This window comes from Pseudomonas frederiksbergensis, assembly GCF_017114915.1.
Taxonomy (GTDB): domain Bacteria; phylum Pseudomonadota; class Gammaproteobacteria; order Pseudomonadales; family Pseudomonadaceae; genus Aquipseudomonas; species Aquipseudomonas frederiksbergensis_I.
Genome location: NZ_JAAUOE010000029.1, coordinates 1 through 56422 on the forward strand (window position 1 = coordinate 1; position 56422 = coordinate 56422).

A 56422-nucleotide genomic window follows, 5' to 3' on the forward strand; every position below is an offset into this window, starting at 1 on the left:
CCCCCGTTGGGTCGCGAAGCGGCCCCAAAACCTGCTGTCGTGGTGTATCTGACGCACCGCATACGTTGGTTTTACGACTGCTTCGCAGCCGAACGGGGGTAAACCCCCTCGCCACAAAAGCCCGCTCGTCGCAGGATTACTCGTATTGGCTGAGAAGCCGTTCCATCCGCGCATCGAGGCGACGTTTGATTTCGGTTTCGATGTGCGGGGCGAAGTCGTCGATCACGTCTTGCATGATCAATTGCGCGGCGGCGCGCAACTCGGTGTCCAGGTGCAGCAGGGCGTCGGGGCCTTTGTCGGCGGCAGGTAACGGCTGGGCGGCTGGGGCAGGTGGCGGTGGCTCGACCTTCGGCGGATTGCCGACAGTGTCGAACAGCATGGGGATCTGTTCCTGATCGCCTTCGATGACCGTGTCGGTCAGCAAGGGCGGTTGCAGGTTGTCATCGCCGAGCAGTTGGCGGATCGACTCGAGGTCATCCAGCAGATGCGCGGACTTTTGCGTTGGTTTCGGGGTGTCCATCGGAATGCTCAGAGTCGCTGTAAACGGTGATCTTGCAGAGGATAGCCCTGTTCGCGGTAGAAACGGAAACTCTCCCGCGCAGCCTGACGAATCGTCGGATCTTCCACCACCACCTCCGCCACGCGGGCGAACTGCTTGGCAAAGGCCGGGACTTTCAGGTCGAGATTGACCAGCAGATCCTGATGCTGACCGCAGTCATCGCCAAGACCCAGCACAATCAAACCGTCTGGCTCGCTTTCGGCGGGGCCGTGGGGCACGAAGCTTTCGCCCTTGAACGCCCACAAGCGCGCATCCAGATCCTCACGCTGGGCGGCATCGCTGCAATGCAGGTAAATGCGGTGGCCCATGCGCCAGGCTTTTTCGGTGAGCTTGCAAGCGAAATCCAGTCGTGCCGAAGGATCGGCACTGGGCAGGATATAGAAGTCGACTTTGGTCATTGCGGTTCCTGAGTTGCAAGCTGCATCACCCGAGAGTGACGCAGCTGCAAGTCATCGGTTTCAGGCTTTGGCGCGGTCCAGCAGGTATTGGGTCAGCAGGGGAACCGGACGGCCAGTAGCGCCCTTGTCCTTGCCGCCGCTGGTCCAGGCTGTGCCGGCGATGTCCAGGTGCGCCCAGTTCAGGTTCTTGGTGAAGCGCGACAGGAAGCAAGCGGCGGTGATGGTGCCGGCTTTCGGGCCGCCGATGTTGGCGATGTCGGCGAACGGGCTGTCCAGCTGCTCCTGGTATTCATCGAACAGCGGCAGTTGCCAGGCACGATCGTCGGCGGTTTGGCCGGCGCTCAGCAGTTGGCCGATCAGCTCGTCGTTGTTGCCCAGCAGGCCCGAGGTGTGGGCGCCCAGTGCCACGACACAAGCACCGGTCAGGGTGGCGATGTCGATCACCGCTTGCGGTTTGAAGCGTTCGGAGTAGGTCAGGGCGTCGCACAGCACCAGGCGGCCTTCGGCGTCGGTGTTGAGGATTTCCACGGTCTGGCCGCTCATGGTGGTGACGATGTCGCCCGGACGCGAAGCGTTGCCGCTCGGCATGTTCTCGGCGCAGGCCAGGATGCACACCAGGTTGATCGGCAGTTTCAGCTCAAGCACGGCACGCAGGGTGCCGAACACGCTGGCGGCGCCGCCCATGTCGTACTTCATTTCATCCATGCCGGCGCCCGGCTTGAGGCTGATGCCGCCGGTGTCGAAGGTGATGCCTTTGCCGACCAGTGCGTAGGGCTTTTCGGATTTCTTGCCGCCGTTGTATTGCATGACGATCAGGCGCGGTGGCTGGGCGCTGCCCTGGCCGACGGCGTAGAACGAGCCCATGCCCAGGTCCTTGATCTTCTTCTCATCGAGGACTTCGACTTTCAGGCTCTTGAATTCTTTGCCCAGGTTCTTGGCCTGTTCGCCAAGGAACGTCGGGTGGCAGATGTTTGGCGGCAGGTTGCCCAGGTTACGGGTGAAGGCCATGCCATTGGCGATTGCGGTGGCGTGGGCCACGGCGCGTTCGACTTCAGCCTGTGCTGCCTTGATGGTCACCAGGGTGACTTTCTTCAGAGCAAGGGGGTCGGCTTTCTGGCTCTTGAACTGGTCGAAGGTGTACTCGCCGTCCACCAGGGATTCGGCCAGCAGGCGGGTCTTGCCATAGCTGTCACGACCCTTGACCACGACTTCGTCCAGGGCCAGCACAGCATCGCTGCCGCCCAGGCCTTTAAGGGTGTTGAGGAGGCCGGCGATGATTTTGCGGAACGGGCGATCGCCCAGCTCTTCATCCTTGCCCACGCCCACCAGCAGCACGCGTTCGGCCTTGAGGTTGGGCAGGCTGTGCAGCAACAGGCTTTGGCCGACTTTGCCGGCCAGGTCGCCGCGCTTGAGCACTGCGCTGATGGCGCCGCCGCTCAGTTCATCGAGTTGTTTGGCAACGCTGCCGAGCTTGCGGCCTTCGCGGACGGAGACCACCAGCGTGGCGGTCTTCAACGTTTCCGGGCTAACGCTTTTTACAACCAGTTCCATGTCCGGGTCCCTGAATTAATGGTCAAAGTGCGCGATGCGCAGAAGCTTGCTTATAAGTAGAAAGACGCAGGTAGCAGTGCCAGCGACAAAGGCCGCAGTTTGAACCTCGCCGCCTGCGCCTGACAACCCTCGGTTGCGCCGAACTTCAGCGGTTCACGTGCCTGCTTGAGCATGCGCAGTGACAGGCGCACTCAATCACAGGATAATGCGCATCTTTTTCGGCGGCTCTGCCCTGCGGGGCCGGCTGATACGTTTGTTTGGCCGCTTAGCCTGACAACCCTGGAGTGTCTGGTTTGATTGTCTTCCGTTATCTATCCCGCGAAGTCCTGTTGACCTTGAGCGCCGTCAGCGCCGTGCTGCTGGTCATCATCATGAGCGGACGCTTCATCAAATACCTCGCTCAGGCAGCCGCTGGGCTTCTGGACCCGGGCTCGCTGTTCCTGATCATGGGCTTCCGTCTACCGGGTTTCCTGCAACTGATCCTGCCCTTGGGTTTGTTTCTCGGGATTCTGCTGGCCTACGGTCGACTGTATCTCGAAAGCGAAATGACCGTGTTGTCTGCCACTGGCATGAGCCAGCAGCGTCTGTTTGCCATGACTCTTTTTCCGGCCACTCTGGTTGCTCTGGTCGTGGCGTGGCTGAGCCTGAGCCTGGCGCCACAAGGTGCCAACCAGTTTCAATTGCTGTTGAACAAACAGGACGCACTGACCGAGTTCGACACCCTCGAGCCAGGTCGTTTCCAGGCCTTGCGCGACGGCACCCGGGTGACCTACACCGAGCAACTGTCGGATGACCGCATCAATCTGGGTGGCGTGTTCATTTCGCAAAAAAATGTCAGTTCCGACAAAAAGGACCGGGGGATTTCCGTGCTGGTGGCCGAGAAGGGCCGTCAGGAAATCAGGCCTGATGGCAACCGTTACCTGATCCTCGACAACGGCTACCGCTACGACGGTAATCCAGGGCAGGCCGACTACCGCGCCATCAAGTACGACGAATACGGTGTATTGCTGCCAAAACCGGACGTCAGTGATGAAGTGACCGACCGCGATGCGATGACCACCAGTTCCTTGCTGGGCAATGACGACATCCGCTCGCGTACCGAGCTGCAATGGCGCCTGTCCCTGCCGTTGCTGGTCTTTATCGTGACCCTGATGGCGGTGCCGCTGTCGCGTGTCAATCCGCGTCAAGGCCGTTTTCTCAAGCTGCTGCCGGCGATTCTTCTTTATATGGCTTACCTGACCATCCTGATTGCCGCTCGCGGCGCCCTCGAAAAGGGCAAGATCCCGCCGGCATTGGGTTTGTGGTGGGTGCATGGGATCTTCCTGTCCATCGGCCTGGGCTTGCTGTACTGGGAGCCATTGAGCTTGAAGATGGCGAGTCGCCGCAGCGCGCTGGAGGTGGCCCGTGGATAAGCTCGACCGCTACATTGGTAGCAGCGTGTTCATCGCCATCCTGGCAGTGCTGGGGATCATTCTGGGCCTGGCAACGCTGTTCGCCTTCATCGATGAGATGAGCGAAGTCAGCGATACCTACACGCTGATGGATGTCCTGAGTTACGTGTTGCTGACCGCGCCGCGCCGTCTTTACGACATGTTGCCGATGGCGGCGCTGATCGGTTGCCTGATCGGTCTCGGCAGCCTGGCGAGCCACAGCGAGCTGACCATCATGCGTGCAGCCGGTGTGTCCATCGGTCGGATCGTCTGGGCCGTGATGAAGCCGATGCTGATTCTGATGGTGGTAGGGCTGGTGATTGGCGAATACGTCGCGCCGGCCACGGAAGTCACCGCTCAGGCCAACCGCTCGCTGGCCCAGGGCAGTGGCGATGCGCAAAGTGCCAAGCACGGTCTGTGGCACCGTCAGGGTGAGGAATTCATTCACGTCAACTCCGTGCAACCCAACGGTCTGCTGTACGGCGTGACCCGTTATCGCTTCGACGATCAACGCCACATGCTGTCTTCGAGCTTCGCCAAGCGTGCGGAATTCGATACCGATCACTGGCAACTGACCGATGTCACGACCACGCTGTTCCATGAAAAGAGCACCGAAGTGGTGACTGCCCCGGTGGAGCGCTGGGAAGTAGCCCTGAGCCCACAACTGCTGAGCACCGTGGTGATGGCGCCCGAGTCGCTGTCGATCACCGGTTTGTGGAGTTACATCCACTACCTGGCTGATCAGGGCCTGAGCAATGGCCGTTACTGGCTGGCGTTTTGGGTCAAGGTGTTGCAGCCGCTGGTGACCGCTGCGCTGGTGCTGATGGCGATTTCCTTCATCTTCGGTCCATTGCGCTCTGTGACCCTCGGTCAGCGGGTGTTTACCGGGGTGCTGGTGGGTTTCACCTTCCGCATCGTCCAGGATTTGCTCGGCCCTTCGAGCCTGGTATTCGGTTTCCCACCGTTGTTTGCGGTGCTGGTGCCGGCCGGTGTCTGTGCCCTGGCCGGGGTCTGGTTGCTGCGCCGGGCCGGTTGATTGCGGGTTTTTCCGCTCTGGCTTGTCACTCGAAACGCCCCTGTCGCAAGACCGGGGCGTTTTTTGTAGGCGCCGTCTGACCTGCGAACGTGACGCTTGCGCCGTGGATCAGGTACAATTCCCGGCTATTTTTCGGCGGGCTATGCCTGCAGCCTTTTTGAGTGTTGATCCGTGAGTGATTTGAGTCATATCCGCAATTTCTCCATCATCGCCCACATTGACCATGGCAAGTCGACGCTGGCCGATCGCTTCATCCAGATGTGCGGCGGCCTTGCCGAGCGCGAAATGGAAGCCCAGGTACTGGACTCCATGGACCTGGAACGTGAACGCGGGATCACCATCAAGGCCCACAGCGTCACCCTCTATTACAAAGCCAGCGATGGCATTACCTACCAGCTGAACTTCATTGATACCCCGGGCCACGTCGACTTCACCTATGAAGTCAGCCGGTCGCTGGCGGCCTGTGAAGGTGCATTGCTGGTGGTCGATGCCGGTCAGGGCGTCGAGGCTCAGTCGGTTGCCAACTGCTACACGGCGATCGAGCAGGGTCTGGAAGTCATGCCGGTCCTGAACAAGATCGACCTGCCACAGGCCGATCCGGAGCGCGTCAAGGAAGAAATCGAAAAAATCATCGGCATCGATGCCACCGACGCGGTCACGTGCAGTGCCAAGACCGGCCTGGGCGTCGATGAAGTGCTCGAACGCCTGGTGACCACCATTCCCGCGCCGACCGGCAACATCGAAGATCCGCTGCAAGCGTTGATCATCGACTCCTGGTTCGACAACTACCTGGGCGTTGTCTCCCTGGTGCGCGTTCGCCACGGCCGCGTGAAGAAGGGCGACAAGATTCTGGTCAAGTCCACCGGCAAGATCCACCTGGTGGACAGCGTCGGTGTATTCAACCCGAAACACACCCCTACCGCCGACCTGAAGGCCGGTGAAGTGGGCTTCATCATCGCCAGCATCAAGGACATTCACGGTGCGCCAGTGGGCGATACCCTGACCTTGAGCTCGACGCCGGACGTCGATGTGCTGCCAGGCTTCAAGCGCATTCAGCCGCAGGTGTACGCCGGCCTGTTCCCGGTCAGCTCCGATGACTTCGAAGACTTCCGCGAGGCGCTGCAAAAGCTCACCCTCAACGATTCATCGCTGCAGTACACGCCGGAAAGCTCAGACGCACTGGGTTTCGGCTTCCGTTGCGGCTTCCTCGGCATGCTGCACATGGAAATCATCCAGGAGCGCCTGGAGCGCGAATACAACCTGGACCTGATCACCACGGCGCCGACGGTAATCTTCGAACTGCTGCTCAAGACCGGCGAGACGATCTACGTCGATAACCCGTCCAAGCTGCCGGATTTGTCTGCCATCGAAGACATGCGCGAGCCAATCGTGCGCGCCAATATTCTTGTACCGCAAGAGCATCTGGGTAACGTCATTACCCTGTGTATCGAAAAACGTGGTGTACAGGTCGATATGCTGTTCCTCGGCTCCCAGGTACAAGTGACCTACGACCTGCCGATGAACGAAGTGGTGCTGGACTTCTTTGATCGTCTGAAATCCACCAGTCGCGGCTATGCTTCTCTGGACTACCATTTCGATCGTTACCAATCGGCCAGCCTGGTGAAACTGGACGTGCTGATCAACGGCGACAAGGTCGACGCTCTGGCGCTGATCGTGCACCGTGACAACTCGCACTACAAAGGTCGCCAGTTGACCGAAAAGATGAAAGACCTGATTCCGCGGCAGATGTTCGACGTGGCAATCCAGGCCGCCATTGGTGGTCAGATTGTGGCGCGTACAACCGTCAAGGCACTCAGAAAGAACGTATTGGCCAAATGCTACGGTGGTGACGTCAGCCGTAAGAAAAAGCTGCTGGAAAAGCAAAAGGCCGGTAAAAAACGCATGAAGCAGGTCGGCAACGTGGAAATTCCACAAGAAGCCTTCCTTGCCGTGCTCAGGTTGGATAGTTAGGTCCTATGTCACTAAATTTCCCGCTGTTGCTGGTCATCGCCGTGTTCGTCTGCGGCCTGTTGGCGTTGCTCGATCTGCTGTTCCTGGCGCCACGGCGCCGGGCTGCCATCAACTCCTATCAGGGGAGCGTCAGCCAGGCTGACATGGTGGTGATCGAGAGGCTGAACAAAGAGCCGCTGCTGGTCGAATACGGCAAATCGTTCTTCCCGGTGTTGTTCATCGTGCTGGTACTGCGTTCGTTCCTGGTGGAGCCGTTCCAGATTCCTTCCGGCTCGATGAAACCGACCCTGGACGTCGGCGATTTCATTCTGGTGAACAAGTTTTCTTACGGGATCCGTCTGCCGGTGATCGACAAGAAAGTCATCGAAGTCGGTGATCCGCAGCGCGGCGATGTGATGGTGTTCCGCTACCCGAGCGACCCGAACGTCAACTACATCAAGCGTGTGGTGGGCCTGCCGGGCGACCAGATTCGCTACACCGCCGACAAGCGTCTGTTCGTCAACGGTGAGTCGATTGCCGAACAACTGGTCGGCTCCGAGCCGGGCACGTTGGGCAGCGCCGAGCTCTACAAGGAAAAACTCGGCGTCGCCGAGCACCTGATCCGCAAGGAAATGAGCCGCTACCGCGCAGCACCGGATCGTTCGTGGACCGTGCCTGCCGGGCACTACTTCATGATGGGCGACAACCGCGACAACTCGAATGACAGTCGCTACTGGGATGATCCAAGCATTCCCAAGGATCTGCTGGGCATGGTTCCCGACAAGAATATCGTCGGCAAGGCCTTCGCAGTCTGGATGAGCTGGCCGGAACCCAAACTCGGTCACCTGCCGAATTTCTCGCGGGTTGGCCTGATCAAGTAATCACACACGGCGCTGTTGAACACAGCGCCGAATGCATTTCTGGAGCCGGCACAACGGCACCGCAAGCATGAAAACAACGATATTCAGGACGTTATTTTTGAACACAGCGTTAATTGTCCCAAGCCCGCGCCACACCAAGGCCCTGGCGGTGGAATCCAACCACGAATTCAGCGTGGGTAAACCGTGAGCGCCTCTTTAAGCCGTCTCGAGCGTCAGCTCGGCTACACCTTCAAGGATCAGGACCTGATGGTCCTGGCCCTGACTCACCGCAGCTTTGCAGGGCGCAACAACGAACGCCTGGAATTCCTCGGTGATGCCATTCTCAACTTCGTCGCTGGCGAGGCACTGTTCGATCGTTTCCCGCTGGCCCGCGAAGGCCAGTTGTCACGTTTGCGCGCACGCCTGGTGAAAGGTGAGACCCTGGCCGTACTGGCCCGTGGTTTTGATCTGGGCGAATATCTGCGTCTGGGCTCCGGCGAATTGAAAAGCGGCGGTTTCCGTCGCGAGTCGATTCTGGCCGATGCCCTCGAAGCGCTGATCGGTGCGATCTACCTGGATGCCGGCATGGAGGTGGCGCGCGAGCGCGTGCTGGCCTGGCTGGCCGGAGAGTTCGAAGGCCTGACGCTGGTCGACACCAACAAAGATCCGAAAACCCGCCTGCAGGAGTTCCTGCAGTCCCGTGGTTGTGAGCTGCCGCGTTACGAAGTGGTGGATATCCAGGGTGAGCCGCATTGCCGGACGTTCTTCGTCGAATGCGAAATCATCTTACTGAATGAAAAAAGCCGAGGTCAGGGTGTGAGCCGTCGTATTGCCGAACAGGTAGCGGCCGCCGCAGCACTGATTGCCCTGGGTGTGGAGAATGGCAATGACTGATACAACCGCAACTCGCTGTGGCTATGTTGCCATCGTCGGCCGTCCCAACGTGGGCAAGTCCACGCTGCTGAACCATATCCTGGGTCAGAAACTGGCGATCACCTCGCGCAAGCCGCAGACCACCCGTCACAACATGCTCGGCATCAAGACCGAAGGCGACGTGCAGGCGATCTACGTCGACACGCCGGGCATGCACAAGGGTGGCGAAAAGGCCCTGAACCGCTACATGAACAAAACCGCTTCGGCGGCGTTGAAAGACGTCGACGTGGTGATCTTCGTGGTTGACCGCACCAAGTGGACCGACGAAGACCAGATGGTCCTCGAGCGCGTTCAGTACGTGACCGGGCCGCTGATCGTGGCGCTGAACAAGACTGACCGTATCGAAGACAAATCCGAGCTGATGCCGCACCTGACCTGGTTGCAGGAACAGCTGCCGAACGCGCAGATCATGCCGATCTCGGCCCAGCACGGGCATAACCTCGACACGCTGGAGCGAGTGATCGCCGAGCACCTGCCGGAAAACGATCACTTCTTCCCGGAAGACCAGATCACCGACCGCAGCAGCCGCTTCCTCGCCGCTGAACTGGTACGCGAAAAAATCATGCGCCAGATGGGCGCCGAGCTGCCGTACCAGATCACCGTGGAAATCGAAGAGTTCAAGCAGCAGGGCAAAACCCTGCACATCCATGCGTTGATCCTCGTCGAGCGTGACGGCCAGAAGAAAATCATCATTGGTGACAAGGGCGAGCGCATCAAGCGCATCGGCACCGAGGCGCGCAAGGACATGGAGCTGCTGTTCGACTCCAAGATCATGCTCAACCTGTGGGTCAAGGTGAAAGGCGGCTGGTCCGACGACGAACGTGCCTTGCGTTCGCTGGGTTATGGCGACCTGTAATCGCTTAACCCAGATTTACATAGATCCACTGTAGGAGCGGGCTTGCCCGCGAAGACGGTCTGACAGTCACCATCAATATTGGCTGGAAGGATCCCTTCGCGAGCAAGCCCGCTACCACATTGGGCGAGTGCAATTTCACTGGCTGTATTCTCCTTTTAGAGATACTCGACGCCCATGTCCCAACCACCCATCGCCCAACCCGCCTACGTACTCCACAGTCGCGCCTACCGCGAAAACAGTGCGCTGGTGGATTTCCTCACGCCGCAAGGTCGGCTGCGGGCGGTGTTGCGCAGCGCGCGGGGCAAGGCCGGGACGTTGGCGCGGCCGTTCGTGCCGCTGGAGGTCGAGTTCCGTGGCCGGGGCGAGTTGAAAAACGTCGGTCGCATGGAAAGCGCCGGGGTTTCCACCTGGCTCAACGGCGAGGCGCTGTTCAGTGGCCTCTACCTCAACGAATTGCTGATTCGCCTGCTGCCTGCCGAAGATCCTCATCCCGGGGTCTTCGATCACTATGCCGCAACCTTGCTGGCCCTGGCCGAAGGCCGGCCGCTGGAGCCGTTGCTGCGCTCCTTCGAGTGGCGTTTGCTCGACGACCTCGGTTATGGCTTCGCACTGAATACCGACATCCACGGCGACCCCATCGCGCCGGATGGCCTCTATCGTTTGCAAGTGGATGCCGGCCTGGAGCGGGTCTACCTGCTGCAGCCGGGCCTGTTCAATGGTATCGAACTGCTGGCCATGGCTGACGCCGACTGGTCTGCGCCCGGTGCGCTGTCTGCAGCCAAGCGCTTGATGCGTCAGGCGCTGGCCGTTCATTTGGGCGGTCGTCCATTGGTTAGTCGTGAGTTGTTTCGAAAGCCATAGGGTATGCTGTGCACCGAACTTTCCCTCTTTCAGGAGCGCTTCCGTGACCACCAGCAATCGCATTCTTCTTGGCGTGAACATCGACCACGTTGCCACCCTGCGTCAGGCCCGGGGGACTCGTTACCCGGATCCGGTCAAGGCAGCGCTGGACGCCGAAGAGGCGGGCGCTGATGGCATCACCGTGCACCTGCGTGAAGACCGCCGGCACATTCAGGAGCGCGACGTACTGCTGCTTAAGGACGTGCTGCAAACCCGCATGAACTTCGAAATGGGTGTCACCGAAGAAATGATGGCGTTCGCCGAGCGCATTCGCCCGGCGCACATTTGCCTGGTGCCGGAAACCCGTCAGGAACTGACCACTGAAGGCGGTCTGGATGTGGCGGGGCAGGAAACGCGGATCAAGGCAGCAGTGGATCGTCTGGCGAAAATCGGCTGTGAAGTGTCGCTGTTCATTGACGCTGATGAGCGGCAGATCGAAGCATCGCGCCGTGTCGGCGCGCCGGCGATTGAATTGCACACCGGGCGCTATGCGGACGCCGAGACACCCAGCGAAGTCGCTGAAGAACTCAAGCGCGTGGCCGATGGCGTGGCATTCGGTCTGGCCCAGGGGCTGATCGTCAACGCCGGCCACGGTCTGCACTACCACAACGTCGAAGCGGTCGCGGCGATCAAGGGCGTCAACGAACTGAACATCGGCCATGCGTTGGTGGCCCATGCGTTGTTCGTCGGGTTCAAGTCGGCGGTGTCGGAGATGAAGGCGCTGATTCTGGCTGCTGCACTAAAGGGTTGAGATCGGCGGTGCTGCCTTCGCGGGCAAGCCTCGCTCCTACAGTTTCGTGTCGATACGCAATTGTGTGTTCGACGCAAACCTGTAGGAGCGAGGCTTGCCCGCGAAGGCGTCATCGGAGACAACAATAATTTAAAGCTGTGGGGTTTCCTGGCTCGGTTTGGTCTTGTCGACCCCCGGCACGTGCAGGTTGCCCTCGGCGACCTGATTGCCTTCCAGTTGCGGCTGTGTGACCCACGTCAGGATGTCGTAGTAACGACGGATGTTCGCCACGAAGTGCACCGGCTCGCCGCCTCGGGCATAGCCGTAACGGGTCTTGCTGTACCACTGTTTCTGCGAGAGGCGTGGCAGGATCTTCTTCACGTCCAGCCACTTGTCCGGGTTCAGCCCTTCCTTGGCCGCCAGTTTGCGCGCGTCATCCAGGTGACCGCTGCCAACGTTATAGGCTGCCAATGCGAACCACGTACGATCCGGCTCCTGGATCGACTCGTCCAATTGATCCTTCATGTAGGCCAGGTACTTCGCGCCGCCCATGATGCTCTGCTTGGGGTCGAGGCGATTGGACACGCCCATGGCCTGCGCCGTGTTCTGGGTCAGCATCATCAATCCGCGCACGCCGGTCTTGGACGTGACCGCCGCTTGCCACAACGACTCCTGATAACCGATTGCCGCGAGCAGACGCCAGTCGACCTTTTCTTCCTTGGCGTATGTCTTGAAGTGCTTTTCGTACTTGGGTAGCCGCTGCTGCAAATGCTGGGCAAAGGTGTAGGCGCCCATGTAACCGAGTACATCGACATGCCCGTAATAGCGGTCCTTGAGGCGTTGCAAGGTGCCGTTTTTCTTTACTTTGTCGAGGTAGGCGTTGATCTCGTTGAGCAGGCTGTTGTCTTCGCCGGGGGCCACGGCCCAGCTTTGATTACTGGCGTCACCAAGATCGAAGGCGACTCGTACGTTGGGGAAGTAGACCTGGTTCATCGCCACTTCGTTGGAATCGACCAGGGTCAGGTCGATCTGATCTTCATCGACCATGCGCAGCAAGTCGACGACTTCAACCGCGTCGGACTCTTCGTATTCGATGCCGGGATATTTCTTTTTAAGCTCGGCCAATTGCTCGGCATGGGTGCTGCCTTTGAGCACCATGATCTTCTTGCCGACCAGATCGCCTGCATCGGTCGGCCGCGACTGGCCGTTGCGATAGATGATCTGTGGGGTGACTTCAAGGTAGGAGTGGGAAAATCGCACCTGCTTTTTGCGTTCCTCGCTGCTGACCAGGCCGGCAGCCGCCAGCACCGGGCCACTGGGCTTGCCCACCTGATTGAACAGGTCGTCGAGGTTGTCGGCGGTTTCGATCTTGAGTTCGACCCCCAGATCGTCGGCGAAGCGCTTCACCAGCTCGTATTCGAAGCCGGTTTCACCGTTGCGATCCTGAAAGTAGGTGGCGGGGCTGTTACGGGTAACCACCCGCAGCACGCCATCCTCCTTTACGCGCTCCAGCGTGTTGGGTTTATCAACACAGCCACTGAGCATCAGGAAGAGTCCGGTTGCGATCAGCCATTTGGCGTACCGCGGACGCAAAGCCATTGGGGAAAACATCTGCGCAGTATACGCAAAGGACCACCAGCGCCATATCTCGACAGCGAAGGGCTTGTCTGCTAGAGCGTCAGAAACCCGCTTGGAGCCCGCAGGAACTGGCCCGAACAGCATTTTGTGACAGAAAAAATAACCCCCGGTGCGCATCTGTTTAAGGCCCGAATCCCCGGCCCGACGTTCGGGTGCAACCGCGCGTACCGTTTCGGGTGATGTCGCGGGCGGTTTAGGCTAGAATGCACGGCCTCAAAGCACACCCCTTCCCGAGGCTGTCCCGAAGATGTTGATCCTGCGCGGCGCTCCTGCCCTTTCTGCCTTTCGCCACAGCAAACTCCTTGAGCAACTGAGCCAGAAGGTTCCAGCTGTCAGCGGCTTGTATGCTGAATTCGCTCACTTCGCCGAAGTCACCGGCGTCCTGACCGGCGACGAACAGCAGGTGCTCGCGCGCCTTCTGAAGTACGGCCCTAGCGTTCCGGTACAAGAGCCCACTGGTCGTCTGTTCCTGGTGTTGCCGCGTTTCGGCACCATTTCGCCGTGGTCCAGTAAAGCCAGCGACATCGCTCGCAACTGCGGCCTGACCAAGATCCAGCGCCTGGAGCGCGGTATCGCATTCTACGTCGCCGGCCAGTTCAGCGACGCTGAGGCTCAGCTGATCTCTGACGCGCTGCACGACCGCATGACCCAGATCGTGCTGGGCAACCTCGAACAAGCCTCCGGCCTGTTCAGCCACGCCGAGCCAAAGCCGCTGACCGCGATCGACGTGCTGGGCGGCGGCCGCGCCGCGCTGGAAAAAGCCAACACCGAGCTGGGCCTGGCCCTGGCCGAAGACGAGATCGACTACCTGGTCAACGCCTTCGTTGGTTTGAAGCGCAACCCGCACGACATCGAATTGATGATGTTCGCCCAGGCGAACTCCGAGCACTGCCGCCACAAGATCTTCAACGCCAGTTGGGACATCGACGGTCAGAGCCAGGAAAAAAGCCTGTTCGGCATGATCAAGAACACCTATCAGATGCACAACGAAGGCGTGCTGTCGGCTTATAAGGACAACGCCTCGGTCATCGTCGGCTCCGTGGCCGGCCGTTTCTTCCCGGACCCTGAAACCCGCCAGTACGGCGCGGTGCAGGAGCCGGTGCACATCCTGATGAAAGTCGAAACGCACAACCACCCGACCGCGATTGCCCCGTTCCCGGGCGCGTCCACCGGTAGTGGCGGCGAGATTCGTGACGAAGGCGCTACCGGTCGCGGCGCCAAGCCAAAGGCTGGCCTGACCGGTTTCACCGTGTCGAACCTGCAGATCCCGGGCTTCGAACAGCCGTGGGAAGTGCCATACGGCAAGCCCGAGCGCATCGTTACCGCGCTGGACATCATGATCGAAGGCCCATTGGGCGGCGCCGCGTTCAACAACGAATTCGGCCGTCCGGCCCTGACCGGTTACTTCCGTACCTTCGAACAATCGATCAGCACTCCGCACGGTGACGAAGTTCGTGGTTACCACAAGCCGATCATGCTGGCTGGCGGCATGGGCAACATCCGTGAAGAACACGTCAAGAAAGGCGAGATCGTCGTCGGCTCCAAGCTGATCGTGCTCGGCGGCCCGGCGATGCTGATCGGCCTGGGTGGCGGCGCGGCTTCCTCCATGGCCACCGGCACCAGCTCGGCAGACCTGGACTTCGCTTCCGTACAACGTGAAAACCCTGAGATGGAGCGTCGTTGCCAGGAAGTCATCGACCGTTGCTGGCAACTGGGCGATAAAAACCCGATCAGCTTCATCCACGACGTCGGCGCGGGCGGTCTGTCCAACGCCTTCCCGGAACTGGTCAACGATGGCGACCGTGGTGGCCGTTTCGAACTGCGCAACATTCCAAACGACGAGCCGGGCATGGCCCCGCACGAAATCTGGAGTAACGAATCCCAGGAACGCTACGTTCTGGCAGTCGGCCCGGCGGACTTCGAACGCTTCCAGGCGATCTGCGAACGTGAGCGTTGCCCGTTTGCCGTGGTTGGCGAAGCCACTGCCGAGCCGCAACTGACCGTGACCGACAGCCACTTCGGCAACAGCCCGGTGGACATGCCGCTCGAAGTGCTGCTGGGTAAAGCCCCGCGCATGCACCGTTCGGTGGTTCGTGAAAACGAGCTGGGCGACGATTTCGATCCGTCGACCCTCGACATCGCCAACTGCGTCGAGCGCGTCCTGCATCACCCGGCCGTGGCCAGCAAAAGCTTCCTGATCACCATCGGCGACCGCACCATCACCGGCCTCGTGGCCCGTGACCAGATGGTCGGCCCGTGGCAGGTCCCGGTGGCCGACGTTGCCGTCACCGCCACCAGCTTCGACGTCTACACCGGTGAAGCCATGGCCATGGGCGAGCGCACTCCGCTGGCCCTGCTGGACGCTCCGGCGTCGGGTCGTATGGCGATCGGTGAAACCCTGACCAACATCGCCGCCTCGCGCATTGCCAAAATTTCCGACATAAAACTGTCGGCGAACTGGATGTCCGCTGCCGGTCACCCGGGTGAAGACGCGCGTCTGTACGACACCGTGAAAGCGGTCGGCATGGAACTGTGCCCTGAGCTGGGCATCACCATTCCGGTGGGCAAGGACTCCATGTCCATGGCCACCCGCTGGAACGACGAGGGCGTGGACAAGACCGTGACCTCGCCGATGTCCCTGATCGTGACCGGTTTCGCGCCAGTGGCTGACATCCGTCAGACCCTGACCCCGCAACTGCGCATGGACAAGGGCACCACCGACCTGATCCTGATCGACCTCGGTCGTGGCCAGAACCGCATGGGCGCCTCGATCCTCGCGCAGGTTCACGGCAAGCTCGGCAAACAGGCTCCGGACGTCGATGACGCCGAAGACCTGAAAGCCTTCTTCGCCGTGATCCAGGGCCTCAATGCCGACGGTCATCTGCTGGCGTACCACGACCGTTCCGACGGTGGTCTGCTGACCAGCGTGGTGGAAATGGCGTTTGCCGGTCACTGCGGCCTGAGCCTGAACCTCGACGGTCTGGCAGAAACCTCCGCCGATATCGCTGCGATCCTGTTCAACGAAGAACTGGGCGCCGTGATCCAGGTTCGCCAGGACGCTACTCCGGACATCCTCGCGCAGTTCAGTGCTGCCGGTCTGAGTGATTGTGTATCGGTGATCGGTCAGCCAATGAACAACGGCCAGATCAACATCACCTTTAACGGTGACACGGTGTTCGAAGGTGAGCGTCGTCTGCTGCAACGTCAGTGGGCTGAAACCAGCTACCAGATCCAGCGTCTGCGTGATAACGCCGATTGCGCCGAGCAAGAGTTCGACGTGCTGCTGGAAGAAGACAACCCGGGCCTGAGCGTCAAGCTGAGCTACGACGTCAACCAGGACGTCGCCGCGCCTTACATCAAGAAAGGCATTCGCCCACAGGTTGCCGTGCTGCGTGAGCAGGGCGTCAACGGTCAGGTGGAAATGGCGGCCGCGTTCGACCGTGCCGGTTTCAACGCGATCGACGTGCACATGAGCGACATTCTGGCTGGCCGTGTCGACCTGAACGACTTCAAGGGCATGGTCGCTTGCGGCGGTTTCTCCTACGGCGACGTATTGGGTGCCGGTGAAGGCTGGGCCAAGTCCGCGCTGTTCAACAGCCGCGCTCGCGATGCCTTCCAGGGCTTCTTCGAACGGACCGACAGCTTCACCCTCGGTGTGTGCAACGGTTGCCAGATGATGTCCAACCTGCATGAACTGATCCCGGGCAGCGAGTTCTGGCCGCACTTCGTGCGCAACCGTTCCGAGCAGTTCGAAGCCCGCGTGGCCATGGTTCAGATCCAGGAGTCGAACTCGATCTTCCTGCAAGGCATGGCCGGTTCGCGTATGCCGATTGCCATCGCCCACGGCGAAGGCCATGCCGAATTCGCCAGCGAAGAAGCCTTGCTGCAAGCCGATCTGTCGGGTTGCGTGGCGATGCGTTTCGTCGATAACCACGGCAAAGTCACCGAGAAATACCCGGCTAACCCGAACGGCTCGCCGCGGGGTATCACCGGTTTGACCAGCCGCGACGGTCGCGTGACCATCATGATGCCGCACCCGGAGCGTGTGTTCCGTGCAGTGCAGAACTCGTGGCGTTCGGAGGACTGGAACGAAGACGCACCGTGGATGCGCATGTTCCGTAATGCTCGCGTCTGGGTGAACTAAGGGCGGGGGAACTGATTGCCGTGTACAAGCTCAGTTTTTTTGTTCCGGCCAGTCACGTCGAAGTGGTCAAAAGCGCTGTATTCGCCGCCGGTGGCGGGCGGGTCGGGGCTTATGACCACTGTGCGTGGCAGGTGTTTGGCCTGGGCCAGTTTCGTCCACTGGAGGGCAGCCAGCCGTTCATTGGCGAGGCTGGGCAGGTCGAGCAGGTTGAGGAATGGAAGGTTGAGCTGGTGGTGGCCGATGAGTTGATTCGGGCGGTGGTGGTGGCTCTGAAAGAGAGTCATCCCTATGAGACGCCGGCTTATGAGGTGTGGCGGCTGGAAGATTTTTGATCTTCCGGTCTGCTGAAATGAAAAACCCGCTGAATTCGCGTTCAGCGGGTTTTTTGTTACTCGGGATTTGCCCCCCCGGCAAGCCCCCTCGCTACAAAAGCCCTTCACACGTCTGGGAGATTTGATCGTTCCCACGCTCTGCGTGGGAATGCCTCAACGGACGCTCTGCGTTCGGCTCTGGAGGGGACGCGGAGCGTCCCGGGCTGCATTCCCACGCGGAGCGTGGGAACGATAATTACGGTCATTGCGAGGGAGGTTACGGCCGGATTTCTATCATCGTGCCGTCCGGCACCAGGCCCCAGACTTCACGCATGTCCATATTGCGCATGGCGATGCAGCCGTCGGTCCAGTCCAGGGTGTGGAACAGGTCTTCGGGGTTGTCTTCGGTGTCCGGGGTTCCGTGGATCATGATCATGCCGCCGGGCTCGACGCCTTCGCGCCGTGCGCGGGCGGAGTCGCTGATGTTGGGATAGGAGATGTGCATCGCCAGGTTGAAACGGTCGCTGGTCTTGCGCCAGTCCAGCCAGTAAAGGCCTTCGGGGGTGCGCTTATCACCTTCCATCAGTTTGGGGCCGATGGGGCGTTTGCCCAATGAAATGCGATAGGTCTTGAACGGCTTGCCGTCGTTGATCAATTGCAACTGGTGGGCAGATTTGAGGACCAGAACTTTTTCGATGACTTTGCCATCCGGGGCGGTCGCGACGGAAGCCTGGGAGACGGCGACGAACGATAAGCAAAACAGGGCAAGCAGCCAGCGCATTGAAACGATATCCCTAAGAGGTGTCGCGACTATTTTGGTTTTTAATTAACAGTAGTTTAGATGATGGCAGGCTGAGCGAGCGGCGGGATCGATTCGGACCGCACGGGGTAGACCTCGGCCCGCCGGTCAGCGAAGAAGCATTCTAAGGTACGGCCCACCGTGCGGAAAGCCAGTTCGTCCCAAGGGATATCGGCTTCTTCGAACAGCTGCACCTCAAGGCTCTCTACGCCTGCGCAGAAATCCAGGTCCACCAGCTCGGCGCGAAAGAATACATGCACCTGACTGATGTGCGGCACGTCGATCAGCGTATAGATGCTCAGGTTGCGCACCCGGGCACAGGCTTCTTCGGCGGTCTCGCGAATGGCGGCCTGTTCGATGGTCTCACCGTTTTCCATGAAGCCGGCGGGCAGGGTCCAGTAACCGCGCCGTGGCTCGATGGCGCGACGACACAGTAATACCTTCGACCCCCAGACCGGCACGCATCCGGCGACGATATTGGGGTTCTGGTAATGAATGGTATGACAGCTGTCGCAGACAAAACGCAGGCGCGAATCGCCTTCGGGAATGCGCTGGGTCACCGGGTTGCCGCATTGGCTGCAAAATTTCATGCTTGGGTTCCTGAATGCTGCGCCTATCTTGGCGTGCAGCGGTGCCGCTCGGCAAGTTGTCGTTTCGCGACATCAGGTTGTCCGGGGCTTGGGCGGCCGGTGCGATTGGTGCATGATGCAGGGTAAGTCACAGATCGAGAAGACTCATGCTGGACGAGCTACTGCACCGGGTAAGCAATCACACGCCGCGTACGCTGGAAACCGACCGGCGTTTTCCCGAAGCCGCGGTATTGGTACCCATCACGCGCAGTGACGAACCGGAACTGCTCCTCACCCTTCGCGCCAGCGGGCTCTCGACCCACGGCGGTGAAGTGGCCTTCCCCGGCGGTCGACGCGACCCCGAAGACCCGGACCTGATCTTTACCGCCCTGCGCGAAGCCGAAGAAGAAATCGGCCTGCCACCGGGGCTGGTCGAAGTGATCGGCCCGCTGAGCCCGTTGATTTCCCTGCACGGCATCAAGGTCACGCCTTATGTCGGTGTGATTCCGGATTTCGTCGAATACCAGGCCAACGATGCCGAGATCGCCGCGGTGTTCAGCGTGCCCCTGGAGTTTTTCCGCAAGGACCCGCGTGAGCACACCCATCGCATCGATTATCAGGGCCACAGTTGGTACGTGCCGAGCTACCGTTATGGCGAGTACAAGATCTGGGGCCTGACGGCAATCATGATCGTCGAGTTGATCAACCTGCTCTATGACGCGAAAATCAGCCTGCATCAACCGCCCAAGAGTTTTATCAACACCTGAAGCCATCGTTCACATGGCGTGAATGCTGCCTTTTGCTAGTGAGCCTGCCTGGCCCTGAGGACAACAACATGAAATACCGCCTGGGTGACGCCCGCGTCGACACTCATCCGCAGAGCTGGGTCGCACCCAATGCCGTGCTGGTGGGCAAGGTCAAACTGGAAGAGGGTGCCAACGTCTGGTTCAACGCCGTGTTGCGTGGCGACAACGAATTAATCCTGATCGGCAAGAACAGCAACGTGCAGGACGGCACCGTGATGCACACCGACATGGGCTATCCGCTGACCATCGGCACCGGCGTGACCATCGGCCACAACGCCATGCTCCACGGCTGCACGGTGGGCGATTACAGCCTGATCGGCATCAATGCGGTGATTCTCAACGGCGCGAAAATCGGCAAGAACTGCATCATCGGCGCCAACTCGCTGATCGGTGAGGGCAAGGAGATTCCGGATGGTTCGCTGGTGATGGGCTCGCCGGGCAAGGTGGTACGCGAGTTGACCGAGCCGCAGAAGAAGATGCTCGAAGCCAGCGCCGCCCACTATGTGCACAACTCGCAGCGTTATGCCCGCGACTTGGTCGAGCAGGAAGAATGAGCGCCACTGAACGACCTGTCCCGTCGCCCTGCGTGAACATCTGTGCTTTGGATGAGGATGATATCTGCACCGGGTGTCAGCGTACGGTAGAGGAAATCACCCGCTGGAGCCGGATGGACAACGAAGAGCGGCGCAAGGTGTTGGGGTTGTGTCATGAGCGGGCGAAAACGAGTGGGCTGATCTGGATGTTGGGCAAAACACCCGATCAATAACCGAAGATCAAAAGATCGCAGCCTATGCGCGACTGAAGTACCCTGTGCACAAAATTGACAGGTATCCCCCGTCCCATGCTCTTCCTGATCGCCTACATCGCCAGCGTCGTGCTGATCAATTACGCCTTTTCCACCGCTCCGCACCTGGACATCATCTGGTCGGCCTGGGGCGGTCTGGTGTTCGTGCTGCGCGACATGGTGCAAACCCGCTTCGGCCATGGCGCGATTGCGGCGATGCTGGTGGCGCTGCTGCTGTCCTATGTCACTTCTGATCCGTCCATCGCCCTCGCCAGCGCCACAGCGTTCGCCGTGTCCGAGTGCATCGACTGGCTGGTGTTCAGCATCACCCGGCGCCCGTTGCACGACCGCCTGTGGATAAGTTCGGCCCTGAGCATCCCGCTGGATACCTTCATCTTCTTCAGCATGATCGATGCGCTCACGCCGGGCGTGATCCTCACCGCGCTGGGCTCGAAGTTCGCGGGTGTCACCGTCGTTTGGTTGGCCATGGCCTGGCGCCTGCGCAAACAGGCCGTCGTCAGCTGAAGCCAAACCCTCGGGTTCATGTAAAATGCCGCGCTTTCTCCCTATGGGAAGCGCGCTTCCCTCGATGATCCGCTCCTTTGAGGACCTGAGATGACCCGTATCGGAACTCCATTGTCGCCAACCGCGACCCGCGTATTGCTGTGTGGCTGTGGTGAGTTGGGCAAGGAAGTGGTGATCGAGCTGCAACGCCTGGGCGTTGAAGTGATTGCCGTGGATCGCTACGCCAATGCGCCGGCCATGCAAGTCGCCCATCGCAGCCATGTGATCAACATGCTCGACGGTGCCGCCCTGCGTGCGGTGATTGAAGCCGAGAAGCCGCACTTCATCGTGCCGGAAATCGAAGCCATCGCCACTGCGACCCTGGTGGAGCTGGAGTCCGAAGGCTTCACCGTGATCCCGACGGCCCGCGCCGCGCAGCTGACCATGAACCGCGAAGGCATCCGTCGCCTGGCCGCCGAAGAACTGGACCTGCCGACGTCGCCGTACCACTTCGCCGATACCTTCGAGGATTACCGCAAAGCTGTTGAAGACCTGGGCTTCCCGTGCGTGGTCAAGCCGGTCATGAGTTCCTCGGGCAAAGGCCAGAGCCTGCTGCGCAGCGTCGATGACGTGCAGAAGGCCTGGGATTATGCTCAAGAGGGCGGCCGCGCCGGTAAAGGCCGCGTCATCATCGAAGGCTTCATTGACTTCGATTACGAAATCACCCTGCTGACCGTGCGTCACGTTGGCGGCACTACATTCTGCGCGCCAGTGGGCCACCGTCAGGAGAAGGGCGACTACCAGGAATCCTGGCAGCCCCAAGCCATGAGCCCGGTGGCGCTGGCTGAATCCGAGCGCGTTGCCAAAGCCGTGACCGAAGCCTTGGGTGGCCGTGGCCTGTTTGGCGTCGAATTGTTCATCAAGGGTGATCAAGTGTGGTTCAGCGAAGTCTCGCCGCGCCCCCATGACACCGGTCTGGTGACCCTGATTTCCCAGGATTTGTCACAGTTCGCGCTGCATGCACGGGCCATCCTGGGTCTGCCGATTCCATTGATCCGTCAGTTCGGGCCATCGGCGTCGGCGGTGATTCTGGTGGAAGGGCAGTCGACTCAGACCGCTTTCGCCAATCTGGGGGCTGCGTTGAGCGAGCCGGATACCGCGTTGCGTCTGTTTGGCAAGCCCGAGGTCAATGGCCAGCGGCGGATGGGGGTGGCGTTGGCGCGTGATGAGTCGATCGAGACTGCTCGTGCCAAGGCGACCCGCGCGTCCCAAGCCGTTGTTATAGAGCTGTAACCGCGTCGCGCCATTCGCGGGCAAGCCTCGCTCCTACAGGATCCCGTAGGAGCGAGCGGTGCGGCGATCCGACTTGCCCGCGAAGCTTTTTGCTTCAGGCAACCCGATTCAAATCGTTATTGCGCGTCTCCTTCAGGCACAGCACCGCTATCAAGCTCAGCACCGCCGCCCCCGACACATACCCGCCGACATAACCCAAACCGCCCATCGCCACCAGTTTCTGCGCAAAGAACGGCGCCGCCGAGGCCCCGACAATGCCGCCCAGGTTGTACGCGGCCGATGCGCCGGTATAGCGCACATGGGTCGGAAACAGCTCCGGCAGCAGCGCGCCCATCGGCGCAAACGTCACGCCCATCAGAAACAGTTCGATGCACAGGAACAGCGCCACACCCCAGGTCGAGCCTTGGGTCAGCAGCGGCTCCATCAAGAACCCGGACAGAATCGCCAGCACGCCACCGATGATCAGCACCGGTTTGCGCCCGAAACGGTCACTGGCCCAGGCCGACAGCGGGGTCGCGGCCGCCATGAACAGCACCGCGAAACACAGCAGCGCGAGGAAGGTTTCGCGGGTGTAGCCGAGCGTCGACACACCGTAGCTCAGCGAAAACACCGTCGAGATGTAAAACAACGCGTAGCACACCACCATCGCCCCGGCACCCAGCAGCGTCGGCGCCCAGTATTGGCTGAACAGCTCGATCAGCGGGATCTTCACCCGCTCCTGGCGGGCCACGGCGTTGGCGAATACCGGGGTTTCGTGGAGCTTGAGGCGTACGTACAAGCCCACCATCACCAGCGCGGCACTGAGCAGGAAAGGAATCCGCCAGCCCCACGAACGGAACTGATCGTCATCCAGGCTCATGGCCAGGGTCAGAAACAGGCCGTTGGCCGCCAGAAACCCGATCGATGGGCCGAGTTGCGGGAACATGCCGAACCAGGCGCGCTTGCCTTTGGGTGCGTTCTCCGTGGCCAGCAATGCGGCGCCGCCCCACTCACCACCCAATCCCAGGCCCTGGCCGAAACGCAGCACGCAAAGCAGGATCGGTGCCCAGGCACCAATGCTGTCGTAACCCGGCAGCACGCCGATCAGCGTGGTGCACACGCCCATCAGCAGCAGGGAGGCGACCAGTGTCGATTTGCGCCCGATGCGGTCACCGAAATGGCCGAACAGCGCCGAACCCAATGGTCGTGCAAGGAAGGCAATACCGAAGGTGAGGAACGCCGACAGCATCTGGGCGGTGCCGGAGGTTTGCGGAAAGAACACCGGACCGATCACCAGCGCAGCGGCGGTGGCATAGACGTAGAAGTCGTAGAACTCGATGGCCGTGCCGATGAAACTCGCGGTAGCCACGCGGGTGGCGGAGTTCGTCGGTTGGGCGGGTGCGGTGTCGCTATACGTTGTGCTGGTCGTCATGCAGTTATCCCTGACAGTCATGTGCCCCAGTGGAGCGAATTATTATGGTCGAATACCCAGGGATGTGGGTTTAACGCAGCGTGCGGGTAGCACGGGGTATGGCGGGGCTTGGTAAGCGGCTCGATTATAGGAAGGTAGCTAACAATCGAACAAGAGTCCAAGGACTGGCGATGACATTGTGGCGAGGGGGCTTGTCAGATTTTGGAAAGGGTAGGAGCCGAACTGGTATGCCAGATCAACACCCGGCTGACGCGATTCTCTTCCGTTGCCAGAATCTCCAGCCGATAACGGCCGATCTTCAGGCATACCGCACTCTCCGGGATCGTCTCCAGCGCCTCGGTCACCAAGCCGTTGAGCGTTTTCGGACCATCACTGGGCAGGTGCCAGCCGAGGCTCTTGTTCAGCTCGCGGATGGACGCTGCGCCATCGATCACCAGGCGGCCATCGGCCTGCGGGTGGATGTGCGGGTTATCCAGGCTGTGCTGGCTTTCGAACTCGCCGACGATCTCTTCGAGAATGTCTTCCAGGGTCACGATGCCCAGCACTTCGCCGTACTCGTCGACCACCATGCCCAAACGCCGCTGTTGCTTGTGGAAGTTCAGCAATTGCAGCTGCAACGGGGTGCTTTCCGGTACGAAGTACGGTTCGTGACTGGCCGCCAGCAGCGCTTCCACGGTCAGGCTTGAATCCGGCAGCAAATGGCGGATCTGTCGGGTGTTGAGCACCGCTTCAACCTGGTTGATGTCGCTGTGGAACACCGGCAGACGGGTGCGCTTGTTGTGGCGCAGTTGTTCGATGATTTCTTCGAGGGGGTCGTCCAGATTGATCCCGTCGACGTCACTGCGCGGCACCAGAATATCGTTGACCGTGATGTTATCCAGTGCGTGGATGCCTGACAGTGGGCGATAGGCCGCATGTTCGTGCTCGTCGTGCCGATCTGCCGGAGCCTCGTCTTCGCTTTGCTGCACCACGTTGACTTTGCGGGCGAATGGTCGCATCAGTAGCTGGCTGATGCCGTTGAGTAGCCACGCGGCCGGGTAGACGATCTTCAGCGGTATGCCGAGCAGTGTGTTACCCAAAGCCAGGACGGCATCCGGATAGCGGGCGGCGAGGGTACGCGGCAGGTAGTCGGCGAATACCAGCAACACCGCGCTGGCGCCAAGGCAGGCAATCCAGGGGCCGTTTTGCGCCCAAGTGAAAATCGCCAGCAACGTGCTGATGACCACCGCCAGTGCGCGGCACAGGGTATTGCAGAGGATCAGGCTGTTGAGCGGAAAGCTCAGCTTCGCCGCCGGTTTATCGTTCGAGCGCGAGGCGGTGCGCTGGGCCAGCAACTGCTGTTGTGCCGCTTCGATGGCGGTAAACAGCCCCGACCATAAAATCAGCAGGGCCAGCACCGCGAGCATCGGCCCTATGGGCAAGTCGTCCATTAATGCCGCCCGTCAGATATGCAGAATGTATTCGCGGACCAGCTTGCTGCCGAAATACGCCAGCATCAGCAGGCAGAAACCGGCAAGGGTCCAGCGGATGGCTTTGTGTCCGCGCCAGCCGAGACGGGTGCGCCCCCAGAGCAGCACGCTGAACACGATCCAGGCCAGGCACGCCAGCAGGGTTTTATGCACCAGGTGCTGGGCGAACAGGTTCTCGACGAACAGCCAGCCGGAAATCAGCGACAACGACAGCAGGCTCCAGCCGGCCCAGAGGAAACCGAACAGCAGGCTTTCCATGGTTTGCAGCGGCGGGAAGTTCTTGATCAGCCCGGACGGATGCTTGTGCTTGAGCTGATGGTCCTGAACCAGCAGCAGCAAAGCCTGGAACACCGCGATGGTGAACATGCCGTAAGCGAGGATCGACAAGAGAATGTGGGCGAGAATGCCTGGCTCTTCGTCAATGATCTGCACCGTACCGGCGGGGGCGAACTGTGCCAGCAGCGCGGTTGCGGCGCCCAGCGGGAACAGCAACAGAAGCAGGTTTTCCACCGGAATCCGTGAGCAGGCCAGCAGGGTCAGGGCGATGACCGCTGCTGCAATCAGGCTGGCGGCGCTGAAAAAGTCCAGGGCCAGGCCGACCGGAGTCAGCAGATAGCTGATCAGGCTGGCGCTGTGGGCCAGCACGGCCAGTACGCCGAGCGTGACCAGCAGGCGTTTGTTCGCCTTGGCGCCGGAGGCCAGACGAGTGCCTTGATAGATTGTCGCAGCGGCATATAAGCAGGCGGCGGCGAGGGTGGTTAGCAAGCTGGGTGACAAGGGGAGCATAAATCCTGTTAGGCAAGCCCGAAAGGCGTTGAGTTTGGCATAGAACCCACACGGCACGAAAGACCATGCAAGCTGACGGCGAGGTGTCCGCCAGACGCAGTCTTCGCTATAATCCGCGACCTGCCCACGCCGCAGGCTCGCCGAGCACATGTTGATTGCGGTCTGAGCCGCCATTATCCCGGTCTACACAGGGCCTGAAAGGATCGCGCAATGTTTGAAAACTTAACCGACCGTCTCTCGCAGACGCTGCGCCATGTCACCGGCAAGGCCAAGCTGACCGAAGACAACATCAAAGACACCCTGCGTGAAGTGCGCATGGCGTTGCTCGAGGCCGACGTCGCCTTGCCGGTGGTCAAAGACTTCGTCAATTCGGTCAAGGAGCGCGCTGTCGGCACCGAGGTGTCGCGCAGCCTGACGCCGGGCCAGGCCTTCGTGAAAATCGTCCAGGCCGAACTCGAAAGCCTGATGGGCGCGGCCAACGAAGACCTGAACCTGAGCGCCGTTCCACCGGCCGTGGTCCTGATGGCCGGCTTGCAGGGCGCGGGTAAAACCACGACCGCCGGCAAACTGGCGCGCTTGCTTAAAGAGCGCAAGAAGAAGTCGGTCATGGTCGTGTCCGCGGACGTTTACCGTCCGGCAGCGATCAAGCAGTTGGAAACCCTGGCCAACGACATCGGCGTGACGTTTTTCCCGTCCGACCTGAGCCAGAAGCCGGTCGACATCGCGCAAGCGGCTATTAAAGAAGCCAAACTGAAGTTCATCGACGTGGTCATCGTCGATACCGCCGGTCGTCTGCACATCGACGAAGAGATGATGGGCGAGATCAAGGCGCTGCACGCCGCGATCAATCCGGTCGAAACCCTGTTCGTGGTCGATGCCATGACCGGCCAGGACGCCGCCAACACGGCCAAGGCGTTCGGCGATGCGCTGCCGCTGACTGGTGTGATCCTGACCAAGGTCGACGGCGACGCCCGTGGCGGTGCCGCGTTGTCGGTACGTGCCATTACCGGCAAGCCGATCAAGTTCATCGGTATGGGCGAGAAGAGCGAAGCCCTCGAACCGTTCCACCCTGAGCGAATCGCTTCGCGCATCCTCGGCATGGGCGACGTGCTCAGCCTGATCGAGCAGGCTGAACAGACCCTCGACAAGGACAAGGCCGATAAACTGGCCAAGAAGCTGAAGAAGGGCAAGGGCTTCGACCTCGAAGACTTCCGTGATCAGCTGCAACAGATGAAGAACATGGGCGGCCTCGGCGGCCTCATGGACAAACTGCCGAATATCGGTGGTGTGAACCTGGCGCAGATGGGCAATGCCCAGGGCGCGGCAGAGAAGCAGTTCAAGCAGATGGAAGCCATCATCAACTCCATGACCCCGGCCGAGCGCCGCGACCCTGAGCTGATCAGCGGTTCGCGCAAGCGCCGGATCGCCATGGGTTCCGGCACCCAGGTGCAGGACATCGGTCGCTTGATCAAGCAGCACAAGCAGATGCAGAAGATGATGAAGAAGTTCTCCGCCAAAGGCGGAATGGCCAAAATGATGCGCGGCATGGGTGGTATGTTGCCCGGCGGCGGCATGCCGAAAATGTAAAGAATTCGCGCGGGAGCTTGCTCCTGCGCCGACCCACATGGACGTGGGATCTCCAGCAAACCCGCATTTGGCGGGAGCTGACTGGCCATCTTTAACGATGGCTCTATAGCAGATCTGAATGGCACGCCAATAGGCGCCGGAAAAAGACATTTGCAAAAGTCCGGATATTCCTTAGAATATGCGGCCTTTCGGGCACCTATGCCCGCTGTGCATTTAGATTTGCAGCACCGACTACAGGAACGATGTTCACATGCTAACAATCCGTCTTGCCCTTGGCGGCTCCAAAAAGCGCCCGTTTTACCACTTGACCGTAACCGACAGCCGCAATCCGCGTGACGGTTCGCACAAGGAACAGGTTGGTTTCTTCAACCCTGTTGCTCGTGGTCAAGAAGTTCGTCTGTCCGTGAACCAAGAGCGCGTAGCCTACTGGCTGAGCGTTGGTGCACAGCCTTCTGAGCGCGTTGCTCAGTTGTTGAAGGAATCTGCCAAGGCTGCGGCCTGAGCAATATGAACGCGACGCCAGCTGTTGCTGATGATTTGATCGTTATCGGCAAGATTTATTCTGTTCACGGCGTTCGCGGCGAAGTGAAGGTGTATTCCTTTACTGATCCGATCAAAAACCTGTTGGACTACAAAACCTGGACGCTCAAGCGCGAAGGCAACGTAAAACAGGTCGAGCTGGTCAGCGGACGCGGGAACGACAAGTTCCTGGTCGCAAAGCTCAAGGGTCTTGATGATCGTGAAGAAGCTCGTCTTCTGGCTGGTTATGAGATCTGCGTGCCGCGCAACCTGTTCCCTGAATTGACCGATGGCGAGTACTACTGGTACCAGCTGGAAGGTCTGAAGGTCATCGATACTCACGGGCAACTGTTTGGGAAAATCGATCATCTTCTGGAAACCGGCGCCAATGATGTAATGGTGGTCAAGCCTTGCGCTGGCAGCCTGGATGATCGTGAACGCCTGTTGCCGTATACCGAGCAATGCGTGTTGGCCGTCGACCTTGCCGCAGGCGAGATGAAGGTGGAATGGGACGCGGACTTCTAACGTGGCTAACTTGCGCGTCGAAGTGATCAGTTTGTTTCCCGAGATGTTTTCCGCCATCAGCGAGTACGGCATCACCAGTCGGGCGGTGAAACAGGGGCTCTTGCAGCTTACCTGTTGGAACCCGCGAGACTACACGACGGATCGACATCACACTGTGGACGATCGCCCGTTTGGCGGTGGTCCGGGCATGGTGATGAAGATCAAACCCCTGGAAGATGCTCTGGTTCAGGCCAAGGCAGCAGCCGGGGAGGCGGCGAAGGTAATTTACCTGTCCCCCCAAGGCCGTCAACTGACTCAGTCGGCGGTGCGCGAGTTGGCGAATCTGGATGCATTGATCCTGATTGCCGGCCGCTATGAAGGCATTGACGAGCGTTTTATTGATGCTCATGTCGATGAAGAGTGGTCGATTGGCGACTATGTACTGTCTGGTGGCGAGCTGCCGGCGATGGTCCTGATCGATGCGGTTACACGACTGCTGCCTGGAGCTTTAGGGCATGCGGACTCCGCCGAGGAAGATTCCTTTACGGATGGTTTGCTGGATTGCCCGCACTACACCCGACCGGAGGTGTATGCGGATCAGCGTGTTCCCGACGTATTGCTAAGTGGCAATCACGCGCGCATCCGGCGTTGGCGTTTACAGCAGTCCCTTGGTCGGACCTATGAACGACGCGCCGATCTTCTGGAAAGCCGCTCGCTTTCTGGAGAAGAGAAGAAGCTGCTCGAGGAATACATCCGCGAGCGGGACGATAGTTAACAACGTATCGATGGTAGATCCGACGATTTACCTTAGGAGCACAGCATGACTAACAAAATCATCCTTGCACTCGAAGCAGAGCAGATGACTAAAGAGATCCCTACCTTTGCCCCGGGCGACACCATTGTCGTTCAGGTGAAAGTGAAGGAAGGCGATCGTTCGCGTCTGCAAGCGTTCGAAGGCGTAGTTATCGCCAAGCGTAACCGCGGCGTAAACAGTGCTTTCACCGTTCGTAAAATCTCCAACGGTGTTGGCGTAGAGCGTACTTTCCAGACCTACAGCCCGCAAATCGACAGCATGGCTGTCAAGCGTCGCGGTGACGTACGTAAAGCCAAGCTGTACTACCTGCGTGACCTGTCCGGTAAAGCAGCTCGCATCAAGGAAAAACTGGCTTAAGTCCAGCTTCCGATGTCGAAACGCCGGCTTGCATAGCCTGCCAGGCGATTCAAGAAAATGCCCCGTATCGAGAGATGCGGGGCATTTTTCGTTATGGCTGCATATAAAGGCCGGCTAGGGTGCGGAGTCTGTGGGAGATGGTGCTAGGGGGATTTTGTCTGCGCAAAAGAAAACGCCCCGAACCAGTCGGGGCGTTTGCTTAAGGTGTTTCGGCGTTTGTGCGTGGGCGCTTAACGCTTCAGCGAAGCCGGCAGGTGCGGCTGGATCGCCGTCAGTACTGCCTTGAAGCACTTGGTGTTGCCAGCAACGACGTGGCCTTTCTCGAGGAAGTCGTGACCGCCAGTAAAGTCGCTCACCAAGCCGCCGGCTTCCTGGATTAGCAGGGCGCCTGCAGCCATGTCCCATTCGGACAGGCCTGATTCCCAGAAGGCGTCGAAACGGCCGGCGGCCACGTAGGCCAGGTCCAGGCTCGCTGCGCCAGCGCGGCGGATGCCGGCAGTCTGGCCAACCAGGGCGCGGAACATGCCCAGGTAGTTGTCGAGGTTGTCCATCTGGTCGTCGCGGAACGGGAAGCCGGTACCCAGCAGGGCGCCGTCCAGGCTGGTGCGGCCGCTGACGCGCAGGCGGCGGCCGTTCAGTTGGGCGCCGCGACCACGGCTGGCGGTGAATTCTTCCTGGCGAACCGGGTCCAGAACAACAGCGTGCTCCAGGCGGCCACGGTATTTGCAGGCGATGCTGACAGCGAAGTGGGGAATGCCGCGCAGAAAGTTGGTGGTGCCATCCAGTGGGTCGATGATCCACAAGTATTCTTCGCCTTCGATACCGCTGCCGGCGTGCAGGCCGGTTTCTTCACCCATGATCGAGTGATTCGGGTAGGCCTTGCGCAGTGCGTCGATGATTTTTTGTTCGGCGGCGCGATCCACCTCGGATACGTAATCCTTGGCGTCCTTTTCGTCGACCTTGATGGTATCCAGGCGCTCGATGGAGCGGAAGATCAATTCACTGGCGCTGCGGGCGGCGCGCAGCGCGATATTCAGCATGGGCTGCATGGATGTGTCACCTAAGGTTGTTAAAGAAAGCCGGGCATTCTATCAGAAAGTTTCTACAGGAGAAGGTTAGTGTTCGCTTTCATGGCTTAACGGTAGGAGGCGCTGTAAGATTCTGCTCCCGATAATGTGTTCGAGAGCGCCTCCCTTGCTGCAAAACATTCGTGTCGTCCTGGTCAATACCAGTCATCCCGGAAATATCGGCGGTGCTGCGCGTGCCATGAAGAACATGGGCCTGTCGCGACTGGTGTTGGTCGAGCCGCGGTTGTTCCCGCATCACGAGGCCGATGCGCGTGCGTCCGGTGCCGGGGACATCCTTGAAAACGCGCAAGTCGTCGCCACCTTGGAAGATGCCTTGGTCGGCTGCAATCTGGTGCTGGGTACCAGTGCTCGTGACCGTCGCATTCCCTGGCCGTTGCTTGATCCCCGCGAATGCGGTGTGAAGGTGGTCGCGGAGGCGGGGCAGGGTGCCGAGATTGCATTGGTGTTCGGTCGTGAGGATTCCGGCCTGACCAACGACGAGCTGCAGCGATGTCATTATCACGTGCATATCCCGTCGGATCCTGAGTTCAGTTCACTGAACCTCGGGGCGGCGGTGCAGGTGTTGAGCTATGAAGTGCGCATGTCCTGGCTGGCAGCCCAAGGTCAGCCGAGCAAGGTCGAGAAGGAAGAGGTGGCGTCCACCAAAAGTGGTGAGTTGGCGACCATGGATGAGCTGGAGCGATTCTATGAGCACCTGGAGCAAACCCTGGTGGCCATCGAATTCCTCGACCCGGAAAAACCACGGCACTTGATGGCGCGCCTGCGCCGGTTGTACGGACGCAGCTCGGTCAGTCGGGCGGAAATGAATATATTGCGTGGCATCCTCACGGAGACCCAGAAAGCGGCCCGTGGCGAGCTTCTAAATCGGAAGGATTGATGATGTTCGAGCGTTTGCGTGAAGATATCCAAAGTGTTTTTCATCGTGACCCGGCGGCGCGTAATGCTTTCGAGGTCCTGACATGCTACCCGGGCATGCACGCTATCTGGATTCATCGCCTGTCATCGGCGTTGTGGGGCATGGGCTGGAAATGGCTTGCGCGTTTGGTATCGAACTTCGGTCGCTGGTTGACCGGCATCGAGATTCATCCGGGTGCCAAGGTCGGTCGTCGCTTCTTTATTGATCACGGCATGGGCATCGTTATCGGTGAGACCGCCGAGATCGGCAACGACGTCACCCTTTATCAGGGCGTGACCCTCGGTGGTACCAGCTGGAACAAGGGCAAGCGTCACCCGACCCTGGAGGACGGCGTGGTGGTCGGCGCGGGCGCCAAGGTGCTCGGTCCGTTCACTGTCGGTGCCGGAGCCAAGGTGGGTTCCAATGCCGTGGTCACCAAGGCGGTTCCGCCTGGGGCAACAGTGGTGGGGATTCCGGGGCGGATCATCGTCAAGTCCGATGATGAGCAGGATGCCAGGCGCAAGGCCATGGCCGAGAAGATCGGTTTCGATGCCTACGGTGTCGGCGAAGACATGCCGGACCCGGTGGCTCGGGCGATCGGTCAGTTGCTCGATCACTTGCAGGCCGTCGATGGTCGCCTGGAAGGGATGTGCGGAGCATTGAAGGAACTGGGCAGTAATTACTGTGCCAAGGATCTGCCTGAGCTGCGCGAAGAAGACTTTGCCTGTGTGAAAGTCAAGGATGAAAGCAAGGCGAGCTGATTCCGGTGCAGGAGCTGCCGCAGGCGAAAAAATCGCAGCCTTCGGCAGCTCCTGCGCAGGTCGCATTTGCATATGCGCACCGCGCTGAGTGGTGTGCCATTACGGCGAAGACCCTGCTATGATGCGCGCGTTCTTTTGCGGGTAAACCTGACTAAAGTACTAGGTCTTATAGTTGACTTAAATACTCGGGAATTGCATACTCGCCCCATTCCGAACTCCGTGGTAATTGTCCATGCGACTGACTACAAAAGGCCGATACGCCGTGACCGCCATGCTTGACCTGGCGTTACACGCGCAGCACGGGCCGGTGTCCCTGGCCGATATCTCCGAGCGCCAAGGCATTTCCCTGTCCTACCTCGAGCAGCTTTTTGCCAAATTGCGCCGCAGCAATCTGGTGTCCAGCGTTCGCGGTCCGGGTGGTGGCTACCAGCTGTCCCGCGACATGCAGGGCATCCAGGTCGCTCAGGTGATCGATGCGGTCAACGAATCGGTCGATGCAACCAAATGCCAGGGACAGGGCGATTGCCATTCCGGTGACACCTGTCTGACCCACCATTTGTGGTGCGATCTGAGCCTGCAGATTCACGAATTTCTGAGCGGTATCAGCTTGGCTGACCTTGTAACTCGCCGTGAAGTGCAAGAAGTAGCCCAGCGTCAGGACCAGCGTCGTTGCAACAGCAAGACGCCACGCCTGGACAAGATTGAAGCGTCCGCCGTCGAATGACAGCCAAAGAGCTAGCGGCACGCCAGCCAGCCTGATTTAGGAGATAGTCCATGAAATTGCCGATTTACCTTGATTACTCTGCGACCACCCCGGTTGATCCGCGTGTCGCGCAAAAAATGAGTGAATGCCTGCTGGTCGACGGAAACTTCGGTAACCCGGCGTCCCGTTCCCACGTGTTCGGCTGGAAAGCTGAAGAGTCCGTCGAGAACGCTCGTCGTCAGGTCGCAGACCTGGTTAACGCCGACCCGCGTGAAATCGTCTGGACCTCCGGTGCCACCGAGTCCGACAACCTGGCAATCAAGGGTGCGGCGCATTTCTACTCCACCAAAGGCAAGCACCTGATCACCTCCAAGATCGAACACAAGGCGGTTCTCGATACCATGCGCCAACTGGAGCGCGAAGGTTTCGAAGTCACCTACCTCGATCCGACTGAAGACGGTCTGATTACTCCGGCCATGGTTGAGGCTGCCCTGCGCGACGACACCATTCTGGTCTCGGTCATGCACGTGAACAACGAAATCGGCACCATCAACGACATCGCCGCTATCGGTGAGCTGACCCGCTCCCGTGGCATCCTGTTACATGTCGACGCCGCTCAGTCCACCGGCAAGGTCGAGATTGACCTGCAGAAGCTGAAAGTCGACCTGATGTCGTTCTCTGCCCACAAAACCTACGGGCCTAAAGGCATCGGCGCGCTGTACGTCAGTCGCAAGCCGCGTGTGCGCATCGAAGCGACCATGCACGGCGGCGGTCATGAGCGTGGCATGCGTTCCGGTACCCTGGCGACTCACCAGATCGTCGGCATGGGCGAAGCGTTCCGTGTGGCCAAGGAAGACATGGCCGCCGAAAATGTACGCATCAAGGCCCTGAGCGACCGTTTCTTCAAGCAGGTCGAAAGCCTGGAAGAACTGTACGTCAATGGCAGCATGACCGCCCGCGTACCGCACAACCTGAACCTGAGCTTCAACTACGTTGAAGGCGAGTCGCTGATCATGGCGCTCAAGGATCTGGCGGTTTCGTCCGGTTCGGCCTGCACCTCGGCATCGCTTGAGCCTTCGTACGTGCTGCGCGCCCTGGGCCGCAACGACGAACTGGCACACAGCTCGATTCGCTTCACCTTCGGCCGTTTCACCACCGAAGAAGAAATCGACTACGCCGCGCAGAAAGTCTGCGAGGCCGTCACCAAGCTGCGCACTCTGTCGCCGCTGTGGGACATGTACAAAGACGGCGTCGACATTTCGAAAATCGAGTGGGCGGCACACTAAATATAGAAGCCGCCACATACAGGTTCTGTAGCGACGCGGCGATTGAAGCAGGCGTAACTACAGGGCCTCAAGAGCGGCCTGATGAGTGAGGATTAAGAATCATGGCTTACAGCGAAAAGGTCATCGACCACTACGAAAACCCGCGCAACGTCGGCAAGATGGATGCGGAAGATCCTGATGTCGGCACCGGCATGGTCGGCGCTCCAGCATGCGGTGACGTGATGCGTCTGCAGATCAAGGTCAACGAGCAAGGCGTGATCGAAGACGCCAAGTTCAAGACTTATGGTTGCGGTTCGGCGATCGCCTCCAGCTCCCTGGCGACCGAGTGGATGAAAGGCAAGACTCTGGATGAAGCAGAGACCATCAAGAACACTCAGCTGGCCGAAGAACTGGCCCTGCCGCCAGTGAAAATTCACTGCTCCGTACTCGCTGAAGACGCTATCAAAGCGGCCGTTCGCGACTACAAGCAGAAGAAAGGCTTGATCTGACTTTCAAGATTTGGCGACGAGTAAGGAGTCACCGATGGCTATCAGCATGACAGAAGCGGCTGCTCAACACGTGCGACGTTCCCTCAACGGGCGCGGCAAGGGTGATGGGATTCGCCTGGGTGTTCGCACCACGGGCTGTTCCGGCCTTGCCTATGTGCTGGAGTTTGTCGACGAGGTAGGCGCGGACGATCAGGTGTTCGAAAGTCACGGCGAGAAAGTGATCATCGACCCGAAAAGCCTGGCGTACCTGGACGGCACCGAGCTTGATTTCGTCAAGGAAGGGTTGAACGAAGGCTTCAAGTTCAATAACCCCAACGTACGCGGTGAATGTGGCTGCGGCGAAAGCTTCAACATCTGAGGCTACTCGTGGGTACTCCTTGTCATTTCGCTTTATTTGAGCTGCAACCGAGTTTCAATCTGGATCTCGATCAGCTGGCTACGCGCTACCGTGAGTTGGCGCGCGGCGTTCATCCGGACCGCTTTGCCGACGCTTCCGAGCGCGAGCAGCGGCTGGCGCTCGAGCAATCCGCGAGCCTCAACGAGGCCTACCAGACGCTCAAAAGCCCCCCCAAGCGCGCGCGATACTTGCTCGCATTGAGTGGTGGCGAGTTGCCGCTGGAGGTCACGGTGCATGATCCGGAGTTTCTTCTGCAGCAGATGGAGTTGCGTGAAGAGCTCGAAGACCTGCAGGACAGTGCCGATATGGCCGGTATTGCAGCGTTCAAGCGTCGCCTGAAAACCGCTCAGGATGAACTGAACCAAAGCTTCGCAGCCTGTTGGAATGATGCAGCGCAACGTGAACGGGCCGAGCGCCTGATGCGGCGTATGCAGTTCCTCGACAAGCTCACCTACGAAGTGCGCCAGTTAGAAGAGCGCCTCGACGATTAACCCAGTGCCGCTCCGGTCGCACGCCTGATATACAGATAAGTCCTGATCACGATGGCCCTACTGCAGATCGCCGAACCCGGCCAAAGTCCTCAACCGCACCAGCGTCGTCTGGCTGTGGGGATCGACTTGGGCACTACCAATTCGCTGGTCGCTGCATTGCGCAGTGGTCTTTCCGAGCCTCTGGCGGATGCTGATGGGCAGGTTATCCTGCCGTCTGCCGTGCGCTATCACGCCGATCGCATCGAAGTCGGCGAATCGGCCAAGCTGGCCGCCGCTACCGATCCTTTGAATACCGTGCTGTCGGTCAAGCGCTTGATGGGTCGTGGTCTGTCCGACGTCAAGCAATTGGGCGATCAGCTGCCGTACCGTTTTGTCGACGGCGAGTCGCACATGCCGTTCATCGATACAGTGCAAGGCCCGAAAAGCCCGGTCGAAGTTTCCGCCGATATCCTCAAGGTGCTGCGTCAGCGCGCTGAAGCGACCTTGGGTGGCGAACTGGTCGGTGCGGTGATCACCGTTCCGGCCTATTTCGATGACGCTCAGCGTCAAGCCACCAAGGATGCGGCCAAACTGGCCGGCCTGAACGTGCTGCGCTTGCTCAACGAACCGACTGCTGCTGCGGTGGCTTATGGCCTGGATCAGCAGGCTGAAGGTCTGGTCGCCATTTACGACCTGGGTGGCGGTACTTTCGATATTTCGATTCTGCGCCTGACCGGCGGTGTGTTCGAAGTGCTGGCTACCGGCGGCGACAGCGCCCTGGGTGGTGATGACTTCGACCACGCAATCGCCGGCTGGATCATCGAGAGTGCCGGTCTGTCGGCCGACCTCGATCCGGGTGCGCAGCGCAATCTGCTGCAAACCGCCTGTGCGGCCAAAGAGGCGCTGACCAATGTCGCGGCTGTGGAAGTTGCTTATGGCGGCTGGAAGTCCGAGCTGACCCGTGAAGCCTTCAATGCGCTGATCGAGCCGATGGTTGCTCGCAGCCTCAAAGCCTGCCGCCGCGCGGTGCGTGATTCCGGCGTCGAGCTGGAAGACGTTCACGCGGTGGTGATGGTCGGCGGCTCGACTCGCGTACCGCGCGTTCGCGAAGCCGTTGCGCAAGCCTTCGGTCGCGAACCGTTGACCGAAATCGACCCGGATCAAGTCGTGGCCATCGGTGCCGCGATCCAGGCCGATACCTTGGCCGGCAATAAGCGTGACGGCGGCGAACTGCTGTTGCTCGATGTGATTCCGTTGTCCTTGGGGCTGGAAACCATGGGCGGTCTGATGGAGAAGGTGATTCCGCGCAACACCACCATCCCCGTCGCCCGCGCCCAGGACTTCACCACTTACAAAGATGGCCAGTCGGCCATGGCGATCCACGTATTGCAGGGCGAGCGTGAGTTGATCAGCGACTGCCGCTCCCTGGCGCGCTTCGAATTGCGCGGTATTCCGGCGATGGTGGCCGGTGCGGCGAAGATTCGCGTGACCTTCCAGGTCGACGCCGACGGTCTGCTCAACGTCTCAGCCCGGGAATTGGGTTCGGGCGTTGAAGCCAGCATTCAGGTCAAACCGTCCTACGGCCTGACCGACGGCGAGATCGCCAAAATGCTCAAGGATTCGTTCCAGCACGCCAACGACGACAAGGTCGCCCGCGTATTGCGTGAGCAGCAGGTCGATGCCCAGCGCCTGATCGAGGCGGTGCAGGGCGCTCTGGAGGTCGACGGCGAACGCCTGCTCGACGCCGAAGAGCGCATGGTCATCGAATTGCAGATGCAGGAACTGACCGAATTGATGAAAGGCACCGATGGTTACGCCATCGAGCAGCAGACCAAGCGTCTGTCGCAAGTGACCGATGCCTTTGCTGCCCGCCGCCTGGACTCGACGGTGAAAGCCGCTCTGGCGGGGCGCAATCTGAATGAAATCGAGGAATAGTTGATGCCGCAGGTCATTTTTCTGCCACACGAGAAGTTCTGCCCGGAAGGCATGGTTGTAGAGGCTGAGCCCGGCATCTCCATTCTCGAACTGGCCCATGAACACCATATCGAGATGGAAAGCGCCTGTGGCGGTGTCTGCGCGTGCACCACTTGTCACTGCATCGTTCGCGAAGGTTTCGATTCGCTGGAAGAGGCTGATGAGCTGGAGGAAGACTATCTTGATAAGGCTTGGGGGCTGGAGGCTCAGTCACGCCTGGCCTGTCAGGCAAAGGTCGGGACTGAAGACCTGACCATCGAAATTCCGAAATACTCGCTCAACCATGCAGCCGAAGCGCCGCACTGATTCAAGGAGCCGAAATGAGTCTGAAATGGGTTGATGTGCTGGAGATCGCGATTCAGCTGGCTGAGTCAAAGCCGGATGTGGACCCGCGTTACGTGAACTTCGTCGATCTGCACCAGTGGGTGCTGGCATTGCCGGAGTTCAGTGATGATCCGACCCGCGGTGGCGAGAAGGTGCTTGAAGCCATTCAGGCCGCCTGGATCGAAGAAGCAGACTGATTCTGCACCGTACGCAGTTAGGCAATACCAAAGAACCCGCGTATAATTCGCGGGTTTAATTTTTCGCAAATTACCGTTTCTGGAGTTACACCATGGCTGTTCAACGTACTTTCTCCATCATCAAGCCTGACGCTGTTGCTAAAAACGTCATCGGCGAGATCACCACTCGTTTCGAAAAAGCAGGCCTGCGCGTTGTAGCTTCGAAACTGAAGCAACTGTCCAAAGCCGAAGCTGAAGGCTTCTACGCTGAGCACAGCGCTCGTGGTTTCTTCAACGACCTGGTTGCTTTCATGATCTCCGGTCCGGTTGTCGTTCAGGTTCTGGAAGGCGAAAACGCTATCGCTCTGAACCGTGAGCTGATGGGCGCTACCAACCCTAAAGAAGCTGCTCCTGGCACCATCCGCGCTGACTTCGCTGATTCCATCGACGCCAACGCCGTACACGGTTCGGACTCCGAAGCCGCTGCTGCTCGCGAAATCTCGTACTTCTTCGCAGCTACTGAAGTAACCACTCGCTAAGCATTGGCTTAAGAGTGAAGGTGAATCCATGACTACATCGACTGTAAAAACCAACCTGCTGGGTCTGACTCAACAGGAAATGGAAAAATTCTTCGACTCAATCGGGGAGAAGCGTTTCCGTGCCGGTCAGGTAATGAAATGGATTCACCACTTTGGCGTCGATGATTTCGACGCCATGACGAACGTCAGCAAGGCCTTGCGCGAAAAGCTCAAGGCTGTTGCTGAAATTCGTGGTCCGGAAGTGGTCAGCGAGGACATCTCCAGCGACGGCACCCGTAAGTGGGTGGTGCGCGTGGCGTCCGGCAGCTGCGTCGAGACCGTATACATTCCCCAGGGCAAACGCGGCACCTTGTGCGTTTCGTCCCAGGCAGGCTGTGCCCTGGATTGCAGTTTCTGCTCCACCGGCAAGCAAGGTTTCAATAGCAACCTTACCGCCGCCGAAGTCATCGGCCAGGTGTGGATTGCCAACAAATCCTTTGGCAGCGTCCCGGCAACCGTCGACCGTGCCATCACCAACGTGGTGATGATGGGCATGGGTGAGCCGCTGCTGAACTTCGACAACGTCGTGGCCGCCATGCATCTGATGATGGATGACCTGGGCTATGGCATCTCCAAGCGCCGCGTCACCCTGTCGACTTCGGGTGTGGTGCCGATGATTGATGAGCTGTCCAAGCACATTGATGTTTCCCTGGCGTTGTCCCTGCACGCACCGAATGACGCATTGCGTAACCAATTGGTGCCGATCAACAAGAAGTATCCGCTTAAGATGCTGCTGGAATCGTGTCAGCGCTACATGTCGTCCCTGGGCGAAAAGCGCGTATTGACCATCGAGTACACCTTGCTCAAGGACATCAACGACAAGGTCGAGCACGCGGTCGAAATGATCGAGTTGCTCAAGAACATTCCGTGCAAGATCAACCTGATTCCGTTCAACCCGTTCCCGCATTCCGGTTACGAGCGCCCGAGCAACAACGCGATTCGCCGTTTCCAGGATCAGCTTCACCATGCAGGCTTCAACGTCACCGTGCGCACCACCCGCGGTGAAGACATCGACGCCGCGTGTGGCCAATTGGTAGGGCAGGTGCTGGATCGCACCCGTCGCAGCGAACGTTATATCGCCGTGCGTGAATTGAGCGCCGACAGCGATATGCCACAAAGCGCTGCGAACAATAATTAAGAGAGGATCTCTATGTCCCTGCGCTTTGCGCTGCTAGTGCTGTTGGCCAGCCTTTGTGCTGGTTGTGTCCTGTCGGGCGATTTCAACCCGATGAAGACCAGCAAGGGTCGTGACGAAGCGCGTGCCGCCTACGTGCAGCTGGGACTGGGGTACTTGCAGCAGGGCATGACCGAGCGGGCCAAAGTCCCGTTGAAGAAGGCGTTGGAACTTGATGACTCGGATGCTGATGCCAACGCCGCCCTGGGGCTGGTGTTCCAGGCCGAGGCGGAGCCGGAACTGGCCGATCGGCATTTTCGCAAGGCGCTGTCTTCTCGTCCCGCCGATGCGCGAATCCTGAATAACTACGGCAGTTTTCTGTTCGAAGAAAAACGTTACAAAGAGGCGTACGAGCGCTTTGAACAGGCCGCCGCCGATACCCTGTATCCTGAGCGTTCGCGGGTTTTCGAGAACCTGGGCATGACCGCTTCAAAGCTTGGCCAGCGTGACCTGGCCCGCCAGCAACTGGAAAAAGCCCTGCGTTTGAACCGCCAGCAGCCACGCGCCTTGCTGGAAATGGCTGAGTTGTCATTCGAAGACAGGCATTATGTGCCCGCGCGTGACTATTACGACCGTTTTAGCCTGCTCAGCGAGCAAAATGCACGTAGTCTATTGCTCGGTGTTCGACTGGCAAAAGTGTTCGAAGATCGCGACAAGGCCGCAAGTTTCGGCCTGCAATTAAAACGACTCTATCCCGGTACTCCGGAATATCAGCAATACCTGTCGGAGCAATGATGAAAGCGGCGCATCCCGAAGTTGTAGCAGCGAATCGCGTTAATCCCGGTGAGACCTTGCGCCAGGCCCGCGAAAGCAATGGCTGGTCGCTGGCCGAAGTGGCCCTCAAGCTCAACCTCACCGTCAACTCCCTGAGCAATCTGGAAGCCGGCGCTTTCGACAAGCTGCCCGGGCACACCTTTGCTCGCGGTTATATTCGCGCGTACGCCAAATTGCTGGGCATGGACCAGGCTGTTCTGGTTCAGCAGTTCGACCAATCCACCGGTACCGACTCCCAGGGCAGCAACGTCCACAGCCTGGGGCGTATCGAAGAACCCGTTCGGGTTTCCCACACCATCTTGCGAATTGTCAGCCTGCTGTTGCTGATCGCGGTGATTGGCGGTGGCTTTGTGTGGTGGCAGGATCAAACCTCATTGCGCACCAAGGACCTGATCGGTCTGGCCCCGGAGCACGTTGAAGTCGAAGGCGCCGACGGCACCACCCAGATTCATCCGCTGGACGAGCCGGAAGACCAGGCCGTTGCAGAAGGTCAGGCTGAAGGTGAAACGCCTCTTGCGTTGCCTCAGGCCGAGGAGCCAGCCAGCGCTGAAACGAGCGCACCGGCTCCAGCTCCGGCAGTTCCAACAGTAACGCCTTCGGCTCCGGCCCACAGCACTGCTCCGGCTGTCGCGACACCGGCGACGCCAGCCCCGGCTGTTCCCGCCGTACCGGCACCGGTTGTGACCGCTCCGATTGCCCCGACCACTCCTGCACCCGCTCCGGCGGCTGTTGCTCCGGTGGCTGGCCTGGGTCAGGTTCAACTGCAATTCACCGCCGATTGCTGGACGCAAGTGACCGACGGCACGGGTAAAGTGCTGTTGAGCGGTCTCAAGCGTAAAGGCGAAAGTGTTTCCGTCAGCGGCAAGCCGCCCTTTGCCGTGCGTCTGGGCTTTGCCCGTGGCGCGCAGGTCAGCTACAACGGGCAGGTGGTTGATGTCGCTCCGTTCACCAGTGGCGAGACTGCTCGCCTGAAGTTGGGTCAATAAGTCATGCACGGCGAATCTCCAATCAAGCGTCGCGAATCCCGGAAAATCTGGGTCGGTAACGTGCCTGTTGGCGGCGATGCGCCTATCGCTGTGCAGAGCATGACCAACAGCGACACCAATGACGTGGCCGCCACCGTGGCCCAGATCAATCGTCTGGAAGCTGCTGGCGTCGATATCGTTCGGGTTTCGGTGCCGGACATGGACGCCGCCGAAGCCTTCGGCAAGATCAAGCAACTGGTCAAAGTGCCGTTGGTGGCCGACATCCACTTCGACTACAGGATCGCACTGCGCGTAGCCGAACTGGGCGTCGATTGCCTGCGGATCAACCCGGGCAACATCGGTCGCGAAGACCGCGTGCGTGCGGTGGTCGATGCCGCCCGTGATCGCGGGATTCCAATCCGCATCGGCGTGAACGCCGGTTCCCTGGAAAAAGACCTGCAAAAGAAGTACGGCGAGCCAACCCCGGCTGCGTTGGTCGAGTCTGCCTTGCGTCACGTCGAACACCTCGAGCGCCTGAATTTCCAGGACTTCAAGGTCAGCGTAAAAGCCTCCGACGTGTTCATGGCCGTTGAAGCCTACCGTTTGCTGGCCAAGGAAATCGTCCAGCCGCTGCACCTGGGCATCACCGAAGCCGGTGGTTTGCGTTCAGGCACAGTGAAATCCGCCGTGGGCCTCGGTATGCTGCTCGCCGAAGGGATTGGCGATACTATTCGCATCTCGTTGGCGGCCGACCCGGTCGAGGAAGTGAAAGTCGGCTACGACATTCTCAAGTCCCTGCACCTGCGTTCCCGTGGCATCAACTTCATCGCCTGCCCGAGCTGCTCGCGGCAGAACTTCGATGTGGTCAAGACCATGAACGAGCTGGAAGGGCGTCTCGAAGACCTGCTGGTGCCGCTGGATGTCGCGGTGATCGGTTGCGTGGTCAACGGGCCGGGCGAAGCCAAGGAAGCCCATATCGGCTTGACCGGCGGCACGCCAAACCTGATTTACATCGACGGCAAGCCGTCACAGAAACTGACGAATGACAATCTGGTGGATGAGCTTGAACGCTTGATCCGCCAGAAGGCGGCCGAAAAGGTCGAAGCCGACGCTGCCGTTATCGCGCGTGGCTGAGCCTGACTAAAGAGCCGAACGAATTTAAGGATTTAAAGTGAGCAAGTCTCTGCAAGCCATTCGTGGCATGAACGACATCCTGCCTGAACAGACTCCCCTGTGGCGTCATTTCGAGGGCACCGTTTCGCGTCTGCTGGATAACTACGGTTATAAGCAGATTCGCATGCCGATCGTCGAGTTCACCGAGCTGTTCAAGCGCTCCATCGGTGAAGTGACCGACATCGTCGAAAAAGAGATGTACACCTTCGACGACCGCAACGGCGATTCCCTGACCCTGCGCCCTGAAGGCACGGCGGCCTGTGTGCGTGCCGTGCTCGAGCACGGCATCACCGGCGGCGGCCAGGTGCAGAAACTCTGGTACATCGGCCCGATGTTCCGTCACGAGCGTCCGCAGAAAGGTCGTTATCGCCAGTTCCACCAGATCGGCTGCGAAGTCTTCAACCTCGACGGTCCGGACATCGACGCCGAACTGATTGTGCTGACCTGGCGCCTGTGGGGCGAGCTGGGTATCCGCGACGCGGTCAAGCTCGAACTCAACAGCCTGGGCACCAGCGAATCCCGTAGCCGTTATCGCGAAGCATTGGTCCAGTACCTGTCCGCTCGCCTGGATCAACTGGACGAAGACAGCCAGCGTCGTCTGAAGACCAACCCGCTGCGGGTTCTGGATACCAAGAACGCCGACACTCAAGCGGTGCTGGCCGACGCGCCGAAAATGGCCGACTACCTCGACGAAGAGTCCCGCGTGCACTTCGAGGGCCTCAAGGCTCGTCTGGACGCCGCCGGCATTCCTTATGTCATCAACCCGAAGCTGGTTCGCGGGCTGGATTACTACAGCAAGACCGTATTCGAATGGGTCACTGACCAGTTGGGCGCCCAGGGCACCGTGTGTGCCGGTGGTCGTTACGACGGTCTGGTGGAGCAGATGGGCGGCAAGCCGACCCCGGGCGTCGGTTTCGCCATGGGTATCGAGCGTCTGGTGCTGCTGTTGGAAACCCTGGAGCAGATCCCCGAAGAGATCTCCCGTCAGGTCGATGTTTACCTCTGCGCCTTCGGTGAAGCGGCCGAGCTGGCCGGTCTGACCCTGAGCGAGCGTGTTCGTGATCAATTGCCCAACCTGCGCCTGCAAGTCAATGCTGGCGCCGGCAGCTTCAAAAGCCAGTTCAAGAAAGCCGACAAGAGCGGTGCGCTGTACGCATTGATCCTCGGTGACGACGAAATGGCCCAGCAAGTGGTAGGTTTCAAACCCCTGCGTGGCCAGGGCGAACAACAAAGCATTGCCTGGGATGCGCTTGCAGCACACCTGGCCACCTGCGTCGTGCAGGGTTGAAGCTGTCAAACAGCCGATTTAGCGATTAAGGAGTATTGGGGTGTCGAGTACCGAAGACGAACATCTGGCGGAGTTGAAGGACTGGTGGACACGCAACGGCAAGCCCCTGGTCACTGGCGGCCTGTTGGCGCTGGTCATCGTGTTCGGCTGGCAGGCCTTTCAGAAGTATCAGAGCAATCAGTCGCAAGGCGCCTCGATTCTCTATCAGCAATTGCTCGAAACCACGCTGACGCCTGACGGCAAGCCCGATGCTGCACGTGTTTCGGAACTGGCCGGCAAGCTCAAAAGCGAGTTCGGTGGCAGCGCTTATGCGCAATACGGCAGCCTGTTCGTGGCCAAAGTCGCGGTCGACAGCGCCAAGCTGGACGACGCCGCCAGCGAGCTGAAAGCCATCGTCGACAAACCGGCCAACCCGGCACTGGGCGAAATCGCCCGTCAGCGCCTGGCGCAGGTGCTGGCCGCGCAGAACAAGGTCGATGAAGCCCTGAAACTGCTCGAAGGCGATGCCGACAAGGCCTTCCTGGCCACCCGTGAAGAACTCAAGGGCGATCTGCTGGTGCAGTTGGGTCGTACCGACGAAGCGAACGCAGCGTATCAAAAAGCCAAGGCGGCACTGTCGGATGAAGCGGCGGTCGGCGGCCTACAAATCAAGCTGGACGACCTGGCCAAAGGGGATGCGTGACGTGATCCGTTGGAAACATGCAGCATTGCTGACTCTGGCCATACTGGCCGCGGGTTGCAGCAGCAACAGCAAAAAAGAATTGCCGCCGGCCGAGTTGACCGACTTCAAGGAAGAAGTGGTTCTGCACAAGCAGTGGAGTCGTTCGATCGGTGACGGTCAGGGCGAAACCTACAACATGCTGGTTCCGGCGATCGATGGCGATACCCTCTATGCCGCCGACGTCACCGGTGTGGTGATGGCGATGGATCGCGGCAATGGCGACGTCAAATGGAAGAAAGATCTCGAACTGCCTGTCTCCGGCGCCGTTGGCGTGGGTTACGGTCTGGTCATGATCGGCACGCTCAAGGGTGAAATCGTTGCCCTGGATGCCAGCAGCGGTGAAGAGAAATGGCGCGCTCGCGTGACCAGTGAAGTCCTCGCGCCGCCGGCCACCAACGGTGACGTTGTTGTGGTTCAGACCCAGGATGACCGTCTGATCGGTCTGGACGCCGCAACTGGCAACCAGCGCTGGTTGTATGACAGCACGCCAGCGGTTCTGACCCTGCGTGGCACCAGCGCACCGATCGTCACCAACCGTCTCGCGGTGGCTGGCCTGTCGACAGGTAAAATAGTCGCTCTCGATGTGTCCAACGGCGTGCCGGTGTGGGAGCAGCGTGTAGCGATTCCACAAGGTCGTTCGGAGCTGGAGCGTGTGGTCGATATCGACGGTGGCTTGCTGCTGTCCGGTGGCACGCTGTATGTCGCCAGCTACCAGGGTCGCGTCGCGGCACTGGACCTGGAAAGCGGTCGTCAGCTCTGGCAGCGTGATGCTTCCAGCTATGCCGGCGTCGCTCAGGGTTTTGGCAGCGTCTACGTGAGCCTGTCTTCGGGCACCGTTGAAGGCGTCGACGAACGTTCCACCACGGCTTTGTGGAGCAACGATTCGCTGGCCCGCCGTCAACTGTCGGCTCCGGAAGTGTTCTCCAGCTACGTTGCAGTCGGTGACCTGGAAGGTTACCTGCACCTGTTGAGTCAGGTGGACGGTCGTTTCGTCGGCCGCGAGCGCATCGACAGCGACGGCCTGCGTGCCCGTCCGCTGGTGGTGGGTGACACGATTTATGTGTATGGCAACAGCGGCAAACTGGAAGCCCTGACCATCAAGTAACGACTATGCTTGGGTTTTAACCCCAAGCGGCTTCACCTGTAGGAGCGAGCTTGCTCGCGATGGACGTCAACGATTACGGTTGCTGTCTGAATAAACGCGGTGTCGTTGCGTTTTTTGCGAGCAAGCTCGCTCCTACAGTGATTGCCCCGAGCACCAGCCGCTGCCTCGCAGCGGCTTTTGTATTTTCTGAAATAACGAAGTGGAGAGCCGCATGGTTCCCGTAATCGCCCTGGTGGGCCGACCGAACGTCGGCAAGTCCACCTTGTTCAACCGCCTGACCAGGACTCGCGACGCCATCGTTGGCGACTTGTCCGGTCTGACCCGTGATCGCCAGTACGGTGAGGCCAAGTGGCAAGGGCGTTCCTACATTTTGATCGACACCGGCGGTATCTCCGGTGACGAACACGGTATGGACGAAAAAATGGCCGAGCAGTCGCTGCTGGCCATTGAAGAAGCGGATGTCGTTCTGTTCCTGGTGGATGCCAAGGCCGGTTTCACTGCGGCAGACCAGATGATCGCCGAGCACTTGCGCAAGCGTAACAAGCGCTCCTACGTGGTCGCCAACAAGGTCGACAACATCGACCCGGAAATGGCCCGCGCCGAATTTGCCCCGCTGGGCATGGGCCACGCGATCCCGATCGCCGGTGCTCACGGTCGTGGCATCACCCAGATGCTGGAAATCGCCCTGAGCGACTTCCCGAGAGACGAAGAAGAACCGCAGGAAGGCGAAGAGGAAGAGATCGTTGCCGAAGGTGAGGAAGCCAAGCGCATTCCTGGCCCGAGCGAAAAAGACGGTATCAAGATCGCTATCATCGGCCGTCCGAACGTCGGCAAGTCGACCCTGGTCAACCGCATGCTCGGTGAAGACCGGGTGATCGTGTATGACCAACCCGGCACCACCCGCGACAGTATCTACATCCCGTTCGAGCGTAATGACGAGAAGTACACGCTGATCGACACCGCCGGTGTGCGCAAGCGCGGCAAGATTCACGAAGAAGTCGAAAAGTTCTCCGTGGTCAAAACCCTGCAGGCGATCAAAGACGCCAACGTGGTGATCTTCGTGATGGACGCCCGCGAAGGCGTGGTGGACCACGATCTCAACCTGCTGGGCTTTGCCCTTGAAGCCGGTCGTGCGCTGGTGATCGCGATCAACAAGTGGGACGGCATGACGCCGAGCGAGCGCGATTTCGTGAAGGTCGAGCTGCAACGTCGCCTGTTCTTCGTTGACTTCGCCGACATCCACTTCATCTCGGCCCTGCATGGCACCGGCGTAGGCAACCTCTATGCGTCGGTACAGAACTCGTTCAAGTCCGCGGTCACCCGTTGGCCGACCAACCGCCTGACCCAGATTCTGGAAGACGCGGTCGGCGAGCACGCGCCACCGATGGTCAACAACCGCCGGATCAAGCTGCGTTATGCCCACTTGGGTGGTGCGAACCCGCCGATCATCGTGATCCACGGTAACCAGATCGAGAAGGTGCCGAAGTCGTACGTGCGCTATCTGGAAAACACTTACCGTCGTGTGCTCAAGCTGGTCGGCACGCCGATCCGTATCGAGTTCAAGGGCGGCGAGAACCCGTATGAAGGCAACAAGAACACGCTCACCGACCGCCAGGTCAACAAGAAGCGTCGTTTGATGTCGCACCACAAGAAGGCCGACAAGAAGCGCCGCGACAAGCGCTGATTCACAGCAGCACGTCATTGATCGTTCCCACGCTCTGCGTGGGAATGCCGCTACGGACGCTCCGCGTCCATCGTGAATGTGACGCAGAGCGTCACGGGATGCATTCCCACGCAGAGCGTGGGGACGATCGATTTAGAGAAGGGCGCCTGTTGGTGCCCTTTTTTTATGGGCGCCGTTTGGGCTATTCTCGGGCTCTCCCGCGCCGCCGTTAGAGCCGGGTGTAGAGCAGGGAATCACCGATGATCACCAGTAAGCTGCCGAATGTCGGCATCACTATCTTCACGCAGATGTCTCAGCTCGCGGCGCAAACCGGGGCGATCAATCTGTCCCAGGGCTTTCCCGATTTCGACGGCCCGCAAGCCCTGCGCGATGCGGTCGGTCGGCATATTGCCAGTGGCCACAACCAGTATTCGCCGATGACCGGCTTGCCGGTGTTGCGTCAGCAGATCGCGGCGAAGATCGCTCGCAGCTACGGTGCTCATGTCGATGCAGACAGCGAAGTGACGGTCACCCCCGGCGCGACCCAGGCGATCTTCTGCGCGATTCAGGCGGTGATCCACAGCGGCGATGAAGTGATCGTGTTCGATCCGTGCTACGACAGCTACGAGCCCTCGGTCGAGCTGGCCGGCGGTCGCTGCGTGCATGTGCAACTCGGCCTGAAGGACTTCGCCATCGACTTCCAGAAGCTCGCCGAAGCCCTGAGTCCGCGCACGCGGATGATCATCCTCAATACCCCGCATAACCCAAGCGGCGCATTGATCAGCCGTGCCGAGCTGGATCAGCTGGCGGCGTTGATTCGCGACCGCGACATCTATGTGATCAGCGACGAGGTCTACGAACACCTGGTGTTCGACGGCGTGCCTCATGTCAGCGTATTGGCTCACGAAGAACTCTATCAGCGCGCATTTGTGGTCAGTTCGTTCGGCAAGACTTACCACGTCACCGGTTGGAAAACCGGTTATGTCGTGGCGCCGCCGGCCCTTAGCGCGGAGCTGCGCAAGGTTCACCAGTACGTCAGTTTCTGCGGCGTGACGCCGCTGCAGTACGCGTTGGCTGATTACATGGCCGAGCACCCGGAACACGTCGAAGAGCTGCCTGGCTTCTATCAGGCCAAGCGCGATCTGTTCTGCGATCTGCTGACGCCGTCGCGCTTCAGTTTTACCCGCGTGGCCGGTACTTATTTCCAGTTGGTCGATTATTCGCAGATTCGCCCGGACCTCAATGACGTCGAGATGGCGCTGTGGATGACCCGTGAACATGGCGTGGCGAGCATCCCGATCTCGGTGTTCTACCAGACGCCACCGGTCGGCCAGCGCCTGGTGCGTCTGTGCTTTGCCAAACGCGAGGAAACCCTGCGCGAAGCAGCGGCAAAACTATGCGCGATCTGAGTGCTCTGCCCAATCTGAATCTCGCCCTGATCCAGACCACCCTGGCCTGGCATGATCGTCAGGCCAATCTGGAGCATTTCGAGCCGTTGCTGGAACAGGCTCGCGGCGCGGACCTGATCATCCTGCCGGAGATGTTCACCACCGGTTTCTCCATGGAGTCGGAAACCCTCGCCGAGCCGGAAAATGGCCCCACCAGCAAATGGTTGCGGGCTCAGGCGGCGAAGCTGGACGCGGTGGTCACTGGCAGCATCATCGTCCAGGCCACTGATGGCAGCCATCGCAACCGTCTGTTGTGGGCACGGCCGGACGGCGAGGTGTGGCACTACGACAAGCGTCACCTGTTCCGCATGGCGGGCGAGAACAACCACTACACCCCAGGCGAGCGTCAGGTGCAGTTCGAGTTGAAGGGCTGGCGAGTGCGGCCGCTGATTTGCTACGACCTGCGTTTCCCGGTCTGGAGTCGCGATCCGCAAGACACTGACTTGCTGCTGTACACCGCCAACTGGCCGGGGGCACGGCGTCAGCACTGGAACCGTTTGCTGCCGGCACGGGCGATTGAAAACCTCTGCTATGTGGCGGCGGTGAACCGCATCGGTACCGATGGCAAAGGCTTTGCGTATACCGGCGACAGTCAGGTTCTGGATTTTCAGGGCGAGACGTTGCTCAGCGCAGGCGATGCCGATGGCGTGTTCAAGGTCGTTCTGGACGCGGCGGAATTGGCGGCTTATCGCACGCGGTTTCCGGCGAATCTGGATGCCGATACCTTCGAGTTCACGTAACCGATCGTTCCCACGCTCTGCGTGGGAATGCAGCCCGTGACGCTCCGCGTCACTGGACGCGGAGCGTCCCTTGAGGCATTCCCACGCGGAGCGTGGGAACGATCAATCAACAAAAAGGCCCCGAGGCTTTCGCCTCGGGGCCTTTTGCATTGCAGCGAAGAGACTTTTACGCCGCTTTCGCTTCCGGCTGGCTCAGGGAGCGGTTCAGCGCGCTGAACAGGGCCTTGAAGCTGGCAGTGGTGAAGTTTTCATCGATGCCGACGCCGTGCACTGCACGCTCACCGTTAACGCGCAGTTCAATGTAGGCCGCGGCCTTGGCATTGGTGCCTGCACCAATGGCGTGTTCGTTGTAGTCCATGATTTCCACCGGGATCGGCAGACCGGCCACCAGTGCTTCCAGGGCGCCGTTACCCTTGCCGCGCCAGTGCAGGTTGGTTTCGCCCTGGCCTTTGCTGGAGACTTCGACTTCCACGGCGCTGTGACCGTTTTCTTCCTGCAAGCGATGGCTGACCAGCGCGTACGGGGTGTTGGCCTGCAAGTACTCGCTGTGCAGCAGCGCGTGGATTTGCTGGGCCGTCATCTCCAGGCCCAGGCGATCGGTTTCACGCTGCACGACCTGGCTGAACTCGATCTGCATGCGGCGCGGCAAGCTGATGCCGTATTCCTGTTCCAGCAGGTAAGCGATACCGCCCTTGCCCGACTGACTGTTGACGCGAATCACCGCCTCGTAGCTGCGGCCAATGTCGGCCGGGTCGATCGGCAGGTAGGGCACTTCCCACAGGGCGTCCGGTTGCTGCTGGGCGAAGCCCTTGCGGATCGCATCCTGGTGGGAGCCGGAGAACGCGGTGTGAACCAGGTCGCCGACGTACGGGTGACGTGGGTGCACTGCAATCTGGTTGCACTCTTCGACGACTTTGCGCACGCCGTCGATGTCGGAGAAGTCCAGCTCAGGGTCAACGCCTTGGGTGTAGAGGTTCAACGCCACGGTGACGAGATCGACGTTACCGGTACGCTCGCCGTTGCCGAACAGGCAGCCTTCGACACGGTCGGCGCCGGCCATCAGGCCCAGCTCGGTGGCGGCTACGCCAGTGCCACGGTCGTTGTGGGTGTGCAGGCTGATGATCACGCTGTCACGACGATTGATGTGACGGCCGAACCATTCGATCTGGTCGGCATAGATGTTCGGGGTCGCGCATTCGACGGTGGCGGGCAGGTTGAGGATCACCTTGTGCTCAGGCGTCGGGTTCCACACCTCGATCACCGCGTCGCAGACTTCCTTGGCGAATTCCAGCTCGGTGGCGCTGAAGGTTTCTGGCGAGTATTCGAAAGTCCACTCGGTGTCCGGCTGCTGGGCGGCATATTTGACGAACAGCTTGGCGGCGTTCACGGCGATGGCCTTGATCCCGTCCTTGTCCTGGTTGAAGACAATGCGGCGGAAGGAAGGGGAGGTCGCGTTGTACAGGTGAACGATAGCCTTCTTGGCACCGCGCAGGGATTCGAACGTACGCGCGATCAAGTCTTCACGGCCCTGGGTCAGCACCTGAATGGTGGTGTCATCCGGGATGTGGCCGCCTTCGATCAGGGTGCGCACGAAGTCGAAATCGGTTTGCGAAGCGGCCGGGAACGAGGCTTCGATTTCTTTCACGCCGACCTGCACCAGGGTCTTCCAGAAACGCAACTTCTTGACCGCGTCCATTGGCTCGATCAGCGACTGGTTGCCGTCACGAAGGTCCGAGCTGCACCAGATGGGCGCTGCGGTAATGGTCTTCGACGGCCAGGTGCGATCCGGGATGTCGATGGTCGGGAACGCGCGGTATTTCGAAGACGGGTCTTTGAGCATGCTCATTGGAAAATCCTTATTGTGTGGGCCGAAAAAAGGCGGCCTGCCGGTGGATCAAAATGTTCTGGTAGAGCGTAAGACGAGGCGCCGCGATTCAGCCCGGCAGTCGTGCACTGACGAGGCACAGGCTGCGGTGCTGGCGAAGCTGAATGAGGGTGTGAGAGGTTTTCATGCCTTCAACCCTAACCGCGAGGGGAAAGGATGGCAAGCAGTCGAAAAAATTTGAGAGGAATAGTCGAAAAATATAGTTTGTCGCGATTTTATTGCTTGGAATGGCAGCGATTGTTTTTATTTTTGCGAGAGGATTGAGCGATGCGCAATTGGAGGTTGGCGGTGAAGTTCAGGTCAGCGGCGCCTGTGACATCGCCTTCGCGGGCAAGCCTCGCTCCTACAGATTTGTGTTGCGGTCACCCGAAAACTGTAGGAGCGAGGCTTGCCCGCGAAGAGGCCATCAACCTCAACCACTGCTTATGGCTGAAACGCACCAATGAAAATCGCCGGGTCCACCCGCGCATCGTTCAAGCTGACGTTCCAGTGCATATGCGGCCCGGTCGCGCGGCCAGTCGCTCCGACTTTCCCGACCACGTCACCCCGCGCCAGTTGCTGCCCGACCTTCACATCGATCTTCGACATGTGGCAGAACATGCTGATAAAGCCCTGCCCATGGTCGACGAACACTGTGTTGCCGTTGAAGAAGTAGTTACCGATCAGGATCACCTTACCGACCGCCGGCGTCTTGATTGGCGTGCCAGCAGGCACCGCGAAGTCGAGGCCCGCGTGGGGATTGCGTTCTTCACCATTGAAGAAGCGGCGCACGCCGAACTTGCTCGACAACGGCCCATTGACCGGTTTGTCCAGCAACAGGTTGCTCGGAGTATTCGGGCTGAAGCTGCGGTAAGCCTGGATCTGCTCGGCCAACTCGCCCTCGATGCGCTTGAGATTCGCCGGGTTCGGATTGACCTGCTGCGTATTCTTCAGGGTGATGTGCTGTTCCGGGTATTTCTTGTTGCCGACGGTGAAGCTCAGATTGTGACCACCGCTGCTCAGCGACTGATTGCCCGGTTTGATGGTCAGCGGCACGCCGACGATGGCCAGCCAGTTGTTCTGTTCCTTGACCACCAGTACCGGTCTGCCTTGATAGCTGGCTTTTGGCGCCTGGGCAGAGCTGCCCAGATCCACCACGGCTACGCCACCCGGTACCGGTTTGTTCAAGAGGCGGGTGATGTAACTGTCGGCGTGGGCGTTGAAGGTCAGGCACAGCAACAGCAGCGGAGCGAAAAAACGCGGCATGGATCAATCCAGTAAAGAAAGGGTGACGGGCGTCAGGTGATTGTCTTCGACCCGCACTTGCAGCTCGCCTTCGCCGAGTTTGGCTTTCAGGCGCTGGCCAGTATGGGTCTGCGCGGCGCTGCGGATCGCGTTGCCGCGCTCGTCCAGCAGAATGCTGTAGCCACGAGCGAGGGTCGCCAACGGGCTGACCACGTGCAGCGTCTGCATCTGACTTTGCAGTTGCAGGCGACGGGACTTGAGCCCTTCGCGCATGGCCCGGGGCAGACGTTCGGCGAGACTGTCGAGACGCTGGCGAAGCATCGCCAATTGCCGCCCCGGATGTTGCCCGGCAAGGCGGGTTTCCAGGCGGATCAAGCGTTCGCGACGGATGTTGAGGCTGCGTTCGAACGCGCGGCGCAGACGCATGTCCAGATCATCCAGGCGTTGCGCTTGCTGACGCAGGCGTTCACCAGGATGGCGCAAGCGGCGAGAGATGCCTTCCAGACGCAGCCGGTCACGCATCAAGCGGTCACGCATGCGCATCACCAATCGTTGGTGCAGGCTTTCGACCCGACGCACCAGATCGCTGGAGTCCGGCGCCAGCAGCTCGGCGGCGGCAGACGGTGTCGGGGCGCGGACGTCGGCGACGAAGTCACTGATCGACACGTCGGTTTCGTGGCCGACGGCGCTGACGATCGGTGTCACGCAGGCGTCCACGGCGCGGGCCACGGCTTCTTCGTTGAAACACCAGAGGTCTTCCAGCGAGCCGCCGCCACGGGCCAGGATCAACGCATCGAAACCACGGGCATCCGCCAGTTTCAGTGCGCGGACAATCTGCGCGGTGGCTTCGCGGCCTTGCACGGCGGTGGGGATCAACGTCAGTTGCACTTGCGGTGCGCGGCGGCGGAACACACTGATGATGTCGCGAATCACCGCACCGGTGGGTGAGCTGATAATACCGATGCGTTGCGGGTGCGCCGGCAGCGGCACTTTGCGCTCGGCACTGAACAGGCCTTCGGCGCTGAGCTTTTCCTTCAATGCATCGAACGCCAGGCGCAGGGCGCCATCACCGGCTGGCTCCACGGTGTCGAGAATCAGTTGGTAATCACCGCGGCCCTCGAACAGCGAAACCTTGCCGCGCACCTTGACCGCCAGACCGTCCTTCAGCGCCTGGCGAACCCGCGCGGCGTTCTGCCGGAACAGTGCGCAACGCACTTGGGCGCCACTGTCCTTGAGGGTGAAATACACATGGCCGGACGCCGGGCGGGCGAGGTTGGAGATTTCGCCTTCGACCCAGATGTTGCTGAACACGTCTTCGAGCAACACCCGCGCGCGGCCGTTGAGCTGGCTGACAGTCAGGACTTCCCGGTCCAGGCCGAGTCTTGCAAAGGGATCTTTAATCATGGGCCGCAGTTTAAAGGCATTCGGCGATCAATCTCCATGATCCGGCGAAAATCCCCTGTGGTGTTGCTACGCCGATCGGGTGAAGTGTTCAACGAATTGTTGAATCAGCGCAGTGGGACTCTGCCGATAGGCGAGGGCGACGGTGCTGTGGCAATCCGGGTCGGCCAAGGGCTGAAAGTGGATATCCGGTGGCGCGATGTCTTGCATCGATTCCGGCAACAGCGCGATGCCGAATCCGGCCTGGATCAATTGCAGTTGGGTGGTTTTGCGCGACACCACCCGAGCCGCCCGGGGAAAGAACCCCTGGCGCATGCACAACTCGGCGGACAGATAGCTCAGGCCGCCACGCTGTGGATGAGGGATGGAAATAAACGCTTCATTCTTCAACTGAGCCAGATCGATGCCTTGTGCAGGCTTATCCACAGCCAGTCGATGATTCGGCGGCACCGCCAGCAACAGACGCTCGCTGTACAACGGAACAATCTGCACCCCTTCGCGCTGACGCAGTACCGGCAGGCGCAACAGACCCACATCGAGGCGACCTTCGGCCAACTCTTCCAGTTGCGCCTCGGAGGACAGCTTGACGATGTCCATCGACACCCCGGCGTGCTGATCCAGATAAACGCTGATGCCGCGCAGCAGCCGACCGCTCATGGGCACGGTGCTTGAGTGACTCAGGCGCAAAACGCCCAGTTGACCGGTGCCCACTTGAGTGGCCATTTCGCTGGCTTTGGTCAGTTCGTTCAGCAGGTTTCTGGCACGAGGTAAAAAGGCTTCACCCGCCGGCGTAAGTCGGGGCTGGCGTGCGGTGCGTTCGAACAGCGGCGTTTGCAGGCGGGTTTCCATGTCCTTGATCTGCCGGCTCAAGGCTGACTGAGCAATAAACAGTCGTTCGGCCGCGGCGCTGAAGCTGCCGCTCTCGGCGATTTCCACGAAGTAACGCAATTGGCGGGTTGAAAGCACCAGGTATGCCTTTTTGAGATGGGTGGTCGATTTTGAAGATATTAGTCGCAACGCCCGGTGCTGGCTAAAGTCATCACAGGAATAAAAGGAAGCCGTGTCGATGAATGTGTTGGAGTTGTTAAACCAGTGGCCGTGGGGTGCGGTGGATTGGTGGGTGATTGGATTGGGTGTTGCCCTGGCGTACATCGTGTTCGGCATTGCCGGTTTTGGCACCGCGCTGGTGGCGGGGCCGATTCTGATTCTGTTCATGCCGCTGTCGAAAATCGTGCCGCTGCTGGTGCTGCTGGATTTCGTCGCCGCGTTCGGCAATCTGCTGCCCTCGCGCCGAAATGTAGCGCGGTCCGAGTTGCTGCGACTGCTGCCGTGCATGGCGGTGGGTTGCACGTTGGGGGTGATTTTTCTGTTGAACTTGAAATCCGATGTATTGCTGCTGTTGATGGGGCTGTTTATCAGCGCCTACGCGATTTACAGCCTGTGGATTAAAACCCGTCCAGCGCAATTGGATGCCGGGTGGGCGGTGCCGATGGGAACGGTGGGCGGGATGTTCGGGGCGTTGTTTGGCAGTGGCGGCTTCTTATACGCGATCTATTTGAACAGCCGGTTGCCCAAGGACGCGGCCCGGGCCACCCAGAGTGCATTGATCAGTTGCAGCACCGTGGTGCGTTTGAGCCTGTTTGCCGTCGCCGGTGTCTATGCCGAGCTACCCTTATTGGTATTGGCGCTGTGCTTGTTGCCAGCGATGGCGCTGGGGTTGTGGGTCGGCCGGCGGTTGACCCTGAAATTGTCCCGCGAGGCCTTCGTGCGGCTGGTGACCTGGCTGGTGTTGGCCAGCGGGATTGCCTTGATCGGGCGTTACTTGGGTACTTGACCGGAATTCGTCAGGCATTAAGCTGCCGACCGCTCCCACAAGGGTAATCTTCAGTATTTGCAGCAGGCTTGCACCATGAATTCGCAAAGCATCATCGTCCCGAAAATCTCCACACTGCCGGTTCACGAACCCCGGGCCCGGGCGGTGGTGCGTTGGCTGGTGCGCAAGAACATCATTAAAGAAGAGCTGAGCACCTGTGGCCGCACCGGCAATCGCATGGCCCACGCCATCGCCGATGGCGCCCGCGCCGTGGTCCTGCACCCTGAAGCGCTGCCGTTCGGCGAGCCGATCAATGGGCTGGAGATCATCACCAAGCGCTGCATCTATACACCGGCCAAGGGTTTCCTCGAAGAAGCCGGCTGCGCCGAGTGCCGCAAGGAGATCGGCGA

General features: G+C 59.9%; 58 protein-coding genes (1 of these 58 cut by a window edge). 44 read left to right on the forward strand and 14 right to left on the reverse strand.

From position 1 onward, the window contains the following. Window positions 1-136: 136 nt before the first annotated feature. From HCU66_RS19255 to HCU66_RS19265, 3 genes are read right to left on the reverse strand one after another with little or no spacing between them, the layout of a single operon-like run. Window positions 137-520, reverse strand: coding sequence for a DNA polymerase III subunit chi (locus HCU66_RS19255; protein ID WP_205889971.1), 384 nt, complete (start codon window positions 518-520; stop codon window positions 137-139). A gap of 8 nt (window positions 521-528) precedes the next feature. Further along, entirely contained in the window at window positions 529-957 is a 429-nt protein-coding gene (locus tag HCU66_RS19260) for a DNA polymerase III subunit chi (RefSeq protein WP_205889972.1), read from the reverse strand. A 60-nt stretch (window positions 958-1017) separates the two neighbouring features. Next, entirely contained in the window at window positions 1018-2508 is a 1491-nt protein-coding gene (locus HCU66_RS19265; protein WP_205889973.1) for a leucyl aminopeptidase, read from the reverse strand. Between the two features lie 293 nt (window positions 2509-2801). Here HCU66_RS19265 and lptF point away from each other — a divergent pair, with 293 nt between their 5' ends. The 8 genes from lptF (at window position 2802) to pdxJ (ending at window position 11224) form a co-directional block, all read left to right on the forward strand. Beyond that, window positions 2802-3920 carry an LPS export ABC transporter permease LptF gene (gene lptF, locus HCU66_RS19270; protein ID WP_205889974.1) on the forward strand — a complete coding sequence of 373 codons (1119 nt, stop codon included), beginning with the start codon at window positions 2802-2804 and terminating at the stop codon, window positions 3918-3920. After that, window positions 3913-4974 carry an LPS export ABC transporter permease LptG gene (gene lptG / locus HCU66_RS19275; protein WP_205889975.1) on the forward strand — a complete coding sequence of 354 codons (1062 nt, stop codon included), beginning with the start codon at window positions 3913-3915 and terminating at the stop codon, window positions 4972-4974. The genes lptF and lptG overlap by 8 nt, the downstream gene beginning before the upstream one ends. A gap of 171 nt (window positions 4975-5145) precedes the next feature. After that, on the forward strand, window positions 5146-6945 hold the full coding sequence (gene lepA / locus HCU66_RS19280; protein ID WP_205889976.1) for a translation elongation factor 4: 1800 nt from the start codon (window positions 5146-5148) through the stop codon (window positions 6943-6945). A gap of 5 nt (window positions 6946-6950) precedes the next feature. Continuing rightward, window positions 6951-7805: a signal peptidase I gene (gene lepB, locus HCU66_RS19285; protein WP_205889977.1), complete on the forward strand. Its 855-nt coding sequence runs from the start codon at window positions 6951-6953 to the stop codon at window positions 7803-7805. Window positions 7806-7988: 183 nt separating this feature from the next. Then, window positions 7989-8678 (forward strand): ribonuclease III, encoded by a 690-nt coding sequence (gene rnc, locus HCU66_RS19290; protein WP_205889978.1) that lies wholly within the window; start codon window positions 7989-7991, stop codon window positions 8676-8678. Continuing rightward, on the forward strand, window positions 8671-9573 hold the full coding sequence (gene era, locus HCU66_RS19295) for a GTPase Era (RefSeq protein WP_205889979.1): 903 nt from the start codon (window positions 8671-8673) through the stop codon (window positions 9571-9573). Before rnc ends, era begins: the two co-directional genes overlap by 8 nt. Before the next feature lie 174 nt (window positions 9574-9747). After that, window positions 9748-10434, forward strand: coding sequence for a DNA repair protein RecO (gene recO, locus HCU66_RS19300; protein WP_205889980.1), 687 nt, complete (start codon window positions 9748-9750; stop codon window positions 10432-10434). Between the two features lie 43 nt (window positions 10435-10477). Next, window positions 10478-11224: a pyridoxine 5'-phosphate synthase gene (gene pdxJ / locus HCU66_RS19305; protein WP_205889981.1), complete on the forward strand. Its 747-nt coding sequence runs from the start codon at window positions 10478-10480 to the stop codon at window positions 11222-11224. A gap of 129 nt (window positions 11225-11353) precedes the next feature. Here the strand turns inward: pdxJ and mltF are convergent, their stop codons facing one another. Continuing rightward, the gene (gene mltF, locus HCU66_RS19310) at window positions 11354-12814 is read right to left on the reverse strand and encodes a membrane-bound lytic murein transglycosylase MltF (protein ID WP_205889982.1); all 1461 of its coding nucleotides are present in this window, start codon (window positions 12812-12814) and stop codon (window positions 11354-11356) included. Between the two features lie 274 nt (window positions 12815-13088). Between mltF and purL the strand changes: the two genes are divergently transcribed. Both purL and HCU66_RS19320 read left to right on the forward strand, forming a co-directional pair. Next, window positions 13089-16985 (forward strand): phosphoribosylformylglycinamidine synthase, encoded by a 3897-nt coding sequence (gene purL, locus HCU66_RS19315; protein WP_205889983.1) that lies wholly within the window; start codon window positions 13089-13091, stop codon window positions 16983-16985. A gap of 20 nt (window positions 16986-17005) precedes the next feature. Further along, the gene (locus tag HCU66_RS19320; RefSeq protein WP_205889984.1) at window positions 17006-17317 is read left to right on the forward strand and encodes a YqfO family protein; all 312 of its coding nucleotides are present in this window, start codon (window positions 17006-17008) and stop codon (window positions 17315-17317) included. A gap of 256 nt (window positions 17318-17573) precedes the next feature. On the opposite strand, the gene HCU66_RS19325 is transcribed toward HCU66_RS19320, so the two are convergent. Beyond that, the gene (locus HCU66_RS19325; protein WP_205889985.1) at window positions 17574-18077 is read right to left on the reverse strand and encodes a L,D-transpeptidase family protein; all 504 of its coding nucleotides are present in this window, start codon (window positions 18075-18077) and stop codon (window positions 17574-17576) included. Between the two features lie 56 nt (window positions 18078-18133). Beyond that, a complete protein-coding gene (locus tag HCU66_RS19330) occupies window positions 18134-18685 on the reverse strand; it encodes an NUDIX hydrolase (RefSeq protein ID WP_205889986.1) in 552 nt (183 codons plus the stop codon). 146 nt (window positions 18686-18831) lie between these two features. Between HCU66_RS19330 and HCU66_RS19335 the strand changes: the two genes are divergently transcribed. The 5 genes from HCU66_RS19335 to purT all read left to right on the forward strand — a co-directional run bounded on the left by HCU66_RS19335 (window position 18832) and on the right by purT (window position 22051). Further along, complete coding sequence (locus HCU66_RS19335; protein WP_205889987.1) at window positions 18832-19431, forward strand: CoA pyrophosphatase; 600 nt, start codon at window positions 18832-18834, stop codon at window positions 19429-19431. A 68-nt stretch (window positions 19432-19499) separates the two neighbouring features. Continuing rightward, a complete protein-coding gene (locus HCU66_RS19340) occupies window positions 19500-20024 on the forward strand; it encodes a gamma carbonic anhydrase family protein (protein WP_003221962.1) in 525 nt (174 codons plus the stop codon). Beyond that, window positions 20021-20236, forward strand: coding sequence for a DUF1289 domain-containing protein (locus HCU66_RS19345; protein ID WP_205889988.1), 216 nt, complete (start codon window positions 20021-20023; stop codon window positions 20234-20236). Before HCU66_RS19340 ends, HCU66_RS19345 begins: the two co-directional genes overlap by 4 nt. Window positions 20237-20311: 75 nt before the next feature. Continuing rightward, window positions 20312-20779, forward strand: coding sequence for a preQ0 transporter (locus HCU66_RS19350; protein ID WP_205889989.1), 468 nt, complete (start codon window positions 20312-20314; stop codon window positions 20777-20779). A gap of 90 nt (window positions 20780-20869) precedes the next feature. Continuing rightward, on the forward strand, window positions 20870-22051 hold the full coding sequence (purT, locus tag HCU66_RS19355) for a formate-dependent phosphoribosylglycinamide formyltransferase (RefSeq protein WP_205889990.1): 1182 nt from the start codon (window positions 20870-20872) through the stop codon (window positions 22049-22051). 94 nt (window positions 22052-22145) lie between these two features. Here purT and HCU66_RS19360 read toward each other — a convergent pair whose 3' ends face one another. The 3 genes from HCU66_RS19360 to HCU66_RS19370 all read right to left on the reverse strand — a co-directional run bounded on the left by HCU66_RS19360 (window position 22146) and on the right by HCU66_RS19370 (window position 25717). Then, on the reverse strand, window positions 22146-23462 hold the full coding sequence (locus HCU66_RS19360) for an MFS transporter (RefSeq protein ID WP_205889991.1): 1317 nt from the start codon (window positions 23460-23462) through the stop codon (window positions 22146-22148). Window positions 23463-23656: 194 nt separating this feature from the next. Further along, a complete protein-coding gene (locus tag HCU66_RS19365; protein ID WP_205889992.1) occupies window positions 23657-24892 on the reverse strand; it encodes an HlyC/CorC family transporter in 1236 nt (411 codons plus the stop codon). 12 nt (window positions 24893-24904) lie between these two features. Continuing rightward, the gene (locus HCU66_RS19370; RefSeq protein ID WP_205889993.1) at window positions 24905-25717 is read right to left on the reverse strand and encodes a cytochrome C assembly family protein; all 813 of its coding nucleotides are present in this window, start codon (window positions 25715-25717) and stop codon (window positions 24905-24907) included. Between the two features lie 210 nt (window positions 25718-25927). On the opposite strand from HCU66_RS19370, the gene ffh reads away from it, so the two are divergent. The 5 genes from ffh (at window position 25928) to rplS (ending at window position 29498) form a co-directional block, all read left to right on the forward strand. Further along, window positions 25928-27304 carry a signal recognition particle protein gene (gene ffh / locus HCU66_RS19375; protein ID WP_205889994.1) on the forward strand — a complete coding sequence of 459 codons (1377 nt, stop codon included), beginning with the start codon at window positions 25928-25930 and terminating at the stop codon, window positions 27302-27304. Window positions 27305-27554: 250 nt separating this feature from the next. Then, window positions 27555-27806: a 30S ribosomal protein S16 gene (gene rpsP / locus HCU66_RS19380; protein WP_003198088.1), complete on the forward strand. Its 252-nt coding sequence runs from the start codon at window positions 27555-27557 to the stop codon at window positions 27804-27806. 5 nt (window positions 27807-27811) lie between these two features. Next, window positions 27812-28348 (forward strand): ribosome maturation factor RimM, encoded by a 537-nt coding sequence (gene rimM, locus HCU66_RS19385; RefSeq protein ID WP_105340217.1) that lies wholly within the window; start codon window positions 27812-27814, stop codon window positions 28346-28348. A gap of 43 nt (window positions 28349-28391) precedes the next feature. Further along, complete coding sequence (gene trmD, locus HCU66_RS19390; RefSeq protein ID WP_241015580.1) at window positions 28392-29102, forward strand: tRNA (guanosine(37)-N1)-methyltransferase TrmD; 711 nt, start codon at window positions 28392-28394, stop codon at window positions 29100-29102. Between the two features lie 45 nt (window positions 29103-29147). Further along, complete coding sequence (rplS, locus tag HCU66_RS19395; RefSeq protein WP_003175895.1) at window positions 29148-29498, forward strand: 50S ribosomal protein L19; 351 nt, start codon at window positions 29148-29150, stop codon at window positions 29496-29498. A 230-nt stretch (window positions 29499-29728) separates the two neighbouring features. Here the strand turns inward: rplS and suhB are convergent, their stop codons facing one another. After that, complete coding sequence (gene suhB / locus HCU66_RS19400) at window positions 29729-30547, reverse strand: type III secretion system regulator SuhB (protein ID WP_205889996.1); 819 nt, start codon at window positions 30545-30547, stop codon at window positions 29729-29731. 145 nt (window positions 30548-30692) lie between these two features. On the opposite strand from suhB, the gene trmJ reads away from it, so the two are divergent. From trmJ to HCU66_RS19505, 21 genes are all read left to right on the forward strand, one after another. Further along, window positions 30693-31463: a tRNA (cytosine(32)/uridine(32)-2'-O)-methyltransferase TrmJ gene (gene trmJ / locus HCU66_RS19405; RefSeq protein ID WP_205889997.1), complete on the forward strand. Its 771-nt coding sequence runs from the start codon at window positions 30693-30695 to the stop codon at window positions 31461-31463. A 2-nt stretch (window positions 31464-31465) separates the two neighbouring features. Further along, window positions 31466-32242: a serine O-acetyltransferase gene (cysE, locus tag HCU66_RS19410; RefSeq protein ID WP_205889998.1), complete on the forward strand. Its 777-nt coding sequence runs from the start codon at window positions 31466-31468 to the stop codon at window positions 32240-32242. 232 nt (window positions 32243-32474) lie between these two features. Continuing rightward, a complete protein-coding gene (iscR, locus tag HCU66_RS19415) occupies window positions 32475-32966 on the forward strand; it encodes a Fe-S cluster assembly transcriptional regulator IscR (RefSeq protein WP_007941394.1) in 492 nt (163 codons plus the stop codon). 50 nt (window positions 32967-33016) lie between these two features. Beyond that, window positions 33017-34231: an IscS subfamily cysteine desulfurase gene (locus tag HCU66_RS19420; RefSeq protein ID WP_205889999.1), complete on the forward strand. Its 1215-nt coding sequence runs from the start codon at window positions 33017-33019 to the stop codon at window positions 34229-34231. Between the two features lie 101 nt (window positions 34232-34332). Continuing rightward, window positions 34333-34719: a Fe-S cluster assembly scaffold IscU gene (gene iscU, locus HCU66_RS19425; protein ID WP_027619655.1), complete on the forward strand. Its 387-nt coding sequence runs from the start codon at window positions 34333-34335 to the stop codon at window positions 34717-34719. A gap of 34 nt (window positions 34720-34753) precedes the next feature. Then, window positions 34754-35077: an iron-sulfur cluster assembly protein IscA gene (iscA, locus tag HCU66_RS19430; RefSeq protein WP_007941391.1), complete on the forward strand. Its 324-nt coding sequence runs from the start codon at window positions 34754-34756 to the stop codon at window positions 35075-35077. A gap of 8 nt (window positions 35078-35085) precedes the next feature. Beyond that, complete coding sequence (hscB, locus tag HCU66_RS19435) at window positions 35086-35607, forward strand: co-chaperone HscB (protein WP_007941389.1); 522 nt, start codon at window positions 35086-35088, stop codon at window positions 35605-35607. Window positions 35608-35658: 51 nt separating this feature from the next. Then, window positions 35659-37521: a Fe-S protein assembly chaperone HscA gene (hscA, locus tag HCU66_RS19440; RefSeq protein ID WP_205890000.1), complete on the forward strand. Its 1863-nt coding sequence runs from the start codon at window positions 35659-35661 to the stop codon at window positions 37519-37521. Between the two features lie 3 nt (window positions 37522-37524). Beyond that, on the forward strand, window positions 37525-37866 hold the full coding sequence (gene fdx / locus HCU66_RS19445) for an ISC system 2Fe-2S type ferredoxin (protein ID WP_008070976.1): 342 nt from the start codon (window positions 37525-37527) through the stop codon (window positions 37864-37866). Between the two features lie 14 nt (window positions 37867-37880). Next, on the forward strand, window positions 37881-38081 hold the full coding sequence (iscX, locus tag HCU66_RS19450) for a Fe-S cluster assembly protein IscX (RefSeq protein ID WP_007941386.1): 201 nt from the start codon (window positions 37881-37883) through the stop codon (window positions 38079-38081). A gap of 92 nt (window positions 38082-38173) precedes the next feature. Then, the gene (gene ndk / locus HCU66_RS19455; protein WP_018927065.1) at window positions 38174-38599 is read left to right on the forward strand and encodes a nucleoside-diphosphate kinase; all 426 of its coding nucleotides are present in this window, start codon (window positions 38174-38176) and stop codon (window positions 38597-38599) included. 28 nt (window positions 38600-38627) lie between these two features. Beyond that, window positions 38628-39776, forward strand: coding sequence for a dual-specificity RNA methyltransferase RlmN (gene rlmN / locus HCU66_RS19460; RefSeq protein WP_205890001.1), 1149 nt, complete (start codon window positions 38628-38630; stop codon window positions 39774-39776). 12 nt (window positions 39777-39788) lie between these two features. After that, window positions 39789-40547, forward strand: a complete 759-nt coding sequence (gene pilW, locus HCU66_RS19465) for a type IV pilus biogenesis/stability protein PilW (RefSeq protein ID WP_205890002.1) — start codon at window positions 39789-39791, stop codon at window positions 40545-40547. After that, window positions 40547-41572, forward strand: a complete 1026-nt coding sequence (locus HCU66_RS19470; protein WP_205890003.1) for a RodZ domain-containing protein — start codon at window positions 40547-40549, stop codon at window positions 41570-41572. The genes pilW and HCU66_RS19470 overlap by 1 nt, the downstream gene beginning before the upstream one ends. A 3-nt stretch (window positions 41573-41575) precedes the next feature. Beyond that, window positions 41576-42685: a flavodoxin-dependent (E)-4-hydroxy-3-methylbut-2-enyl-diphosphate synthase gene (gene ispG, locus HCU66_RS19475; protein ID WP_003185136.1), complete on the forward strand. Its 1110-nt coding sequence runs from the start codon at window positions 41576-41578 to the stop codon at window positions 42683-42685. A gap of 37 nt (window positions 42686-42722) precedes the next feature. Beyond that, entirely contained in the window at window positions 42723-44012 is a 1290-nt protein-coding gene (gene hisS / locus HCU66_RS19480) for a histidine--tRNA ligase (protein WP_205890004.1), read from the forward strand. Between the two features lie 40 nt (window positions 44013-44052). After that, window positions 44053-44694 (forward strand): tetratricopeptide repeat protein, encoded by a 642-nt coding sequence (locus HCU66_RS19485; protein ID WP_205890005.1) that lies wholly within the window; start codon window positions 44053-44055, stop codon window positions 44692-44694. Further along, window positions 44687-45838, forward strand: a complete 1152-nt coding sequence (bamB, locus tag HCU66_RS19490) for an outer membrane protein assembly factor BamB (protein ID WP_205890006.1) — start codon at window positions 44687-44689, stop codon at window positions 45836-45838. The genes HCU66_RS19485 and bamB overlap by 8 nt, the downstream gene beginning before the upstream one ends. Before the next feature lie 211 nt (window positions 45839-46049). Continuing rightward, on the forward strand, window positions 46050-47522 hold the full coding sequence (gene der / locus HCU66_RS19495; protein ID WP_205890007.1) for a ribosome biogenesis GTPase Der: 1473 nt from the start codon (window positions 46050-46052) through the stop codon (window positions 47520-47522). A 239-nt stretch (window positions 47523-47761) separates the two neighbouring features. After that, window positions 47762-48910: a pyridoxal phosphate-dependent aminotransferase gene (locus HCU66_RS19500; RefSeq protein WP_205890008.1), complete on the forward strand. Its 1149-nt coding sequence runs from the start codon at window positions 47762-47764 to the stop codon at window positions 48908-48910. After that, window positions 48898-49689 (forward strand): amidohydrolase, encoded by a 792-nt coding sequence (locus HCU66_RS19505; RefSeq protein ID WP_205890009.1) that lies wholly within the window; start codon window positions 48898-48900, stop codon window positions 49687-49689. Before HCU66_RS19500 ends, HCU66_RS19505 begins: the two co-directional genes overlap by 13 nt. Before the next feature lie 166 nt (window positions 49690-49855). On the opposite strand, the gene leuA is transcribed toward HCU66_RS19505, so the two are convergent. Next, entirely contained in the window at window positions 49856-51535 is a 1680-nt protein-coding gene (leuA, locus tag HCU66_RS19510) for a 2-isopropylmalate synthase (protein WP_205890010.1), read from the reverse strand. Here leuA and HCU66_RS19515 point away from each other — a divergent pair. Beyond that, window positions 51528-51755 (forward strand): hypothetical protein, encoded by a 228-nt coding sequence (locus HCU66_RS19515; RefSeq protein WP_205890023.1) that lies wholly within the window; start codon window positions 51528-51530, stop codon window positions 51753-51755. The two genes, leuA and HCU66_RS19515, sit on opposite strands and share 8 nt — an antisense overlap. A 242-nt stretch (window positions 51756-51997) precedes the next feature. Here HCU66_RS19515 and HCU66_RS19520 read toward each other — a convergent pair whose 3' ends face one another. From HCU66_RS19520 to HCU66_RS19530, 3 genes are all read right to left on the reverse strand, one after another. After that, a complete protein-coding gene (locus HCU66_RS19520; RefSeq protein WP_205890011.1) occupies window positions 51998-52819 on the reverse strand; it encodes a peptidoglycan DD-metalloendopeptidase family protein in 822 nt (273 codons plus the stop codon). A 3-nt stretch (window positions 52820-52822) separates the two neighbouring features. Further along, window positions 52823-54202 (reverse strand): exodeoxyribonuclease VII large subunit, encoded by a 1380-nt coding sequence (gene xseA, locus HCU66_RS19525; protein ID WP_205890012.1) that lies wholly within the window; start codon window positions 54200-54202, stop codon window positions 52823-52825. Window positions 54203-54268: 66 nt separating this feature from the next. Further along, window positions 54269-55165, reverse strand: a complete 897-nt coding sequence (locus HCU66_RS19530; RefSeq protein ID WP_205890013.1) for a LysR substrate-binding domain-containing protein — start codon at window positions 55163-55165, stop codon at window positions 54269-54271. Window positions 55166-55265: 100 nt separating this feature from the next. Here HCU66_RS19530 and HCU66_RS19535 point away from each other — a divergent pair, with 100 nt between their 5' ends. Together HCU66_RS19535 and HCU66_RS19540 are read left to right on the forward strand one after the other, a co-directional pair. Then, window positions 55266-56033, forward strand: coding sequence for a sulfite exporter TauE/SafE family protein (locus HCU66_RS19535; protein ID WP_205890014.1), 768 nt, complete (start codon window positions 55266-55268; stop codon window positions 56031-56033). Window positions 56034-56108: 75 nt separating this feature from the next. Beyond that, on the forward strand, window positions 56109-56422 hold the 5' portion of the coding sequence (locus tag HCU66_RS19540; RefSeq protein ID WP_205890015.1) for a sugar ABC transporter ATPase. 235 nt of this gene lie beyond the right edge of the window; the window shows 314 of its 549 coding nt (coding positions 1-314); the start codon lies at window positions 56109-56111; the stop codon falls past the right edge of the window.

Coding starts and splice junctions, on each gene's coding strand:
- HCU66_RS19255 (WP_205889971.1), bottom strand. CDS start 520: ATGGACACCCCGAAACCAACGCAAAAGTCCGCGCATCTGCTGGATGAC.
- HCU66_RS19260 (WP_205889972.1), bottom strand. CDS start 957: ATGACCAAAGTCGACTTCTATATCCTGCCCAGTGCCGATCCTTCGGCA.
- HCU66_RS19265 (WP_205889973.1), bottom strand. CDS start 2,508: ATGGAACTGGTTGTAAAAAGCGTTAGCCCGGAAACGTTGAAGACCGCC.
- lepB (WP_205889977.1), top strand. CDS start 6,951: ATGTCACTAAATTTCCCGCTGTTGCTGGTCATCGCCGTGTTCGTCTGC.
- era (WP_205889979.1), top strand. CDS start 8,671: ATGACTGATACAACCGCAACTCGCTGTGGCTATGTTGCCATCGTCGGC.
- recO (WP_205889980.1), top strand. CDS start 9,748: ATGTCCCAACCACCCATCGCCCAACCCGCCTACGTACTCCACAGTCGC.
- mltF (WP_205889982.1), bottom strand. CDS start 12,814: ATGTTTTCCCCAATGGCTTTGCGTCCGCGGTACGCCAAATGGCTGATC.
- purL (WP_205889983.1), top strand. CDS start 13,089: ATGTTGATCCTGCGCGGCGCTCCTGCCCTTTCTGCCTTTCGCCACAGC.
- HCU66_RS19325 (WP_205889985.1), bottom strand. CDS start 18,077: ATGCGCTGGCTGCTTGCCCTGTTTTGCTTATCGTTCGTCGCCGTCTCC.
- HCU66_RS19330 (WP_205889986.1), bottom strand. CDS start 18,685: ATGAAATTTTGCAGCCAATGCGGCAACCCGGTGACCCAGCGCATTCCC.
- HCU66_RS19335 (WP_205889987.1), top strand. CDS start 18,832: ATGCTGGACGAGCTACTGCACCGGGTAAGCAATCACACGCCGCGTACG.
- HCU66_RS19340 (WP_003221962.1), top strand. CDS start 19,500: ATGAAATACCGCCTGGGTGACGCCCGCGTCGACACTCATCCGCAGAGC.
- HCU66_RS19345 (WP_205889988.1), top strand. CDS start 20,021: ATGAGCGCCACTGAACGACCTGTCCCGTCGCCCTGCGTGAACATCTGT.
- HCU66_RS19350 (WP_205889989.1), top strand. CDS start 20,312: ATGCTCTTCCTGATCGCCTACATCGCCAGCGTCGTGCTGATCAATTAC.
- purT (WP_205889990.1), top strand. CDS start 20,870: ATGACCCGTATCGGAACTCCATTGTCGCCAACCGCGACCCGCGTATTG.
- HCU66_RS19360 (WP_205889991.1), bottom strand. CDS start 23,462: ATGACGACCAGCACAACGTATAGCGACACCGCACCCGCCCAACCGACG.
- HCU66_RS19365 (WP_205889992.1), bottom strand. CDS start 24,892: ATGGACGACTTGCCCATAGGGCCGATGCTCGCGGTGCTGGCCCTGCTG.
- HCU66_RS19370 (WP_205889993.1), bottom strand. CDS start 25,717: ATGCTCCCCTTGTCACCCAGCTTGCTAACCACCCTCGCCGCCGCCTGC.
- ffh (WP_205889994.1), top strand. CDS start 25,928: ATGTTTGAAAACTTAACCGACCGTCTCTCGCAGACGCTGCGCCATGTC.
- rpsP (WP_003198088.1), top strand. CDS start 27,555: ATGCTAACAATCCGTCTTGCCCTTGGCGGCTCCAAAAAGCGCCCGTTT.
- rimM (WP_105340217.1), top strand. CDS start 27,812: ATGAACGCGACGCCAGCTGTTGCTGATGATTTGATCGTTATCGGCAAG.
- trmD (WP_241015580.1), top strand. CDS start 28,392: ATGTTTTCCGCCATCAGCGAGTACGGCATCACCAGTCGGGCGGTGAAA.
- rplS (WP_003175895.1), top strand. CDS start 29,148: ATGACTAACAAAATCATCCTTGCACTCGAAGCAGAGCAGATGACTAAA.
- suhB (WP_205889996.1), bottom strand. CDS start 30,547: ATGCAGCCCATGCTGAATATCGCGCTGCGCGCCGCCCGCAGCGCCAGT.
- cysE (WP_205889998.1), top strand. CDS start 31,466: ATGTTCGAGCGTTTGCGTGAAGATATCCAAAGTGTTTTTCATCGTGAC.
- iscR (WP_007941394.1), top strand. CDS start 32,475: ATGCGACTGACTACAAAAGGCCGATACGCCGTGACCGCCATGCTTGAC.
- HCU66_RS19420 (WP_205889999.1), top strand. CDS start 33,017: ATGAAATTGCCGATTTACCTTGATTACTCTGCGACCACCCCGGTTGAT.
- iscU (WP_027619655.1), top strand. CDS start 34,333: ATGGCTTACAGCGAAAAGGTCATCGACCACTACGAAAACCCGCGCAAC.
- iscA (WP_007941391.1), top strand. CDS start 34,754: ATGGCTATCAGCATGACAGAAGCGGCTGCTCAACACGTGCGACGTTCC.
- hscA (WP_205890000.1), top strand. CDS start 35,659: ATGGCCCTACTGCAGATCGCCGAACCCGGCCAAAGTCCTCAACCGCAC.
- fdx (WP_008070976.1), top strand. CDS start 37,525: ATGCCGCAGGTCATTTTTCTGCCACACGAGAAGTTCTGCCCGGAAGGC.
- iscX (WP_007941386.1), top strand. CDS start 37,881: ATGAGTCTGAAATGGGTTGATGTGCTGGAGATCGCGATTCAGCTGGCT.
- ndk (WP_018927065.1), top strand. CDS start 38,174: ATGGCTGTTCAACGTACTTTCTCCATCATCAAGCCTGACGCTGTTGCT.
- rlmN (WP_205890001.1), top strand. CDS start 38,628: ATGACTACATCGACTGTAAAAACCAACCTGCTGGGTCTGACTCAACAG.
- pilW (WP_205890002.1), top strand. CDS start 39,789: ATGTCCCTGCGCTTTGCGCTGCTAGTGCTGTTGGCCAGCCTTTGTGCT.
- HCU66_RS19470 (WP_205890003.1), top strand. CDS start 40,547: ATGAAAGCGGCGCATCCCGAAGTTGTAGCAGCGAATCGCGTTAATCCC.
- ispG (WP_003185136.1), top strand. CDS start 41,576: ATGCACGGCGAATCTCCAATCAAGCGTCGCGAATCCCGGAAAATCTGG.
- bamB (WP_205890006.1), top strand. CDS start 44,687: ATGCGTGACGTGATCCGTTGGAAACATGCAGCATTGCTGACTCTGGCC.
- der (WP_205890007.1), top strand. CDS start 46,050: ATGGTTCCCGTAATCGCCCTGGTGGGCCGACCGAACGTCGGCAAGTCC.
- HCU66_RS19500 (WP_205890008.1), top strand. CDS start 47,762: ATGATCACCAGTAAGCTGCCGAATGTCGGCATCACTATCTTCACGCAG.
- HCU66_RS19505 (WP_205890009.1), top strand. CDS start 48,898: ATGCGCGATCTGAGTGCTCTGCCCAATCTGAATCTCGCCCTGATCCAG.
- HCU66_RS19515 (WP_205890023.1), top strand. CDS start 51,528: ATGCTCATTGGAAAATCCTTATTGTGTGGGCCGAAAAAAGGCGGCCTG.
- leuA (WP_205890010.1), bottom strand. CDS start 51,535: ATGAGCATGCTCAAAGACCCGTCTTCGAAATACCGCGCGTTCCCGACC.
- HCU66_RS19520 (WP_205890011.1), bottom strand. CDS start 52,819: ATGCCGCGTTTTTTCGCTCCGCTGCTGTTGCTGTGCCTGACCTTCAAC.
- xseA (WP_205890012.1), bottom strand. CDS start 54,202: ATGATTAAAGATCCCTTTGCAAGACTCGGCCTGGACCGGGAAGTCCTG.
- HCU66_RS19535 (WP_205890014.1), top strand. CDS start 55,266: ATGAATGTGTTGGAGTTGTTAAACCAGTGGCCGTGGGGTGCGGTGGAT.